Raw genomic sequence first — 56,901 nt, 5'->3', positions numbered from 1 at the left:
GCGGTGATGTTCTGGGTGTCCTGGATCCTCGCGCTGGTGGCCCTGGCCACCGTGCCGCTGTCCTTCCTGGTCGCCACCCGCATCGGCAAGCGCTCGCAGCCGCACTTCGTGCAGCAGTGGCGGACCACCGGCAAGCTGAACGCCCACGTCGAGGAGATGTACACCGGGCACACCCTGGTGAAGGTGTTCGGCCGGCAGGAGGAGTCGGCGCAGCAGTTCGCCGAGCAGAACGAGGCGCTGTACGAGGCCGGGTTCAAGGCGCAGTTCAACAGCGGTGTGATGCAGCCGCTGATGATGTTCGTGTCGAACCTGAACTACGTGCTGGTGGCGGTGGTGGGCGGCCTGCGGGTCGCGTCCGGCGCCCTGTCCATCGGTGACGTGCAGGCCTTCATCCAGTACTCCCGGCAGTTCTCGATGCCGCTGACCCAGGTCGCCTCCATGGCCAACCTGGTGCAGTCCGGTGTCGCCTCCGCCGAGCGGATCTTCGAACTCCTCGACGCGGAGGAGCAGACGGCCGACCCGGTGCCGGGCGAGCGCCCCGCCGAGCTGCGCGGCCGGGTGGCCCTGGAGCACGTGTCCTTCCGCTACGACCCGGAGAAGCCCCTGATCGAGGACCTCTCCCTCACGGTCGAGCCCGGCCACACGGTCGCGATCGTCGGCCCGACGGGCGCCGGCAAGACCACGCTGGTGAACCTCCTCATGCGGTTCTACGACGTCTCCGGCGGCCGGATCACCCTCGACGGCGTCGACATCACCCGCATGTCCCGGGACGAACTCCGCGCCGGGATCGGCATGGTGCTCCAGGACACCTGGCTGTTCGGCGGCTCGATCGCGGAGAACATCGCGTACGGCGCCTCTCGCGAGGTCACCCGGGGCGAGATCGAGGAGGCGGCGCGGGCGGCCCACGCGGACCGGTTCGTGCGCACCCTCCCCGAGGGCTACGACACCGTCATCGACGACGAGGGCACGGGCGTCAGCGCCGGTGAGAAGCAGCTCATCACCATCGCGCGGGCGTTCCTGTCCGACCCGACGATCCTCGTCCTCGACGAGGCGACGTCGTCCGTCGACACCCGTACCGAGGTGCTGATCCAGAAGGCGATGGCCAAACTGGCGGACGGGCGGACGTCGTTCGTCATCGCCCACCGGCTGTCGACGATCCGGGACGCGGACACCATCCTGGTGATGGAGAACGGCTCGATCGTCGAGCAGGGCGCGCACGCGGAGCTGCTGGCGGCGGACGGGGCGTACGCCCGGCTGTACAAGGCGCAGTTCGCGCAGGCGGTGGCGGAGGTGGACTGAGCGGGTGCGGCACGGGTGGGGACGCTTACCGGCGCTTGCAGGGTGCCGCGGCGCCCACCCGTGCCGCCCTGCGGCGCGCCTGCCCGCAGCCAGGTCGTGCCCCGTGAGGGGCGCGGGGAACTGCGCGAGCAACCCCCACGCACCCGCACCCGGCGTCAGTCCAGATAGCCCCTCAGCTGGTCCGCAAAGGCGTGATCCCGCAGCTTGTTCAGAGTCTTCGACTCGATCTGCCGGATCCGCTCCCGCGTCACCCCGAAGATCCGCCCTATCTCCTCCAGCGTGCGTGGCCGGCCGTCGGCCAAGCCGTACCGCAGCTGGACGACCTTCCGCTCCCGCTCCCCGAGCGTGGACAGCACCGCCTCCAGGTGCTCCCGCAGCAGCAGGAACGCCGCCGACTCCACCGGGCTCGCAGCGTCGCCGTCCTCGATGAGGTCGCCGAGGGCGACGTCGTCCTCCTCGCCCACCGGGGCGTGCAGGGACACCGGCTCCTGCGCCAGCCGCAGCACCTCGCCCACCCGTTCCGGCGCCAGGTCCAGGTGCGCGGCGACCTCGTCGGGTGTCGGCTCGTAGCCCCGCTCCTGCAGCATCCGGCGCTGGACGCGGACGACCCGGTTGATCAGCTCCACCACGTGCACGGGGACCCGGATGGTGCGGGCCTGGTCGGCCAGGGCACGGGACATGGCCTGGCGGATCCACCAGGTGGCGTACGTCGAGAACTTGTAGCCGCGGGCGTAGTCGAACTTCTCGACGGCGCGGATCAGCCCGAGGTTGCCCTCCTGCACCAGGTCGAGCATGGTCAGGCCCCGGCCGACGTACCGCTTCGCGACCGACACGACCAGCCGCAGGTTCGCCTCGATGAGGCGGCGCTTGGCCATGCGGCCCATGACGACCAGCCGGTCCAGGTCCAGCGCCAGTTCGCTGTCGAGGTCGGGGGCGCCGGCCAGCTTCTCCTCGGCGAACAGGCCGGCCTCGACGCGGCGGGCGAGTTCGACCTCCTCGGCGGCGGTGAGCAGCGGGATACGGCCGATCTCGCGCAGATACTGGCGGAACAGGTCCGAGGAGGGGCCGGCGGTGTCGGCGCGGGCGGCGGCGCGCGACGCGGCGGGCTCGGGCTCGGGCTCGGACTCCGTGTCGGGAGCGTCGGGGGCGTCGGCCGTGAGCTCCTCCGGAGCCGGGCCCTCCGGCTCGGTCTCGGGGTGCAGCGCGGCCCGGCTCTGCGGCGGTACGCCGGCATAGCCGCCGCTGTCGGCTTCCGGATCGTCCGTGAGCGTGCTGCTGCTGTCTGTCTGGGTCAGGGTCTGGGTCTGCACGGGGGCGACCTCCAGGATGATCGCTGCCAGGGGGTACGGCAGCGGTACTTCGGGAGCGGAGACGACGGCCTCGCCGCTGTCCGTCCCGTACGCGATGAGTGGAACGGCGGGGGTGTGGGACCCGTCCGGGACGGGCCGGCCGCGCTCCGAGGACTCAGGCACCGCCCCCAGTGTGGGGGAAGACACATCGCCGCCACGAGGGGCGTGCGGTGACTTTTTGCGTCCGGTCCGTGACCGCGCGGTTATCCCGTCGGCCGAGCGGGGCTCAGAGGGCGGCCGGGCCCTGCTCGCGCAGCGCCTGCCCGTACTGCTGGAGGACCCACAACTCGTTCTGCACGGAGGTGAGTTGGGCGGGGTCGCCGCCGTTGCCGAGGCGGGTGAGGGTGATCTGGATCTCGTGGATGCGGCGGTCCACGGCCCGGCGGCGGACGGTCACGAGTTGTTCGCCCGCGTAGTTCTCGTCGACGGTGCGGCGCATGATCGCCTCGACGGCGAGCTCGGTGACCATCGCCCGGACCGCGTCGTCGGCGGCCGCCTCGCGGACCCGGACCAGGTACTCCTGCGGATCCTGCACGCCGTACTCGGCGCCGCCCGCCTCCATGATGGTCTGGCGTACGGCCGCGTAGGGCTCGGCGGTGAACTCGTCGATGCCGTACGCGTCGAAGGCCGGGGAGACCAGCTCGGGGCGCTGGAGGGCGAGCTTCAGCAGCTCGCGCTCGGTGGCGAAGACGGCGTTGCGGAGGTTGAGGGCCGGGCCGGAGACGGCCGGGCGGGAGCCGCCGGTGTCATATGACGGCTGCTGCGGGCCGCGCCCCGGGGCGGAGGTCCTGCCGCCGCCCTTCTCGCGGGCCCAACGGGCCAGCTGGGCCACTCTCTTCACCACGAACTGGGTGTCGAGGATGCCGAGCATGCCGGCCAGCTGGACGGCGACCTCGTGCTGGGCACCGCTGTTCTTGATCCGGGCGACGATCGGCGCCGCCTCGTCAAGGGCGGCCGCGCGACCCGCGGGCGTGTCGAGGTCGTAGCGGGCCACGATCTGGCGGAGCGCGAACTCGAAGAGCGGGGTGCGGGGTTCGGCCAGGTCGGCGACCGCCTCGTCGCCCTTGGCGAGGCGCAGCTCGCAGGGGTCCATGCCGTCGGGGGCGATGGCGATGTACGTCTCGGCGGCGAACTTCTGGTCGTCCTCGAAGGCGCGCAGGGCCGCCTTCTGCCCGGCCGCGTCACCGTCGAAGGTGAAGATCACGCGGGCCGAGCCGTTGTCCATCAGCAGGCGCCGCAGGATCTTGATGTGCTCGCCGCCGAACGCCGTGCCGCAGGTGGCGATCGCGGTCGTCACCCCGGCCAGGTGGCAGGCCATGACGTCGGTGTAGCCCTCGACCACGACCGCGCGGCTGGCCTTCGCGATGTGCTGCTTGGCGAGGTCGATGCCGTAGAGGACCTGGGACTTCTTGTAGATCGCGGTCTCGGGCGTGTTGAGGTACTTGGGCCCGTTGTCCGCCTCGTACAGCTTGCGGGCGCCGAAGCCGACGACCTCGCCGCCGATGTCCCGGATCGGCCACATCAGGCGGCCCCGGAACCGGTCGATGGGCCCGCGCCGCCCTTCCTGCGACAGCCCGGACAGCAACAGTTCCTTGTCGGTGAAGCCCTGGCCGCGCAGATAGCGGGTGAGGTGGTCCCAGCCCTGCGGGCTGTAGCCGACGCCGAAGTGGACGGCGGCGGCCTGGTCGAAGCCGCGCTCGGCGAGGAAGAGCCGGCCGGTCTCGGCCTCGGGGCTGGTGGCGAGCTGCTCCGCGTACCAGACCGCGGCGATCTTGTGCGCCTCGACCAGCCGGATCCGCTCGCCGCGCTGGTGGGCCGGGTTGTACCCGCCCTCCTCGTAGCGCAGGGTGATGCCGGCCAGGCCGGCCAGCCGCTCCACCGCCTCAGAGAAGGAGAGGTGGTCCACCTTCATGACGAAGGTGAGGGTGTCGCCGCCCTCCTGGCAGCCGAAGCAGTGGAAGAGTCCCTTGCTCGGGCTGACCTGGAAGGACGGCGACTTCTCGTCGTGGAACGGGCACAGTCCCTTGAGGTTCCCGCCGCCCGCGTTGCGCAGCTGGAGGTACTCGGACACGACGGCGTCGATCGGGACCGCGTCCCGTACCGCCTTCACATCCTCGTCATTGATCCGTCCGGCCACGGATGAATTCTACGGTCACCGAAGCGCCCCAAAGGGGCGCGGGGAACTGCGCGACCAGCCCCCCACGCACCCGCACCCGCGAGACGACAGACCCCGGCAACCCTTTAGACGAGCGATTCCAACGGCACATGCGGATCCGCCAACGCGTCCGTGTCCACCACAGCCCCCGAAGTGATCAGCTTCTGGATCGGCTCTGTGACATCCCACACGTTCACGTTCATCCCGGCCAGCACCCGCCCCTCCTTCACCCAGAACGCGATGAACTCCCGCTTCCCCGCGTCCCCCCGGATCACCACCTGGTCGTACGACCCCGGCGGCGCCCACCCGCTGTACTCCATGCCCAGGTCGTACTGGTCGGTGAAGAAGTAGGGCACCCGGTCGTACGCGACGTCCTGCCCCAGCATCGAGCGGGCCGCCGCCGGGCCGCCGTTCAGCGCGTTGGCCCAGTGCTCCACGCGGAGCCTCGTGCCGAACAGCGCGTGCGGGAAGGCGGCCACGTCGCCGGCCGCGTAGATGTCCGGGTCGGAGGTCCGCAGCCGTTCGTCGACGACGACGCCCCCGCCCTGCGCCCGGTCGGCCAGCTCCAGCCCGGCCGCCTCGGCCAGCCCGACCCGCGGCGCGGCGCCGATCGCGGCGAGCACGTCGTGGGCCGGGTGCTCCTCGCCGTCGTCGGTGCGCGCGGCGAGCACCATGCCGTCCTGGCCGACGATCTCGGTGAGCCGCACCCCGAAGCGGAACCGGACCCCGTGCTCCTCGTGCAGCTGCGCGAAGACGTTGCCCAGTTCGGGTCCGAGGACGCTGTGCAGCGGAGTCTGCCCGTGCTCGATGACGGTGGCCTCGGCACCGTACGTCCGGGCCGCCGCCGCGACCTCCAGGCCGATCCAGCCGGCGCCCGCGATGACCAGGTGCCCGTTGTCCCGGCCGAGGGCGGCGAGGACGCCCTTGAGGCGCTCGGCGTGCGCGAGGCGGCGCAGGTGGTGGACGCCGGCCAGGTCGGTGCCGGGGATGTCGAGGCGGCGGGGCTCCGCTCCGGTGGCGAGCAGCAGCTTGTCGTAGCGGACCAGCGTGCCGTCGTCGCCGAACCGGACGGTCTTCGCGGCGCGGTCGATGCGGTCGACGGTCTGGCCGAGGTGCAGTTCGATGTCGTGCTGCGCGTACCAGGCGGGCTCGTGCACGAAGACGCTGTCGCGTTCCTCCTTGCCGAGCAGGTATCCCTTGGAGAGCGGCGGGCGCTCGTACGGGTGGTCGCGTTCGTCGCAGATCAGTATCACCCGGCCGCTGAAGCCCTCGGCTCGGAGCGTCTCGGCCGCCTTCGCGCCGGCGAGTCCGCCTCCGACGATGACGAAAGTCTGGTCCGCGTCGACCACTTGATGCCTCCTCGTAAGGGTGCCGCCACATATGCCGCCCACATGCGCCGCACTGTGAGCCTCCCGCACGCAGCGTGATGCGGGAAGAGGGAATGACCCCCGCTGACGCGATCTTGCCCCGATCAGGCCACCGAGGGTCGCAGAGAGTCACAAAGTGTTCACATACGTCCCGTCAGTCGCGCGTGCAGCGACTGCGCGGAGGCGTCGGTGAGCGACGCGATCTGATCGACGATCACCCGCTTGCGGGCGTGGTCGTCACCGGCCGCGTCGAACAGCGTCCGGAACTGCGGGTCGAGCCCGTCCGGCGCGCGGGCGGTGAGCGCCTCGGCGAGTTCGGCGACGACGACCCGCTGGTCGGCACGGAGCCGCTCCTGCTCGGCGCGCTGCATGACGTACCGGTGGGCGATGGCCTTGAGTACCGCGCACTCCATTCTGGTCTCGCGCGGTACGACGAGTTCCGCGCCGTACCGGGTGAGCCGGCCGGTGCCGTAGGCCTCGCGGGTGGCGCCCTCCGCGGCCAGGCAGAACCGGCCGATGAGCTGGCTGGTGGCGTCCTTGAGGCGGGCCTGGGCGACCGCGGTGCCGTCGTAGCCGTGCGGCCACCACTCCTCGTCCTGGAGCCGGTCGAGGGCGGCGGCGAGTTCGGCGGGGTCGGTGTCGGCGGGCACGTACAGGCCGACGGCGACGGCGAACACCGCCTGCCGTTCCGGCTCCGCGTGCAGGCAGTCGGGGTCGATGTGACCGGCGTGCAGGCCGTCCTCGACGTCGTGCACGGAGTACGCGACGTCGTCCGACCAGTCCATGACCTGGGCCTCGAAGCAGGTCCGGGTGCCGGGGGCCTCCTTGCGGACCCAGTCGAAGACCGGCCGGTCGTCCTCGTACACACCGAACTTGGGCGAGGCCGGCGCGGTGGGGTGCGCGCCGCGCGGCCACGGGTACTTGGTGGCGGCGTCCAGGGCGGCGCGGGTGAGGTTGAGGCCGACGGAGCCCTCGGGGGTGAACCGCTTGGGCTCGATGCGGGTGAGGAGCCGCAGGGACTGGGCGTTGCCCTCGAAGCCGCCGCAGTCGTCCGCGAACTCGTTCAGCGCCTGTTCGCCGTTGTGGCCGAAGGGCGGGTGGCCGAGGTCGTGGGAGAGGCAGGCGGCCTCCACGAGGTCGGGGTCGCAGCCGAGGGCGGCGCCCAGCTCCCGGCCGACCTGGGCGCATTCGAGGGAGTGGGTGAGGCGGGTGCGGGGGCTGGCGTCCCATGCCTGGGCGGGGGTGCCGGGGGTGACGACCTGGGTCTTGCCGGCGAGCCTTCTCAGGGCGGCGGAGTGCAGGATGCGGGCGCGGTCGCGCTGGAAGGCGGTGCGGCCGGGGCGTTTGTCGGGTTCGGGGGCCCAGCGGTCGGCTGACGCCGGGTCGTAGGCCGAAGAGGGTGCGGGTGCGGGGACTGCCATGGTTCGACAGTACGGGGCGGTAGTGACAAATGGGTGTTTGGTGGGCCTACCCGTCTGCCGGGTTGGGTTGCGGGTGCGGGTGCGGGTGCGTTGTGGTTGATCGCATAGTTCCCCGCGCCCCTTTTAGGTCGGCCCAGTGGACCCACCTTCTTGGGGGCGCGGGGAACTGCGCGACAAGCCCCCACGGACCCGCAGCCGCAAACGCACCCCTAGGCGGCTACCGTCACCGGCGTTCCCAGTGCCCGCTCGTAGCGGTGGAGGATCAGCTCGGCCATCGCGTCGTGGGCTCCCAGCGGGGCCGCCGCGATCCACGGGGCGTGTGCCGCGCACTCCGTCGCGAAGCGGCCCGGGGCCGTGAAGTAGGAGGCGAGGGCGATGCGGTGGCGGCCCCGCGCACGCAGAGTGGTGACCGCTTCCTGGACCGTCGGCGCGGCCGCGGAGGCGTAGGCCGGGAGGACCGGGACGCCCAGGCGGGCGGCGAGGAGGTCGGCCATGCGGCTGGTGTCGACCCTGGCGTCGGGGTCGCGGGAGCCGGCCGCCGCCAGGACCACGGCGCTCGCGGGGCGGGGACGCCAGCCCGCCTCCAGCAGGCGGGCGTGCAGGACGTCGGCCAGGAGAGGGTGCGGGCCCAGCGGGGCGGCGATGCGCGTCCGGGCGTCGGCGGCGGCCGCCAGCTCCGGGATGTCCCGCTTGACGTGGTAGCCACGGCCGAGGAGGAGCGGGACGAGGACGGCCTCGGTGTTCCCGAGGGCGGCGAGGGTGTCCGGGAGCAGCGGCTCGTTCAGTTCGATGTGACCGAGGTGCACGGACAGCCCGGGGCGCAGCGCGCGCACCCGGTCCATGAGCGTCCGCACGGTGCTGAGCGCGCGCGGGTCGCGGCTGCCGTGGGCCACCAGGACCAGGGCGGGCGGGCCGGGGCGCGGGGAGAGGTCGGTCACCGTCATGCGAGGATCCTCGCCGGGAGAGGTTGCACGCCCGTTGCCTGACCGTCACGAGTCTTTTCGGGCGCATCACGGCACGAACCAGCACGCTGTGAGCGAACCGGAGCGTCCCGCGCTGCGTCCTCCAAGGTCGAAGCCCACAGGGGGGAACACGCGTATGAAGATCCGCCGGCCGCGACTGCCGCGGACCCGTGCCGGTCGGCGGCGCCTGGTGCAGGGTGTGATGGCCGGATGCGTGCTGGCGCTGCTGCCGGCCACCTGGCTGTACGTCTCGACGGAGGGCCGGCTGCGCACGGTGGCGGACGTGCCCCGCACCGACGTCGCCGTCGTCTTCGGCGCGGGCCTGTGGGACGGGGAGCCGTCGCCGTACCTCGCCAACCGCCTGAACGCTGCGGCCACCCTCTACAAGGAGGGCCGTATCAAGGTGGTCCTCGTCACCGGCGACAACAGCCGCAAGGACTACGACGAGCCGGACGCCATGCGCACCTACCTGACCGCGCACGGCGTCCCCGGCAAACGCATCGTCAGCGACTACGCCGGCTTCGACACCTGGGACTCCTGCGTCCGCGCGAAGAAGATCTTCGGCGTGGACCGGGCGGTGCTGATCAGCCAGGGGTTCCACATCCGGCGGGCGGTCGCGCTGTGCGAGGCGGCCGGGGTGACGTCGTACGGGATCGGCGTCGACGCCAAGCACGACGCCACCTGGTACTACGGCGGGACCCGGGAGGTCTTCGCGGCGGGGAAGGCGGCCCTGGACGCGATCTTCGAGCCGAACCCCCAGTTCCTGGGGAAGAAGGAACCGGGGGTGGCTGAGGCCCTGGCGGCGGCGCACCGAGCGGGCAGTGCCCAGTAAGGGGCGCTGGGGGTACCCCCGGCCGAAGGCTGGGGGAGGAACTGCGCGACCAGCCACGACGGCGCCGCAGACGGCAGACGGCAGACGGCAGGGCAGACGGCAGATCGCGGCGCTTCCAGCGGAACGCTCAGGAGCGCCGCGCCGTCGTCCTCAGCGGGTGACCGCGGCCGTGCCCACCGTGCGTTCCCCGGCGAGCCGCAGCAGCGCCCGCGCGTCGGGAAACCCGGGCCGGTAGGCGGCGCGGGCGAGGTGTTCGAGGCCGCCGTCGGGGGTCCAGCGCCCGAGGTCGCGGGTGCGGAACATGGCGCGGCCCTCGCCGAGGAACGGGTCGAGGGCGTACCGCTCGGCGTTCAGTGCGTCGTCGCCGAGGTAGCCGGCCGAGACGCAGTCGCCGCCCACCCACACCTCGCCTGCCTCGCCCATGGGCAGCGGGCGGCGGTCGGCGCCGAGGACGTACACCGTGCTGTTGGGGGTGGGACGGCCGGTGGCCGGCCGCCCGGCGACCGGCGCGTGGCGGCCCATGGTGGTGACGACGGTCGCCTCGGCCGACCCCCGGCAGTGGAAGAGGGCGGCCCGGCTCGACCAGCGGTCGGCGAGCGGGCGCGGGCAGGATCCCCCGGCGACGGCGACCGCGCGGACGCGCGGGCATTCGTCGGGGTCGATGCCGGACAGCAGGGCCGGGGTGGTGATCAGGACGGTCGCGGTGCGGGCCGCGGCGTCGGTGTCCCTGCCGCCGATGGTCAGGGTGGCGCCGTGGGTGAGGCAGCCGAGGATCTCCCAGGCGGCCATGTCGGAGGCGATGCCGAGGAGTTGGGCGACCCGGTCGCCGGGGCGGATGCAGAGCCCGCCGGGTTCGGTGAGCAGCAGGTTGGCGATGTTGCGGTGGGTGAGCTTCACGCCGTGGCGGCGGCCGGTGGTACCGGGGACGAAGAGGACACAGCAGCCGTCGTCGGGGTGCGGCGGCAGCAGCGGCACGGGGCCGGGATCGTGGGGCGCCGGGTCGTCGAGGGCGATCAGCCGGTGGCCGCCGGGGAGGGGGACGCGCGGGGCGTGTTCCTTCTGGGTGAGGATCACCCGGGTGCCGGCGGTGCGGATGACGTGGGCGAGCTGGGCCGGGGGTGTGCGGCCGATGTCCTGCGGGACGTAGGCGGCGCCCGCCTTGAGGACGGCGAACAGGCCGACCAGCATCGGGATGGAGCGGCGGGCGAACAGGCCGACGTGGTCGCCGGGGCGGACGCCCTCGCGGACCAGGCGGGCGGCGAGGGCACCGGCGTAGCGGTCGAGTTCGCCGTAGGTGAGGGTCGCGCCGTGGTGTTCGGCGGCGACGGCATGGGGGTGGACGATCGCATGCCGCTCGATGGCACGGTGGACGAGCGGTTCGTGGACGGGTACGTCGGCGCCGCGGCCGTACTGCCAGAAGAGGTGCTGGTCGCGGGGGGTGAGGTGGCGCAGAGGCATGGCTCGGGGACCTCCTGGCTGGCTCTTTCGAGTGGGGGAGGCCGAGTCCGGGAGCGGCGGGGGCCCGGTCAGGGCGGTGTGTCGAGCGGTATGCGTGTGTGTGGGGGGGGCGGAGTTCTACGGGGTCCTGCGAGGTCTGGCGGGGTTCAGCGGGGTCTGGCGGGGTTCAGCGGGGTCTGGCGGGATCCTGCGGGGTTCTGCGGTCTTGCGGTCCTGCGGTCCTGCGGTCCTGCGGTCCTGCGGTCCTGCGGTCCTGCGGGGCGGCCGACGGTCCTGCGGGGCGGCGGTGGCAGACGACGACTGTAGTCGTGCCCCTTGGCGTCTCAAACGGGGCGGGACCGGCCAACAGGGGTGGGAAATGAGCCACCCACGGGGTCCTGTGCCACAGGGGCCGCGGTGGACCGGCCGTCGGGGGCGAAGACGGGCCGACGTGGGCGGACGTGGGCCGACATGGGCGAACGTGGGTCGGCACGGGCCGGGACGAGGTCCCGGCCCGGCCCGGCGTGGGGCCCGTACCGGCCCGATTCCGGCGCGGACCGGCCTCGTAGGGGCCCGGTGCCGGGGGGCGCCGTTCCGGTATCGGTTCTCACGATGGCTGGGATGCGGCTGGGAGTTGGCCGTTTCGGCCGCGCAACAGGGGTCCGTCACGGGACGTAACACACCGGCAGCACGCTGGGCGACGTGGAGACCGCCTCGACGCCCACCCACACCCGTACCGCGACCCGCGGTACGGGATGGTCCTGTCGCCCCTGCCCACCGGGGGGCGTCGAGGCCTCCGGCACGTACGGCGGGCCGTGAGCCAGCGAGCCCCCGCACCGCCTCCGCACCGCCCCCCGCCCCCGCGCCGCACCGCCCCGCCCGCCTCTGCCCGTCAGCGGTGGGCCAGCCAGTCGCCGCCGTCGATGCGCCGGCCGTCGGCGCGCAGTCTCCCGGCCACGACGGGCCCGGCGACGTACACCCAGGCCCGGACCGCCGCCCCGTCCCGCAGCCGTACGACGTCCCGCGCGACGCGTACGTACAGGCTCGCCGGGTCCTGCGGCACGCACTCCTCCAACTCGTCGAGTTCCAGGAGGAGTCGGTCGTACGACTCGGGGCGCGCGGTGACGAGTTCGCCGCGCACCGCCGCCGGCCCCGACTCCTCGACGACGTAGGGATAGCCGGGCCCGTCGTAGAGCAGCGCGCCGTCGAGGCGGCCGGGCTCCTCGGTCCGGGTCCGTCCCCGCAGGAACGCGTCGTGGTTGATCTCGCCGGGGCGGAGCGTGCCGTAGACGAAGAACGGGAGGTGGTGGGGGTCGCGGGTGGTCACAGGAAGGATTCTGCACCCCCTCCGTCTCCACACACATCTCCATGGAGGCGCTATGGACATGACTTGTCATGGCCTCTTAAATCTCAGTCGTCATCAGCGCCACCCCCACGCCTTCGAGGCGCATCTCCAAGGAGACCGATGAGCCGGACCCGGAAAACCCGAGTTTCCCGTCTCGCCACCGCCGGCGTCGCCGCCACCACCGCGACCCTGCTGGCCGCCGCGCTCTCCCCCGCCGCCCACGCCGACGCCAGGCCGACCCGGGCCACCGCCATCGCGAACGCGGCGCAGGCACTCGTCCAGCACGCCACCGCCCTGGGCCTCACGTCCGCCGAGAGCACCTCGGTCCGGGACGTGATCGTGGACAAGAACGGTACCCAGCACGTCCGTTACGACCGCACCTACCGGCAACTCCCCGTGCTCGGCGGCGACTTCGTCGTCCACCTCAAGTCGGACGGCGCGTACCGAAGCGCCGACCGCGCGACGCGCGCCAAGATATCCCTCGCCTCGATCGCCCCGGACGTCTCCGCCCCGAAGGCCGCCGACCTCGCGGTGAACGCGCTGCGGGCGGCGAACCTCGGCCACGCGCTGAAGCAGGTGCAGGCCAAGCCGCAGCTGGTCGTCGACGCCCTGCACGGCACCCCGAGGCTGGCCTGGCGCACCAACGCCGTCGGCAAGGACTCGCTCGGCAACCCGGTCGCCCGCACGGTGCTGACGGACGCCCGCACCGGCGCCCAGATCGACGCCTGGGACAGCATCGAGACGGCGACCGGCGACGGCAAGTCGCTGTACAGCGGCACGGTCCCGCTGGAGACGACGCTCTCCGGATCGTCGTACAACCTCACGGACCCGACGCGCGGCAACACGTTCACCGGGGACGCGGCCAACAAGACCGACCTGTGCATCTTCGGCATCTGCATCAGCCGGGCGCCCAACACGGTGTTCACGGATGCCGACAACCACTGGGGCACGGGAGCCACTTCCGACCGCTCCTCGGCGGCGGTCGACGCCCAGTACGGCACCAACGAGACCTGGGACTACTACAAGAACGTCCACGGCCGCAACGGCATCGCGGGCGACGGCAAGGGCTCGTACAACCGCGTCCACTACGGCAACAGCTACAACAACGCCTTCTGGGACGACAGTTGCTTCTGCATGACGTACGGCGACGGTGACGGGACGACCTTCGGCCCACTGGTGGCCCTCGACGTGGCCGGCCACGAGATGACCCACGGCGTCACCTCGAAGACGGCAGCGCTGACCTACTCCGGCGAGTCCGGCGGTCTGAACGAGGCGACCTCCGACATCCTCGGCACGCTGGTGGAGTGGTACGCGAACAACTCCTCCGACCTGGGCGACTACCTGATCGGCGAGAAGATCGTCAAGTCCGGCTTCGGCAAGGCGGCGCTGCGGTTCATGGACCAGCCGTCGAAGGACGGGAGTTCGGCGAACTACTGGAGTTCGTCGGTGGGCAATCTGGACGTCCACTACTCCTCCGGCGTCGCCAACCACTTCGCGTACTTGCTGGCGGAGGGCAGTGGCGCGAAGACCATCAACGGCGTGAGCTACAACTCCCCGACGTACAACGGCTCGACGGTCACCGGCATCGGCCGCGACAAGCTGGGCGCGATCTGGTACCGCGCGCTGACGGTCTACATGACGTCCTCGACGAACTACGCGGGCGCCCGCACGGCAACCCTCAACGCGGCGAAGGACCTGTACGGCAACGGCAGCACGGAGTACAACGCGGTGGCGGCGGCGTGGAGCGCGGTGAACGTGAACTGAGCAGCGGCGCTTCAGATGCATGACGGCGGCCGCCCCGGTGTCCCGGTATCCCGGTATCCCGGTATCCGGGCGAACGAACCGGGGCGGCCGTCACATACACCCCAGACAACCGGGAATAGCACAATTCAAGAAAACGTGAAATCCACAGAATCCACGGAATCCGTGGATTCCAGGAATATCGAGCACTTCCTGAGCGGATCCCATGGTGATGATGTGCAGCTTCGGTGACGGTATACGGAATTCCCGAACTCCTATGTCCGGACAACCACTTGCGACAATTCCCCGAGTCGACTAACTAGATAAATCATGAACTTGTTCAGCCGCCCCCACACGGCCCGCCGCACCCCCACGATCCCCCCCACGCCCGACGGGAGCACCGGCCTCCCCCACCTCGGCCCCCACCCTCCTCGACCCCTCCCTCGCCGCCCTCACCGGCGAGTGGGTCATCGACCCGGCGCACAGCAGAATCGGTTTCTCGGTCCGGCACGCGATGGTGACGACGGTCCGCGGGGCCTTCACCGAGTACAAGAGCCGCCTCTACTTCGACGGCCGCGACCCGTCCCGCTCCCAGGCGGAGATCATCCTGTCCACGGGCAGCGTCGACACGGGCGTGGAACAGCGGGACGCCCATGTGACGGGGCGCGACTTCCTCGACTCCCCGACCTATCCGCGGATGCGTTTCCAGAGCACGGCGGTACGCCTGAAAGCGCCGGACGTCTACGTCATGACCGGCGACCTGACCATCAAGGCCACGACGCGCCCGGTGGACCTGGAGCTCACCTACATAGGCAACGTCACGGACCCCTTCGGCTACCAGCGCGCCGGCTTCGACGGCACCACCACGATCAACCGCATGGACTGGGGCCTGGCCTACAACTCCCGCCTGGCGGAGGGCGGGGCGATGGTGAGCGAGACGGTACGGCTGCAGTTCGACATCGCGGCGATCCGGACGGTGCCGGAGGGGGGCTGAGGCCACGGGCCGCCGCCCTGAAGCCATTTCAAAGCGAGGAAATGAGCCTGACCACCGTCACGGTCAGGACGGATCCGGAGACGTAGTAGAGCACGATGACCCCCAGCACCGTGGCCTCGCGGCGGTCACGCTCGCCTGTGACCGCGGTCGACCCGTGTCCGTAGGGATCTCGTCCGATGGTTGCCACCATGGCGTCTCTGAACGCGGGGGCATTGCCCATCTTGGCCAGGGTGTCGTCGGCAGGTGGGGCGTAGGTGATGCGGTAGATCAAGCGACGCCCCGCCTCTCGGCCTCGTCCGCCGCCAGGCGCCGAAGCAGCGCCTCCGCCTCCGGGTCGGGAACGGCTTCGAGCATCCAGTGCCGCATGACCGCGTGGATGTCCTCCACACCGGCCTCGTTGACAGCCCGGTCGAACTCCTCGCGCCGCGTCTCGGGGAGAGCCGCGCGGATGCCAGGGATGCTGTTGGGTACCTCGACCTCGACGCCGTTGACGAAGGTCTTCAACGGTTCGGCCATGGTCGTCCTCCTCAAAGGCGGGGGTGCGCTGCCGCCACCGTAATCGGCGAGCACGGCCGGCCGTACGACATCGAGCTCGCACCACACGACCTTGCCGACGGCGAGTTCGCCGACGCCCCATCGATCGGCGACGCCGCCCACGATGAGCAACCCGCGGCCGAACATCTCGTCCCGTGACGGATCACGCGGGCTCGGCAGCAGCTCTCCCTTCGGGTCGGAGACGGACACGCGTAAGACACGTTCGGTGAGGGCGATTTCGACCCGAAAGAGCCGGCCGCGGAGACAGCCGTGCAGTACGGCGTTGCCGGCCAGCTCGGAGACGACCAGGGCGGCGTCGGCGGCCAGTTCGGGATGACCCCAGTCGGTGACGAGGCGGTGGGCCCGGCGGCGGGCGAGGCTGACGCTCCTGGGGAGGGGGGTGTAGTCGAGGCGGTCGTAGCGGAGGGGGATGGCGCCGGGCTCGGCAGGTTCCTTGGGGACGACCATGTCGATGACCTCCGGGCTTGGGTGGGCAGCGCCACGCACCAACCGGCGCCGCTCTGCGATCAGTTCGTCACCGACGGTAGGGTGCGCGCGTCGCGCTATGCAAGTTCATCCTGGATAAATTCCTCCGAGAGTGGTTTGCGTGGCGCGCCTTCACCGCGCCAGACTGCCGCCGCACCCACGTCAGGAGGAGCACCAGCGTGACCACAGACCAGCCGATGCAGGGCAACAGCACCTCCACCGTTCTCGGCCGCCGACTGGGTGGCGAGCTCATCAAGTTGCGCATCGCGGCCGGTCTGACACAGACGCATGCCGCCAAGGCGCTCACCGCTTCCACGACGAAGGTCGCGAAAATGGAGCGGGGCTGGGTCCCGGTGCGCGATCCGGATGTCCGGGCCCTGTGCGAGTTGTACCGAATCCACGACCCCGGCATGGTCGGCGGACTCCTGGAACTGGCGAGGGTCGACCGTGAGCGCCGCAAGGCAAAGGGCTGGTGGGACGACTTCACCATCCCGGGCGTGATGCAGGAGTACGTTGCGCTGGAGAGCGCTGCAACAGCCATCAAGACGTGGCAGCCCGCGTTCGTCCCCGGTCTCCTCCAAACACCGGATTACGTCCGGGCACTGCGGCTGAGCCCTGCGGCCGCGATGACCAAGAGCCCCGAGCCGGACGACAAGTTCGTCGAGGCTCGTCTCGCCCGGCAGCGGCGCCTCCACGACGACCCGCCACTGTCCTTGCGGGTCACCATCTACGAAGCGGTTCTACGCAACTTCCCCGGCGGATCCACGACGGCCAAAGGCCAGCTCGAAGAGCTGGTGAAGGCAGCCGACCTACCGAACGTCGCCCTACGCGTGTTCCCCTTTGCCGGCGGCACCCACTCGGGCCTCAACGGCTCGTTCAACGTCATCTCGTTCGCCGCCCCAGGAGCTATGGACGTCGTCTACGTAGAGGCCCCCTTCGCCCAGCGCTGGGTCGAGGGCGGGCAGGGCGCGGCCGCCTACGATGAATTGTTCGAGAAGATCACCGAATGCGCGTTGGACGAGCAGGAGTCGGTGTCCTTCCTCCACAAGTTGCGCAAGGAGTTGTCACCGTGACCGAACTCGATTACCGCAAGTCCAGCTACAGCGACGATGCGGCCGAATGCGTCGAGATAGCCACCAACATCCCGGCAACCGTCGCCATACGAGACTCAAAACGTCCCACCGGCCCCTCCCTCCGGCTCCTTTCAACAACCTGGACGACGTTCCAGACGGCCCTCCGAGAAGGCGCGTTGTAGCTACGACGCTTGGCTGGTTCCGCCTGAGCCGACGACGCAGCCGGCCTCCATCATGATCCGATACGCCACCGCGGCAGACTCAACCACCGCATCCCACAACGGCGACGCGACATATTCCACGTCCGACCTGTCAGTTCCCTCCCGCCCCAGCAGCTCCTCAAGGGCCAGGCCCAACGCCGCCAGCGCTGCAGCCTCCTGCCGCGATGCCAGAACCGTGCCCAAGGCTGCGACCGGGTCATCCAGCACCAGGGTGTCGTCGTACAGGATGTTGAGATTCATCGTGAAGTCGTCGAAGTAACCCTCGCCGTGATAGACCCGTCCGATCCATACGCGCTCCTGATGGGCCCTGTCGGACAGCGCCTCAACAGCAGAGAGGACGTTGTGCCTCATATCCTGGAATCGCACCGCGTCAGCCAAAGATGAGCTCAACGTCGTTCTCCACACAAAACTGCAGGACGACCACCAACTGACGAATATCATCGATGTGCCGCTGCTGAAGCGGATCGGCGCCGTCCCTGCCCGAGCCATCGGCAATCCCCCGAAGACGCGGGAGCATCACAGCACATTCGGCGGCCGTCAAATCGGGGCCGCCGTCATCGGGATGGTCGAGAGGCGGCGAAAGCACAGTGGAGACATCACTCCACTCTCGCAATCCGCCGAAACCTTGCATGGAATCGAGAGCGAACCCTTCGACACACGCCAGCCAACCCCGGAACACACCGAAGCCAGTGTAGGACCACGACACGTCCGGGCTGGAAACATCTCCGTCCCCTGGAAACAGGACAAGCCCCACTGCATCCTCCCCTGATCCGTCGCCTGCACAGGATCGACCTTGTCGTCCGGGGATGGCAACCGAGATCATTCGGCACCTGCCGCACTTCGTTTGCTGCGATGAGATTTGACTGCTGAGCGCCGCCAGACAGGAACCCGCCAGACGGCCGACGCTCGACCGACAGGCGTGATGCGCCTAGCACACCTGCACCACGTCCACTAGAGATCTTTAACGGTTGGGGTTACGCAGGAGCGCATCCCCTTGGACGGGCTGTCGTGCCACACCGAGCCATCGGTCTGGCAGGGTTGACCGCGAACGGCGGCGGCAAACTGCTGCTCGCTGCGACCGCGGCCTGCGACGTCTACGATGCGGCGGCCGCACCGAGCGGCCCCAGACAGCGGACGATGGTGGGATCGAGGATCTTGCAGATGAGGACTTGGCTGGAGGGGCTGTTCAGAAAGGAACCGCTCAGCACCATGGATGATGAGGTGTCGTTGGAGAGCCGGGCGGAGATCTCACCCGAGGAACGAGCGGTTCTGCTCGTCGGAATCCTCGACGACCCCACGGCGCGGGAGGACGAGAAGTTCGACGCGGCGATGGACCTGGAGGACTTCAGCGGCCCGGTCGTCGAAACGTGCCTGATCCGGATCATTCGCGCTGAGGACTTCACCAGCGTGTTGGCCCAGCATTGTGCCGAGTCCCTCGGAGGGATCTGGGCAAGGACCGGCCGTGTGGACCCCGCCTTCATGGCGCAGCTGAGAGGTCCGGCGAAGAGCGAAGTCTTCGGCATTCTCGGCATCCGCGCCCCGCACTTGCTGCCTCCGAACGCCCTTTAGAGATCGTTAATGGCCGAGGTGTACGGCGGTTGGAGGTCGAGCCCGGTTTTGGCGATCAGGCCCTCGATGAGGAGGGGGCGGTACTGCATCCGTTTGAGCCGGGTCTTCACCAACGCAGTGAGCTGGTCGAGGCTGTGTTTCGTGAGGTTGGCGAGCAACCTCTTCAGGTGCGACCACACGCCCTCGACGGGGTTGAACTCCGGAGCGTACGGGGGCAGCTGGTAGACGGTCAGCCATAATCGGGCGGCGATCAGCTCGCGCATGGTGCAGCTGACGTGCGTGTTCAGATTGTCCCAGACCAGCACGACGGGGCCGGCGAGCTGCTGGTGTGCGGCATCCAGCAGGCGGGCGTAGTCGGTCTCGGTGAAGCCCTTGCGGCGACCCTTGGCAGGGCCAAGGTCGAGGTGGATGCGGTAGATCAGCCGGGGCCGTCGGCCGGGTTTGGTGCAGATCAGCGCCGCCATCGAGACGCGTTTGGTGCCCTGGGCGGTGACCCGCACCACCGGCGTGTGGCCCCGGGGGCCCCAGGTGCGGCCTTTGGGCGGCCTCAGGCCCTGGCCTGCTTCGTCCTCGAAGCAGGCCAGGCGCCCAAGTCCGCCGCCCTCTTTTTATGACGGGCCACTGCTCGTCCTTCCAGGCGGCGATCTTCGCCTCGTTGCGCTCGGTGGCCTTGCGGGAGGGAACCTGCACGCTCCAGCCGATGCGGTGCAGCAGCAGGTCCAACCCGGCCAGGGTGCATTCGACACCGAACCGGCGGCGCACGACCTCGGCGACCCTCGCCAGGGTCCAGCACTGGTCACTCCAGCCCGAGGCGGCAGGACCGGCGTCCAGCACCGCCTCCAGGACACGGAGTCGTCCCGCATCCAGCTTGCAGCGGGCCCCGCCGGGACCCTTGGAGGCCAGAGCACGCCGACCGCCCGAAGCCAATGCCCGCCGCCACCGGTTCGCCGACATCCGGGTCACCCTGAACCGCCGGGCTACCTCCCGGTCATTGGCCCCGGCCTCGATCAGATCGGCGGCTTCGAGCCGGACCTGCTCACGCCGAGCCCGCTCCTCGGTTGTCAATCCACCGCCGTCGGGATATCTCATCCTCCCGGCATAGCGCAGCCCACCGGAGCCGTCACGACCCCACGTAACCCGCACAGTTAAAGATCTCTAGACGCCAGAACGCGCTGGCCGACCCTTCAACCGGACAGAATGCCGGTTCGCTCACGTACGAATACTGCACCAGTAAGGCGAGTTCCCCAGCCAGCTTCAGATGGGCAGGGTTCTCTCGAAACGTCGGACAGTTTCGCTCAACATAACCCAAAACTTCCCCACAGAATTCAGCAAGAACAGAAAAGAACTCGCCGATTTCGCACTTTCCGGCAATTTCACCCCATGATCGCACCACCGCAACAGTTCGACCTACCGGCCCGAATTGAACGAGTAGATCATTCTCGGTGAAGCCGACTCTCCCGGCATTCCCGCTTCGAACATCCCGAGCCGCAAAAAGCAGGGAGAACACGAAGTCTAGAGCCCGGAGTGCCTGGAAATTCCTCGGTTCCGAACTCCTCCATGGTCAGACTCACGTGGGCCTCGAAGTACTCATAGCGCAGGTCCATTTCACTAGCCGACGCGAGACGGTCTATCTGTTTCGCCGTTGGCTGCCTTACGGAGTCCGGATCGAAATTAAGGACAAACATGATTCACCTGCATTCCGACGTCCGAATTCCGATCGCATTTACCAGCCGCCCGCACCTCGGAACGGCTAGGGCGGCCGATTGCAGCAGCGGAGCCAGTAGCCGCGGGATCGGATGGGCCGCCATACCTGCAAGGCTAAGCATAGTCTCCGAGCGAAACTGCCCACCTAATCTCATACCAGTAGCTATCCTCCCGATAGGCACGTGAATCGATTCCACGAATTCCAGCCTCTAGCCTCTGCGCCAACGCCTCATTTTCGTCTTCACCCTCACCCTCATCCTCGGGACCACCCGCTTCCTCAACACCAGATAGCAGGTCTACAAAAAATTGCAAGCACTCTGCAAACCTCTCCAGCGATGAATTGACGAATGAGACCGTAGAACCATCATGAGTTTCCAGCACCTCCCGACTTTCAAGGTCAATCATCAACTTGCCGAATGCTCCTGTAAAGCCAAATTGAACCAGCGAGCGATCATCGATTTGATCGATTTCCAGGGCGTGCACCGGCTTGTAAGCCGCATACACCGCCCCCGCTGGAACCTTGATTTCCCCCAAGGATGGTGCGTCGCGCGACGTCAGAGTGGTCATGATCAAATCGTTAGTAGGCATGATGTCTCCCCGATACCAGAAGTGGGCGGCCATCACCCTGCCCGACATCCACGGACCAGGAGGCCGTCGCCCGCCCTGACCGTCTCGCCGACGAGCAGAGGCGCCGCCCCGGCCGGGAGGTCACCCGTTCGTTCCCCCCAGGACCCGCCGTTCGTGTGTTCTTCATACCGATGCCCGTGCAACCCCCTTGACCTGCCCGAACTCCCCCTCAACGGGCCTCGGGGTCGGCCGTCGTGACACCCGTTCATCCCAAAACTGACGGTGCCTCAGAGAGCGCGCCCGGGCGGTTGGCTTTTACCTCGGTAGAGCAAGGGAGTGGACGACCTCGACCGAGGGAGCACCATGCGACGCACCGCCCGTCTGCTGACCGGGACCGCGCTGGCCGTGGCCACGGCCGGACTCGCCGTCGCGCCGGCGTACGGCGGCGGCACCGGCAGCCTCGACGTGTACCCGTCGACCGCGGCGGCCGGCGGCCAGGTCACCGTGAACACGGCGGTGTGCGGCGAGAAGGGCACGGCGGTCGGGGACGCCACTTCGGTCGGCGCCGGCACGTTCACCCTTGCGCCCAGTACGCACGAGGGCGAGGCGATCGGGCAGTTCCAGGTGCCGCCTAGCGCGCAACCGGGGACGTACGAGATCGTCGCGAAGTGCGCCGAGGGGAACCGGCAGGTGACCGGGGACCTGGTGGTGGCACTGACGCCGGCCGCGGGGCAGGTCCTGCCCCACGGCAGTGTGAAGACGGGGGTCGGTGGCGCCTTCGGCTCCGACCCCGTACAGACCGCGGCGGGCGTGTCGGCTCTGGCCGTCGCCGCCGCGGGCGGTACCTGGCTCCTGCATCGCCGGGCGAGAGGCGATGCGATCTGACGGACACCCTCCGCTGTCCGTCCGCCGGTACCGCACATCCCACCCCCTCCGGGTCCGACGCCCCTCGCGGCCCGGAGGGGGAGGGGGTCACGTCTAGAGGGTGACGTGTAGAGGGTCGCGTTCGTTAGAGGCTCTCACCGCCTACGGCACCTCACTCCCTCGTTAGAAGCTCTAACCCCAGGAGGAGGGGTTCACATGCGCAAGATCGGGGACACCGCGATAGCCGCCGTGACCGTCATAGCCCTCGGGTCCGGCGTATGGCTGCTCGGCCCCGGCATCGGACCGCACAGCGCGCCGCCTCAGCCGTCCGCCGCCGAGGGCCGCCCCGACCCCGGCGAGGAACGTCTCGAAGCCCCCGCGCTGCCCCCTTCCCCGCCCACCCGTATCCGCATCCCCGCCATCCACGTGAACGCCCCCCTCATGGGCCTGGCCCTCACCCCCTCCGGCAGCCTCGACGTCCCGCCCGCCGCGAAGAAGAACCTCGCCGGCTGGTACGAGGCCGGCACCACCCCCGGCGAGACCGGCACCGCGATCGTCGCCGGGCATGTCGACAACACCGAGGGCCCCGCCGTCTTCTACGACCTCGGCGCCCTCAGACGCGGCGCGACCATCGAGGTGGACCGGCAGGACAGGGGCGTCGCCGTGTTCAGCGTCGACGCGGTGGAGGTCTACCAGGCCCGCGACTTCCCCGACGAGAAGGTGTACGGTGCCGCGGACCGCCCCGAGCTCCGCGTCATCACCTGCGGCGGCGGCTACTCGCGTACGACGGGTTACCAGGGGAACGTCGTCGTCTTCGCCCACCTGACCGGAAGCCGTTAGCCGGCGACCGTGAGCGAGCGACCGTCGGCCGGCGGCCGTTGACCGGTGACCGGTGACCGCTCCCCGCGGACCCCTCACACCCACCCCCCGCCCCTGAAGAGGGCAGCGTTCCTCGTGGGAAACAGCGGTGATGCGGCCGGGTAACGTCGGCCCCGCACGCTCCTGGACATGACCTCGAATACGCGTGTGGTGGTGATCGGCGCCGGCCGCGCGGGCGCCTGTCCCAGTCGGCGGCCCGGCAGTCCGGCGACCACGTCGACTCCTCCGTGACGCGCGAGACGCCCGCGACGCCCTTCGGCCACGCCGAGCACCGCCCGTACCGCCGGGTGCCACTGCTCGCCGAGGTGCCGACCGGCCGCGGCCGCGCCCCCCAGGCGACCGCCCGCCCCGCGCGCGCCGCCCGCCCGGACGGCACGTCGATGGCATACGCCACACCGCTCCCCCTGCTCACCAACGACGGAGGCTCCTGATGACCACCACCCCCGGGGCCACCCCCACGATCGTGCTCGTCGGTCACGGCATGGTCGGCCAGCGCTTCCTCGAGGCGCTGGCCGAGCGCGGTCTGACCGCCACGCACCGCGTGGTCGTGCTGTGCGAGGAGCCGCGGCCCGCGTACGACCGCGTCGCGCTCACCTCGTACTTCTCGGGCCGGACTCCCGCCGAACTCTCCATGACCGACATGGAGTTCATCGAGACGCACGGCATCGAGCTGTACGTCGGCGACCCGGCGGAGACGATCGACCGCGCGACGAGGACGGTAACGGCGCGGTCCGGCAAGGAATTCGTGTACGACACGCTCGTACTCGCCACCGGTTCCTACCCGTTCGTGCCCCCGGTCCCCCACAAGGACGCGACCGGCTGCTTCGTCTACCGCACGATCGAGGACCTGCTCGCGATCGAGGAGTACGCGGGGTCGGGGGCGGCCGTGGGCGCGGTGGTCGGCGGCGGACTGCTCGGGCTGGAGGCGGCCGGTGCGCTGAAGGGGCTCGGACTCACCTCCCACATCGTGGAGTTCGCGCCGAGACTGATGCCGGTGCAGGTGGACGAGGGCGGTGGCGCGGCCCTGCTGCGCACCATCGAGGAGATGGGCCTGACGGTCCACACGGGCGTCGGCACGCAGGAGATCGTGGTCGACTCCGAGGGTGCCGTGACGGGCATGAAGCTGTCCGACGGTTCCGAACTCGCCACCGACATGGTGGTGTTCAGCGCCGGGGTCCGGCCGCGGGACCAGCTCGCCCGCGACTGCGGTCTGGCGGTCGGCGAGCGCGGTGGCATCACGGTCGACGAGCAGTGCCGTACCGTCTCCGACCCGCACGTGTTCGCGATCGGCGAGTGCGCGCTGGCGGCGGACGGCCGGGTGTACGGCCTGGTGGCGCCGGGTTACGAGCAGGCCGAGACGGCCGCGGCGACGATCGCCTCCGACGAGGCCGCCTTCACCGGCGCGGACCTGTCCACCAAGCTGAAGCTGCTCGGCGTGGACGTGGCCTCCTTCGGCGACGCGCACGGCAGCACCGAGGACTGCCTGGACGTCGTGTACTCCGACGCCCGTTCGGGTCTGTACAAGAAGCTGGTCATCGGGCGGGACGGCACCCTGCTCGGCGGCATCCTGGTCGGCGACGCGGACGCGTACGGCACGCTGAAGGCCTTCACCGGTTCGGTCCCGCCGGTCGCCCCGGAGTCGCTGGTGCTGCCGGCCGGCGCGAGCGGCGGCGCCCAGCTCGGCCCGTCCGCGCTCCCGGACGAGGCGATCATCTGCTCCTGCCACAACGTCAGCAAGGGCACGATCCGCGGCGCGGTGACCGAGCACTCCTGCACCACCGTGCCGGAGGTGAAGAAGTGCACCAAGGCCGGTACCGGCTGCGGCAGTTGCGTCAAGGTGCTCGGTCAGCTGGTCGCCGCGGAGCTGGAGGCGTCCGGCGTCGAGGTCGACAAGGGCCTGTGCGGCTGCTTCGCGCAGACCCGTGAGGAGCTGTACGAGATCGTCCTCGCGCTGCGGATCGGCACCTACCGGGACCTGCTCGACCGTTACGGCCGGGAGGGCGCCAGGGGCGGCGACGGCTGCGAGGTCTGCAAGCCGGCGGTGGCGTCGATCATCGCGTCCCTCGCCCCGACGATCGGCGCGAGCGGCTACGTCCTGGACGGCGAACAGGCCGCGCTCCAGGACAGCAACGACCACTTCCTCGCCAACCTCCAGAAGAACGGCTCGTATTCGGTCGTCCCGCGCATCCCCGGCGGTGAGATCACCCCGGAGGGCCTGATCACGATCGGTGAGATCGCCCGCGACTTCGGCCTCTACACGAAGATCACGGGTGGTCAGCGGATCGACATGTTCGGCGCGCGCGTCGAGCAACTCCCGCTGATCTGGACGCGGTTGGTGGACGCCGGCTTCGAGTCCGGGCACGCGTACGGAAAGGCCCTGCGGACCGTCAAGTCCTGTGTGGGGTCCACCTGGTGCCGGTACGGCGTCCAGGACTCGGTCCGGATGGCGATCGACCTGGAGCTGCGCTACCGGGGGCTCAGGTCCCCCCACAAGCTCAAGTCGGCGGTGTCGGGCTGCGCCCGCGAGTGCGCGGAGGCCCAGTCGAAGGACTTCGGCGTCATCGCCACCGCGGCCGGCTGGAACCTGTACGTCGGCGGCAACGGCGGCGCCACCCCGCGCCACGCGGACCTGCTCGCCCAGGACCTCACCGACGCCGAACTGGTCCGCCTCATCGACCGTTTCCTGATGTTCTACATCCGTACGGCGGACCGCCTGGAGCGCACGTCGACCTGGCTGGAGCGGATCCCCGGCGGCCTCGACCACGTCCGTGACGTCGTCGTCGAAGACTCCCTCGGCATCTGCGAGGAACTGGAGTCCCTGATGGCAGCGCACGTCGCCCACTACGCCGACGAGTGGGCGTCGACCGTGGACGACCCGGAGAAGCTCGCCCGGTTCGTGTCCTTCGTGAACGCCCCGGACACTCCCGACCCGGTCGTCGGCTTCGTGCCCGAACGCGGCCAGATGAAGCCCGACCTGCCCCTGCTGTCCATCGGCATGCGCCGCCCCGCGGAAGACCCGGCAGACGTTCTGGAAGGAAGCGCCCAGCGATGACCCTGGCACCCGAGACCACCGACCTGAAGGTCCAACTCCAGCTCGCGGAAGGCTGGTTCACGGTCTGCGACCTGAGCCTGCTCACCCCCGGCCGGGGCGTCGCCGCGCTCCTCCCGGACGGCCGCCAGGTCGCCGTCTTCCGCGACCGCGCCGACCGCCTCCACGCCATCGACAACCGCGACCCGTTCGGCGGCGCGGCGGTCCTCTCCCGCGGCCTGACCGGCACCCACCAGGGCCGCCCCTTCGTCGCCTCGCCCCTGCTGAAGCAGCGCTTCGACCTGGAGACGGGCGCGTGCCTGGACGACGAGACGGTACGGGTGACGGCGTACGAGGTACGGACGGCGTGAACCTGCCCGGCCGCCCGGCTGACTGGCTGCCCGGCCGCCCGGCCGCCCGGCTGACTGGCTGACTGGCTGCCCGGCTGCCCGGCTGCCCGGCTGCCCGGCTGAATGGCTGACTGGCTGCCCGGCTGCCCGGCTGCCCGGCTGCCCGGCTGAATGGCTGAATGGCTGAATGCTCCGGAGAACCCTGGCCCCGCCCTCGTGCCCCCCGGCGGGGCGCGTAGGGTGCCAGGATGATCGGCATTCCGGAGGCGCTGGTACGGGGCACGATCGACCGCGAGGGCGACCGCGGAGCCAGATGGATCACCGAACTCCCTTCGATCGTCGAGGACTTGCTGCACCGCTGGGACTGTGCACCCGACGGCGAGGTGACGCACGGCGGTGTCGGGGTGGTCGTCCCCGTCCGGCAGCGGGCCGACGCCCGCCCCTGCGTGGTCAAGGTGTCCTTCCCGCACCCCGGCAACGTCCACGAGCCGGACGCGTTCGAGGTGTGGGCGGGCCGTGGCGCGGTCCGCCTCCACCGGCGCGACGACGCCCGCTTCGCCCTCCTCCTGGAGCGGGCCCGCACCTCGACGCTGGCGGCGCTGGAGTCCGACGACGAGACGGTGATGACGATCGCGGGTCGCCTGAACCACCGCCTGGCCGTCCCGGCACCGGCGGGCCTGCCCCGGCTCCGGGACCGCGCCGACGCATGGGCGGCGGAGCTGCGCGAGAACGCCGCCGGCCTGTCCCACACGCTGCCGCCGCGCGTCGTGGACGCGGCCGTCGTCACGGCCCGCGAGCTGGGCCGGGCCCAGCCGGACACCCTCGTCCACGGCGACCTGCACGCCCGCAACATCCTGCGGGCGGACCGCGAGCCGTGGCTGGCGGTCGACCCGAAGGGCTACGCGGGAGACCCGGCGTACGACGGCGGTACCCTCCTCAAGTCCCGCGCCCTGAACCTCATGCGGTCCGACGACCTGCCGAAGGCCGCCCGCCGCCTCCTGGACGTCTTCGCCGAAGCGGCTCGGCTCGACCGCGAACGTGTCGTCCGCTGGGCCCAGTTCCACGCCGTCCAGGCGGCGTTCCACGGCCGCCGGCACGGCTTCCGCATCGCCCGCAGCGGCGCCCGCCGGGACCACGTCACCCAGTTCGCCGACAGACTGGCGGAGTCACTGGTGGTGTGAAAGCCGACGCGCGGGGCCGAAGGCGTGCAGGATTCCTCCATGGCCCATCTCCGCGACATGGTCTTCGACTCCGCCCACCCGGCATCGGCGGCGCGTTTCTGGGCGGCGGTCCTGGACGACTACGCCGTGGCCCCCTATGACGACACCGAGCTGGCCCGCCTCCGCGCCCTCGGCTTCGACGGCCCCGAGGACGACCCGACGGTCCTGCTCGAACCGGTGTCGGGAGGGGCCCCTCGCCTGTGGTTCCAGCTGGTGCCGGAGCAGAAGCAAGTAAAGAACCGCGTACACCCGGACGTCACAACCACCGACATGGAGGCGGAGACGGTACGGCTGACGGACCTCGGCGCGACGGTGCTCGCACGCCATGCCGATCACACGGTGCTCGCGGACCCCGAGGGCAATGAGTTCTGCCTGTTTCCCCTCACCGTCTAGCCGCCCGCCCCTGGTTCACCACCTCGTCACCGCCGCCCGCCGAACTCCCACTCATGCACCTCGACACCCGCGTACCGGACCGGATCCAGCACACCCAGTGCCCGCTCCGGATCCGCGGCCCGGACCAGCGCCGCCGTACCGATCCACATGGCTCCGTCGTCGGACAGCAGCGGGCCGAAGGCGATCAGGTCGCCGGGGTCGGTGCCGGGCGGCAGGCCGGGACCGACGCCAACACCGACGCCGTCACCATCACCGCCGCCGTCGCCGTCGCCCATACCACCGGTGGTGTGCACCGGCCCAAGGCCCAGCACCAGATACCGGTCGCCTCCGCTCCGGCCGCCGGGGAACTCCCACATGGTGCGCCCCAGCAGATTGCGCCACCGCCGCAGCAGCACGTCCCGGTACACGCCGGCCTGGTAGTTGGGCTCGTCGAAGGCGAACGCGCGGGCGGCGGCGGGGCCGGGCAGGTCGACGACGTGCACACTCCCGGTCGGCACCTCCCCGCCCGCCCCGAACGTCGGCCCCCGGGCGATCAACTCGGCCGCGTAACCGTCCATGTAGGCCCAGTGGTCCTCCACCAGCTCCGCACGCAAGGCCGCGGAGTCGGCACGGTCACGGTGGTAACAGAAGAACTCCATGACCACGGAGCCTTCCGCAGGACGGCACGGCCGCTCAACACGGTTTCCGCGAGCCGGCTCCGCTCCGGAGCGGAGCCGGGCACCGAAAGAGTTGCGGCGCCCACACCCGGCACCGCCCCCACACCCGGCACCGCCCCCACCACGGCTCCGCCCCTCTCCGTCCCTCAGTCCCGCCGGATCAACTCCGGGTCGATCCGCCGCCCGACGAGCGGCAACGCCCCCAGCGCGGCGACGACCATCACGCCCAGCGTGCCGGCGAGGAGGAGAGGCAGCCCGGCGCCGTCCCAGAAGATCGCTCCGCCGCCGGTGACCAGGTAGCCGGACTCGGCCGTCTTGCCGACGACGACGGCCAGCAGGAGTCCGACGGCCAACGGCAGTACGACCTGGGCCACCTGCACAGCCCGCAGGGTACGGGGGCGGGCGCCGAGCAGGGCGAGAGCGGTGACCTGGGGACGGCGTTCGACGGCTCGGTCGGTGGCGGCCACGAGGTAGGCCCCGATGCCGATGACAAGGCCGAGGACCATGCCCACCGCGAGGAGCGTCTTGATGACGGCGATCTGCTGAAGACCTGTGATGTCCAGGCCTTGCGGGAGCACATCAGCCGTCGGAGCGACGTGGCCGATGCCGTCGAGGACTCGGCGGACGACGTCCGGGGCGGACGCGCTGACGAGGGTGAGCGTGGCGCTCGCGGGTCGGGTGCCCCGCGGCAGCACGGACGGCGGGACCAGAACCGACTCGGGGTCGATGACCAGGCTGCCCTCGACCTCGCGGTAAGCGAGGGTGCGTTGCGGCACCGTGAGTGACAGATCGCGGTGCTCGCCCTCCAGTTGGACGGTGAGCCTCGCACCGGCGCGGGTCGCCCCGCCCTGCGTCCCCCCGATGCCCCGCAACCGCATGGCCTGCCCGTCCACGCATCGACCGGCCGACGACACGACAGCCCGGAGCTGGGTGCAGGTGGCCAGGACGACATGAGGGGACCAGGCCGTCTCGGAAGCGCCGACCAGCGACGACTGCGTGCTGACGACATGACCACGAGTCCCCGGGAGTCGTTCGAGGGCTTTCCGCTGGGGTCCGGTCAGTTGCTCGTAGGGGATGTCATAGCTCTGGATACGGGAGGGGTTCCTGGTGGCCTGGTCCAGCTGGATCAGCACTCCCTGGGCGAGGGACGCGGCGAACACCAAGAGGACGAGGCCGGCGGCCACCCGGAGCGTGCCGCTCGGCTCGGCCTCGTTGCGCCGCATGGCGAGGCCTAGGGCGAGGGAGCCGGTGGATCGGGCCACCCGCTGGGCGAGAATCCGGCACAGGGGTGCGAGGGTCGTCACCAGACCCACGCCGATCATGATGATCGCGGCCGGGATGAGCAGCGACGGCAGGAAGGTGTCGCGCGGGGCGTGACCGGTGAGCCCGGCGGCGCAGTACCCGGCGGCGATGCCCGATCCCGCGGCCAACGGCAGGAAGCCCCAGGACGACGGGGGTTTCTCCACCGCTGCCCTGCGGACGGCGAGCGGGTCGGCGGACGCCCTGCGCGCGCCGGCCCGGCCGACGAACCAGGCGAGCGCCGGGCATCCCACCAGGCAGGCCAGGAGCGTCGTACCGGCGAGCGTGCCGTCGCCCGGATACCAGGTGAATCCGGGGAGACCCACCCGTGAGAAGAGCTGGTTCAGGATCCAGTACTCGCCCAGTCCGAGGAACGCGCCCAGGCCTGCCGCCGCCACGGTCTCGGCGGCGTTCACCCGCTGTACCTCCGCGGCGCTCATGCCCAGCAGACGCAGCGCGGCCAGTCGTCGGGCCCGCTCCGCGGCCGAGAGGCGGGCGCACACGGAGAGGAACACGGCGAGGGGCAGCAGAACGATGCCGACCATCGTGAAGCGCAGGATGTCGAGCGTCGACGGGTCCACTGTGGGGATCGGTGCCTCCGGCTTCCCGAACCGGGTGACCGGCAGGCCACCGGAGAGCTCATCGCGGCTCATGCCCACGTAGGCAACGAGTTCTTCGGGACGTGCCAGCCCCTGGGGCCCGATCAGCCCCTTCTCCCTGCCCGGCAGGCGCTGGGCCAGTCCGGTCTCCGTGCGCAGCAGTTCATGCAGCCGCGGAGACACGAAGACCTCTCCGCGGTCCGGCATGTCCTCCAGCCCCGGCGGGGGCGCCACGGCTTCGGTGCCCCTCGCCAGGAAGATACGGACCAGAGGCCTTGAGCCGTACGGATCGGTGCGCTCCAGCCACAGGGGCAGCCGGTTCACACCGGTGGCGGAATGACCAGGGGGGACAGGTTGGCGGGCCGCGACACGGCCGTCCTGTGCCGCGAGGATTCCGGGAATCGTGAGGACGACCGCGAGACAGCAGACCCCGATCGATCCGCCGAGTGTCATGAGCGCGAACCGCGCGCGGTTGCCGCGCCCGCTGCCGAAGAGCAGGCGCAGCCCCAGAAGGAGTTCGTTCACCGTGCCGGCCGCCCCTGCAGGGTGAGGACGCCGTCGACCATGGTGTACCTGGTGTCCGCCCGCGCCGCGACGTCCGCGTCGTGCGTGACGAGTACGACGGCGGCGCCCTGAGAGCGCGCCAGCGTGAGGAACTCCTTCAGTACGGCCTGCGCGTTGACGCTGTCCAGCGAGCCGGTCGGCTCGTCGGCGAAGACCACCGCCGGCCGGTGCACAAGGGCACGCGCGACGGCCACCCGCTGGCCCTGCCCGCCCGACACCTGGGAGGGGCGGCGTTCCCGCAGTTCCCGGAGCCCCAGGCGGCCGAGGACCTCACCGGCGGCCGCCAGCGCCTGTGCCTTGCGCTGCCCGGCCAGCCGCAGGGGCAGCGCGGTGTTCTCCTCCACGGTCAGCTCCGGAAGGAGTTCGCCGTACTGGAAGACGAAACCGAACCGGTCGCGCCGCAGGGCGCTCAGCTCGGCGTCGCCCAGGCCGCCCAACGGGCGCCCCTCGAAACGGACTTCTCCGCTGCTGACGGGCAACACGCCGGCCAGGCAGTACAGCAGGGACGACTTCCCCGATCCGCTGGGGCCGCTGATGGCCGCGATCTCCCCGCGTCGGAGTGCGATGTTCGCCCCCCGTACGACTCGTGACGAGCCGTAGGAGAGGTCGATTCCCTGGGCAGCAAGGACTTCGGACACTGTGAGACCCGCTCAGACCTAGCGCGGCTGGTAGTGCCGCGCGGCGGAGCAGTTGTCCGGCCGGAGTGTGCCCTTGTCGAGACAGACCCGGAAGTAGGCGTCGTCCGTGTACCTCTGCGCACCGTCCCAGCTGGCATGGTGCAGATGGACCCGCTGCCGCTGCTTTCCGTAGTAGCGGTCCCAGCCGTGACCTTCGACTCGGACCTGAACGTATCCGTTGTGGTTGTCATCGGGTTCGGTGTCGATCAGGTACCCGCTCCATTCGAACGAACCATGGCTCCGCTCGGCCGGATTGAACCGGTAGAGCCCCTGCTCGAAAGCCGCGCCCCTGGTCTTCAGATCGGGCAGCTCATGCCAGGACGAGGCGAACGCCGTCCCCGCTCCCGCGAGAAAGACCCCCGCTGCCACCACACCCGCCAGCACCTTCTTCACACGCCACCTCTCCCATGACTCCGAACGGCCCCGCCGACCATCACAGTCGCAGAAAGTAGCGCGTTGATTACTTGGCGAATCCTTCACTCACTCAACCACCACCGCATCAGGTGACTCAAATCAAGACAGCGGCCGAAACGCGCCGAAACGCCCCGTGCGGTTTCGGGCAGACACGGTGACGCAGTGATTCGGTGATGCGGCGACGCGGCCCGGCGGCGCAAGCCCTACGGCCGAAACACGACCCCGACCGCCATGCGCAGCTTGGTCACGAACTCCGGGCGGTCGGCGACGCGGTGCTTCCAGCCCTCGCCGGCCGCCTGCAGGACCTCGGCGATCTGGCGGGGTGTGACGTCGCCGGCCGGCGTCCACCCGGAGTCGGTGATCGCCGTCGCGAGCGTGTCGAGGAAGGCGTCCCGGTAGTCGTCGTACATGTGATGGAGCTGCGCGGTCCCGTGCTCCAGCAGGTCGTCGACGCCCTCGTTGAGGTGCGTGCCGACGTACCGGCCGAGGTTCGCGTCGAGCGCGGCCACCAGGCGTGCGCCGAGGTCCGCGCCGGGCGCGGCCAGTGCCGTACGGACGTCCGCCAGCGCCCGGTCCAGCTCCTGCCGCATGGTCTCGCGGAACAGCTCCTCCTTGCCGGAGAAGAGGAAGTACAGGCCGGGCCGGGAGATGTCGGCGGCCCGGGCCACCGCATCCATCGACGTCTTGCGATAGCCGAACGTCGCGAAAACGGTCAGTGCCGCCGCGAGCACCTGCTCGCGGCGCTGGGTGTCCCCTCGGGTGGCGGTCATAGGCACACCATACCGACTGGGCGTGCTATACATGTTTTGTCGATTCTGTTTAGCTGTAGCAGGCGGGGGGCCGCAGCACACAAGAGCTCGAGAAGACGAGAGCACGAGAGCACGAGAGCACGAGAGAGAGCATCATGGGCAAGACCGTTCTGATCACCGGTGCTTCCACCGGCATGGGAGAGGCGCTCACCTTCGAGTACGCCGCGCGCGGCTGGAACGTGGCGGCCACCATGCGTGACACCGCCAAGGCCAACCCGGCCTTCGCCGGCCTCGGCAACGTCCTGGTCACCCGCCTCGACGTCACCGACCGCGCGGGCGTCGAGCAGGCCGTCAAGGAGACCGTCGACCGTTTCGGCGCCGTCGACGCCCTGGTCAACGCGGCCGGCTACGGCCAGGTCGGCGCCGTCGAGGAGATCAGCGCCGACCAGCTGCGCGACCAGCTGGAGACCAACGTGGTGGGCCTGGTCCAGGTGATCCAGGCCGTCCTCCCGCACATGCGGGAGCGCCGCTCGGGCCACATCCTCAACATCGGCTCCATGGGCGGTCACGTCAGCCTGCCCACGATGGCCGTGTACTGCGCCTCCAAGAGCGCCGTACAGAACCTGACGGAGGGCCTGGCCCTGGAGCTCGCCCCGCTGGGCATCCACGTCACCCTGGTCGAACCGGCGGGCTTCGACACCGGCTTCGAGGGCAACTCCAAGCTCCCGGCGACCTCCATCCCGGACTACGCGCCCGCCTACGCCACCATGGCCGAGTTCTCCGAGCAGGCGGTACGCGGCAACCTGGTGAAGTCCATGGCGGCCGTCGCCGACGTGACCGGCTCCGACGCGCCCCCGCTGCACCTGGCGGTGGCCACCGCCGGCCTGGAGATGGTGCGCGGCCGCTTCGCCGGGCTGATGGACGAGTACGCCCGCTGGGAGCAGGTCACCGCCGGCACCGACTGACCGGCCGCCGGCACGCAGCCCGTGCCGGCAAGCAGCCCGTCCCGGCCGGCAGCCCACAGCCCGCGCCGGCCGCAGGACCGCACGTCCGTGCCGGTCACAGGACCCGTCGGAGCGCCTCCGGGGTGAGGTCGGCGAGGGTCGGGTAGCCGTCGACGGCCATGATCAGGTCGGCCTCGGCGAGCAGCGCCCGCAGGATGTGGACGAGGCCGGGCTCACCGCCGTGGGCGAGGCCGTAGGCGTAGGGACGGCCGACGCCCACGGCGGTGGCGCCCAGTGCGACCGCCTTGATGATGTCCGCTCCCGTCCGGACCCCGGAGTCGAACAGGACGGGCAGGCCGTCGGCGGCCTCGACCACCTCCGGCAGCGCGTCGAGGGCGGGCAGGCCGCCGTTGGCCTGGCGGCCGCCGTGGTTGGAGCAGTAGATGCCGTCCACCCCGGCGTCCTTGGCGCGGCGTACGTCCTCGGGGTGGCAGACGCCCTTGAGGATCAGCGGCAGATCGGTGATCGACCGCAGCCAGGGCAGGTCGTTCCAGGTGAGCGGGTTGCCGAAGATCCCCGCCCAGAGCGCGACGGCGGCCTGCGGGTCGTCCTCCGGGTTCTTGCCGAGACGGGCCCGGAAGACCGGGTCGCTGGTGTAGTTGGCCAGGCAGTTCCCGCGCAGCTGCGGGAAGTTGCTGACGCTCAGGTCGCGCGGCCGCCAGCCGGTGATCCAGGTGTCCAGGGTGACCACGATCCCCTTGAACCCGGCCTTCTCGGCCCGGTGCACCAGGCTCTCGGCCAGTTCGCGGTCGGTGGGCGTGTAGAGCTGGAAGAAGCCGGGGGTGTCGCCGAACTCGCCGGCCACCTGCTCCAGCGGGTCCACGGTCAGGGTGGAGGCGATCATCGGTACGCCGGTACGGGCGGCGGCGCGGGCGACGGCGAGGTCACCGTGGCCGTCCTGCGCGCACAGCCCGATCACCCCGACCGGGGCCATGAACAGCGGCGAGGGCAGCCGCATCCCGAACAGGTCGACGGACAGGTCCCGTTCCGTGGCCCCCACCAGCATCCGCGGCACCAGCCCCCAGCGCTCGAACGCGGCGACGTTGGCCCGCTGCGTCCGCTCGTCGCCGGCACCGCCCGCGACGTACGAGCGCACCGAGGCGGGCAGCGCGGCCTGGGCGAGCGGCTCCAGATCGTCGTACGACATCGGGAACCGCGGCACCACCCCGCGCAGCCCGTCGAGGTAGATCTCGTTCTGGTAGTCGGCGAACGCCATGATGCGGCCCTTCCTCACGACTGCGCCCGCGGGATGCGGGCCCCTCGAAGTACACAGAAGTACACAATGGGAGAGTGACGCACGACGGCTTCGAAACGCAGGATTCCGGCTCTGAGGGCGGGCGGACGCAGGATGCTGCCGCCATCGTGCCGGGCCTGCTGAGCGAGGACGAGCTGGCGCTGGTCAACGCGCTGCAGCTGAGCCCGCGAGCCTCCTGGACCGAGCTCGGCCGCGCCCTGAGCGTGGACCCGGTGACGGTGGCCCGCCGCTTCCAGCGCCTCACCGCGCAGGGCACGGCCTGGGTCAGCTTCTCCCCCGGCCCGCGGCTGCTGGAGCAGATCTGCGTGGCGTACGTCGTGATCGACTGCGCTCCGGGAACGACGGCCCGGGTCGCCGGGGCCCTGGGCGCCCATCCCCACATGGTGACGATCGAGCGGACGGCCTCGGGCCACGACATCCTCGCCACCGTCGCCACCCGCGACCTGCCGGCCCTGTCCCGCTACACCCTCGACCTGCTCCCCCACCTGCCGGGCATCACCGCCGTACGGTCCCGGATCGTCACCCACATGTTCACCGAGGGCGGCCACTGGCGCATCGCCGCCCTGGCCCCGGCCCAGCGCGCCCGGCTGACGGCCCCGCTCTCGTCCACCCGGGCCACCACGACCCCGACGGCCACCACCACGGCCACCCCGGCCACCGCCACCGCCGCCGCCCACCGGCCGCTCGCCTCCGTCGACCGCGCCCTCGCCGTCCGCCTCGCCCACGACGGCCGCGCGACCTACCAGGCCCTGGCACGGGACCTCGGCGTCAGCCTGTCCACCGCCAAACGCCGCGTCGAGGCCCTCACCCGCCACGGCCTGCTCCGCTTCCGCTGCGACTTCGCCCGACCCCTCGGCGGCTGGCCGGTCGCCGTCACCTTCTGGGCCAGGGTGCCGCCCGCCGACCTCCCCGAGATCGGCCAGTCCCTCATCCGCCTCCCCGAGACCCGCAACTGCGCCGCCATCAGCGGCCCCCAGAACCTCATCCTCCAGGCCACCCTGCACTCGGTCAGCGACATCCTGCGCCTGGAGACCCACCTGGCGACGACCCACCCGACCCTCGACATCGCGGACCGGGTCGTCACCCTGCGCCAGGACAAACTCCTCGGCCGCCTGCTCGACGCGCACGGCCGCTCCGTCGGCGTCGTACCGGCGGACCTGTGGGCGGAACCGGCCCTGTGACCTCATGACGGCGCCCCGGCTCCTGTCACCGGGCTGCCGTAGAGTGCGCCGAGGTGGGGACGCGACATCCATTCGAGGGGGAGCCTGCCATGGCCATGGATGCGCCGAAGAAGAACCGGACCGGATCGGGATCGGGATCGGGATCGGGATCGGGATCCGGATCGGCACCGATGAGTCCCGAGCAGATGATCGCGGAGGCGCGGAAGGCGTTCTTCGTGATGTTCGGCCTGCTCGCGGTCGTCTGGCTCGTGCAACTGGCCAACTGGGCCGACCACTACGCCCTCGCACGGGACTACGCGCTGGTCTCCGGCGACGTCGGCACCCTGCCCGACATCCTGGTCGCGCCGCTGCTGCACTGGAGCTGGGCGCACATCGAGAGCAACTCCGGCCCCCTGTTCGTCTTCGGGTTCCTCGCGGCCTACCGAGGGGTGCTGCGCTTCCTCGGACTGACCCTGCTGATCGCGCTGAGCAGCGGCCTGGTGGTCTGGTTCTTCGAGCACGGCAACGTCGCGACGGTCGGCGCCAGCGGCCTGATCTTCGGATACTTCGGTTACGTCGTCGTACGGGGACTCTTCGACCGGCACCTGATCGACACGCTGGTCGGGATCGTCATGGGCGCGTCCTTCGCCTACCTCCTCACCGTGGCCGTCCCCGGCACACCGGGCGTGAGCTGGCTCGGCCACCTCGGCGGGCTGCTCGGGGGCCTGGCCGGAGCCTGGCTCTTCCGCGACCGCCGCGCCCCGCGTCCGGCCACCACCGCCACCACCGCCCTCACCCCCCGAACCCCGCCCGGCGGCAACACCCCACAGCCCGGCCCCGGTTCCGGCCCCACTTCCGACTCCGCGCGCGCCGACCTGTACAAGGAACTCGGCGACCTCGGCCTGCTCTGACGGGCCGAGCGCGAGGCTGCCCCCGCCCTCGTCCATGGATATCCGCTGGAGCGGTCGCTCCGGCTCTCGTAAGGTCCCGGGCATGGACTGGCAGAAGTGGCACGACAGTTACGACGCGCCCGAGTCGCCGCTCGCGCTCAGGCTGCGGAGGGTCCAGGAGCGCATCCGGCTGGCGCTCGACGACTGCCCGCCCGGTCCCGTGTCGGTGGTGAGTCTCTGCGCCGGCCAAGGACGCGACCTGCTCGGCGTCCTGCCCGGCCATCCGCGCCGTCACGACGTGCGTGCCCGCCTGGTGGAGCTGGATCCCCACAACGTCGCCGTGGCCGCCGACGCCGCCCGGTCGGCCGGGCTGCACCGGGTCGAGGTCGTCGCCGCCGACGCCGCGTCGCTCGGTCAGTACGACGGGATGACGCCGGCGGATGTCGTGCTGGTGTGCGGGGTGTTCGGCAACATCGTGGACGCGGACATCGAGCGGACGATCGACGCGTGCAGGCAGCTGTGCAGGACCGGCGGGCGGGTCATCTGGACCAGGCACCGCAAGGCCCCCGACCGTGTACCGTCGATCTGCGAGTGGTTCGAGGAACGGGGTTTCGAACGGGAGTGGGTCACCGGCCGGGAACATGTCCAGGCTGTGGGAGTCCATCGCTTCGGCGGCCGACCGGTTCCCCTTCGACCGGACGGCCACGTCTTCGACTTCGTGGGCTACGACAGGCTTCGAGAGACACGTTCGGACGGCTCTGCGGTCTGAGCCGGGTGGCCGCGCGGTCGAACGTCCAGGCCGGCGTCCCGGCAGGCACCGCATCCAACCGATATCGTCACTTTCCGCATGCGACGGTTACTCTGTGTATGGTCTTCTCATGGCCGCTCCCAGTGCCGTCCGCCGTCTCCTGCTCGCCACCGGCTTTCTGGTGCTCGTGCAGGCGGCGGTCGGCCTGGTCGTCAATCTCTACGGCCTCTATCCGGCTCACCATCGGGGCTCTCCGGCGGGGGCCCATCGCATCAGGGCCTACGAGAGCCTCACCTGGGCGGTCGGGCACGGCACCCTCGCGCTCGCCGTGCACGTCGCGCTCGGCCTCACGCTCGTCCTGCTGTCGATCGTCGCGGCAGCGCGCGCCGTGCTGCTCCGGCAGCGCGCGGTCGCGTTCTGGACCGTGCTCGGGGCACTCCTGGTCATCGGTGCCGCTGTGTTCGGTGGGAGCTTTCTCGCCGACGGCAAGACCCTCCACTCACTGCTGATGGCCCTGTTCGCACTGAGCGCCGAGGTGTGCTTCCACCTCGCCATCGACCTTCTGCCCTCCGGGCGGCACGGAGCCGTGGCCGCTCTCCGTTGAAGTGCGCCGCGTGATCAGCAACGCCTCACGCCAGGGTGACGTGCATGCCGCCTTCGGCCAGAACACCCAGGACCTCGGCGAACAGGTCGTAGAACCGGCCGTCCGGTGTGATGGCCTGGGACAGGTACTCGCGTGCGGTCACGGCGTTCCGCCAGAGCAGGGTCGCGGGAGCGGTGTAGCCGAAGGTGCCGCCCAGACAGTCGTCGAGGGCGGCCGGGCACCCGCCGAAGTAGCCACCCGGCCCGTTCACCGACTCGCCGAGCGCCAAGCGCTGACCTTGGTCCACAGCAGCCGATCGGTGATCGGCTCGCCTTGGTCGTCATGTGTCTCCAGGGCAGCCTCCGCCAGGTCCAGCGCCCCACGGGTGCCCTTCATCACTGCGGCCCGCAGCCGATCACCCTGGGAGGCCCCGCAGGACCAGTGGGGGCGCCGCCCGTTCGGCCGGCAGGACGCGGACGAAGTCGTTTTCCTGGGTGAGTGTCCAACCGAGTGACAACGCCCGCGCGACAGGGGCGGACACCCAGTGACAGCCCCCGCAGACCAAGCACGAAGGGGCGGCACCCCCGCACAGGGTGCCGCCCCTCTTCTTGCGTGCCGGGGCCGCCGTCCATCGGTCTTGAGGGTCGGGGACGGACGGCGGACCCGGGGTTCGCAGGAGGCCTGCGCCGGCCTCAGCGGTGGTCGCTGCCCGTCGACTGCGTCGCCGCGCGGCCCGCCTCCAGGCGGGCCACCGGGATGCGGAACGGGCTGCAGGAGACGTAGTCCAGGCCTACCTCGTGGAAGAAGTGGACCGACTCCGGGTCGCCGCCGTGCTCGCCGCAGACGCCCAGTTTCAGGTCGGGGCGGGTGGCGCGGCCGGCCTTCGCCGCTGCCGCGACCAGGGAGCCGACGCCGTCGCGGTCGATCGTCTCGAAGGGGGAGACGCCGAAGATGCCCCTCTCCAGGTAGGCGGTGAAGAAGGAGGCCTCGACGTCGTCGCGGCTGAAGCCCCAGACCGTCTGGGTCAGGTCGTTCGTGCCGAAGGAGAAGAACTCCGCCGCCTCGGCGATCTGGCCGGCCGTCAGGGCCGCCCGCGGGAGTTCGATCATCGTGCCGATGGAGAGCTTGAGGCTGGTGCCCGTCGCCGCCTCCACCTCCGCGATGACCTGGTCGGCCTCCTCGCGGACGATCTCCAGCTCCTGGACCGTGCCGACCAGGGGGATCATGATCTCCGCGCGCGGGTCGCCCTTGGCGTTCTTGCGTTCCGCGGCCGCCTCGGCGATCGCGCGGACCTGCATGGTGAACAGGCCGGGGATGACCAGGCCCAGGCGTACGCCGCGCAGGCCCAGCATCGGGTTCTGCTCGTGCAGGCGGTGGACCGCCTGGAGGAGGCGGAGTTCGTTCTCGTGGGGTTCCTGGCGGGACTCGGCGAGGGCCACGCGGACCGAGAGTTCCGTGATGTCCGGGAGGAACTCGTGCAGCGGGGGGTCGAGGAGACGGACCGTCACCGGGAGGCCGTCCATCGCCGAGAAGAGTTCGACGAAGTCCTTCTTCTGGAGGGGGAGGAGGGCCTTCAGGGACTCCTCGCGGTCCTCCTCCGTGTCCGCCAGGATCAGGCGTTCCACCAGTTCGCGGCGGTCGCCGAGGAACATGTGCTCGGTGCGGCACAGGCCGATGCCCTGGGCGCCGAAGCGGCGGGCGCGCAACGCGTCCTCGGCGTTGTCCGCGTTGGCGCGCACGCGCAGGCGGCGCTTGCGGTCGGCGAAGGCCATGATGCGGTGGACCGCCTCGACGAGTTCGTCGGCGTCCTGGGCGCCCGCGTGCATGCGGCCCTCGAAGTACTCGACGACCGGGGAGGGAACCACCGGCACCTCGCCCAGGTAGACCTTGCCCGACGAGCCGTCGATGGAGATGACGTCGCCCTCCTCGACGACGTGACCGCCGGGGACCGTCATCCGGCGGCGCTTCGTGTCGACCTCGAGCTCCTCCGCGCCGCACACGCACGTCTTGCCCATACCGCGGGCGACGACGGCCGCGTGGGAGGTCTTGCCGCCGCGGGAGGTGAGGATGCCCTCCGCCGCGATCATGCCGTCCAGGTCGTCGGGGTTGGTCTCGCGGCGGACCAGGATGACCTTCTCGCCCGAGCGGGACCACTTGACGGCGGTGTAGGAGTCGAAGACCGCCTTGCCCACCGCGGCACCGGGCGAGGCGGCGATGCCGCGGCCGACCTGCTGGGTCTTCGCCTGCTCGTCGAAGCGGGGGAACATCAGCTGGGCGAGCTGGGCGCCGGTGACGCGCTGGAGGGCCTCGGTCTCGTCGATCAGGCCCTGGTCGACCAGCTGGGTCGCGATCCGGAAGGCCGCACCCGCCGTGCGCTTGCCGACACGCGTCTGGAGCATCCACAGCTGACCGCGCTCGATCGTGAACTCGATGTCGCAGAGGTCCTTGTAGTGGTTCTCCAGCGTCTCCATGATCTGCATCAGCTGGTCGTACGACTTCTTGTCGATGTTCTCCAGCTCAGCCAGCGGGACCGTGTTGCGGATGCCCGCGACCACGTCCTCGCCCTGGGCGTTCTGAAGGTAGTCGCCGTAGACGCCCTGGTGGCCGGAGGCGGGGTCGCGGGTGAAGGCGACGCCGGTGCCGCCCCCGATCGATGTAGCTGTGGGGCCGAGGTTGCCGAAGACCATCGAGCAGACGTTGACGGCCGTGCCGAGGTCGCCGGGGATGCGCTCCTGGCGGCGGTAGAGCTTGGCGCGGTCGGTGTTCCAGGAGTCGAAGACCGCGCGGATCGCGAGGTCCATCTGCTCGCGCGGGTCCTGCGGGAAGTCCCGGCCGGCCTCGGTCTTGACGATCTTCTTGAACCTGGTGACGAGCTTCTTGAGGTCGGCGGCCTCCAGGTCGGTGTCGACGGTGACCTTCTTGGCCTCCTTCGCGTCGTCCAGGGCCTCCTCGAAGAGCTCGCCGTCGACGCCGAGGACCGTCTTGCCGAACATCTGGATGAGGCGGCGGTAGGAGTCCCACGCGAAGCGGTCGTCGCCGGCCTGCTTGGCGAGGCCCTGCACCGACTTGTCGGAGAGGCCGATGTTCAGGACCGTGTCCATCATGCCGGGCATGGAGAACTTGGCGCCGGAGCGGACCGAGACCAGGAGGGGGTTGTCGGCCTGGCCGAGCTTCTTGCCCATCCGCTGCTCCAGCGCGTCGAGGTGCGCACTCACCTCGTCACGCAGTGCCACCGGCTCCTCGCCGCTGGCGAGGTAGACCTTGCAGGCCTCGGTCGTGATGGTGAAGCCCGGGGGAACGGGGAGCCCCAGGTTGGTCATCTCGGCGAGGTTCGCGCCCTTGCCACCCAGGAGGTCCTTGAGGTCCTTGTTTCCCTCGGTGAAGTCGTAAACGAACTTCACACCATGGGGATCTTTGTTTTCCGACACGGGTCTCGACTCCCTCGAGGACTCGGTGGCTGCCCTGACGGCCAGGAACATACCCAGATCGAAGGCGCCTGGGTACGTCTACTTGCGTGTCATGCGCCCGTAACCAGTCGTCCGCCACCGGATCGAAAGTCAAAGCTTGGCAAGCGAAGCCCGGCCGATGTTTTCACTTCTTGAACGCAAGACCGCTCAGCACCACACCTTTCCGCTCAGGTGAGCGGACATCCTGCACGTCTGATTTCGATCGATGAACGATCAAGGGGTGGCACCCAGTGCCACCCCTTGGAGAAGTGCAGTCGCCCATGATCCGCTCATCTGAGCGCAACCCTTATCAAGGGTGGCGAGAATCACGCTGCCACAGACCGCCGGAGTTCACCATGCGGACGCGGTCGCGGACACCAGAACCCGCCGGAAACGTGCCGGTCACACGCCCAGGGCCGGTCACACGCCCAGCGCCAGCAACCGCTCCTCGGCCCGCTCCGGCGCGTACAGGTACTCCACGACCAGCGCGCCGGCCCCGATCAGCCCGGCCCGCTCCCCCTGCCGAGACGTCACGACGTCCAGATGAGCGGTGGAGCGGGGCAGCGCCCGCTGGTAGAGCAGTTCGCGTACGCCGGTGAGGAACGGGGTGCCCGCCAGGTCGCCCGCGATCATCAGGACGCCCGGGTTGAGCAGGGTCACGACCGTCGCCAGCACGTCGCCGACCATGCGGCCGGCCTCCCGCGCCAGGGCGGCCGCCTCCGGGTGGCCCGAGGCGAGCAGGTCCCGCACGTCCGAGCCGGAGGAGGCCGGGATCCCCGCCTCCGCCAGCCGCCGGGCCACGGCGCCGCCGCTCGCGACGGCGGCGAGGCAGCCGTACGACCCGCACCGGCACCGCGCCTCCGCGCCCACCCGGATGTGGCCGATGTCCCCGGCGCCGCCGTCGATGCCCCGGTAGATGGAGCCGTCCACCACGACCCCGGCGCCGATACCCGTCGAGACCTTCACCAGGACGAACGCCGAGCAGTCCGGGTATCCCGTGCACTGCTCCCCGTACGCCATCAGGTTCGCGTCGTTGTCCACCAGGACCGGGACGGCCGGTGCGCCCGTGTGCTCCGTGAACGCCCTGGCCAGCCGTCCCCGTATGTCGTAGCCGTCCCAGCCGGGCATCATCGGCGGCTGGACCACCCGGCCGGTGTCCGTGTCGACCGGGCCCGGCACGGCGAGGCCGATCCCGCACACCTCCGTCGCGGGGTGGCCCGCCTTCTCCAGCAACTCGGCGAACCAGCGGCCGAGTTCGCCGAGCACGGCGTCCGGGCCGTCCTGGATGACCAGGGTGCCCGAGTGCTCGGCGAGGAGCTCGCCGGTGAGCGAGAGCACGGCGGCGCGGGCGTGGCGGGTCTCCAGGTCGGCGGCGAGGACGACCGCGTGGGAGTCGTCGAACTCGAGGGTGATGGAGGGGCGTCCGCCCAGCGGGGAGTCGACCGGGCCGCCGGCGCCCTCGCGCAGCCAGCCCGCGCGGAACAGGCGGTCCAGGCGGTGGCCGACGGTCGCGCGGGAGAGTCCGGTGGCCTGCTGGAGTGCTCCGCGCGTCACGGCCCGCCCGTTGCGCACCAGTTCGAGCAGATCGCCGGCGCTCGCCTGTCCGCCGCCCTTGCCGGTCCTCCCCGGACGTCCGGTCATGCGCACCCCCTTGTGTTTCTCAAGCTTGCATTACATATTGAGTTTTGCGTGTTAAATAGACGTAACCCTACGGTAGCCACTGCCAAACCCGGCCGGCCGGACGTCTTCGGGGAGTCCCGAGTGGATCGCACTGCCCAGCTCACCACCCATGCGCTCGATCGCGGTATTGCATACGATCCGCCGTCCGCACGCGCCGCGGGCACCGCCACCGGCACCGCCCCGGGCACCGCCGGAAGACGGTCCCTGCACGTCAGGGCCGCACAGGTGCTCGAAGACAACTGGACCGGCAGCTCCACCGTGCCCTCCCGGAGCCTGTATCCGCACCAGTGGTCGTGGGACTCGGCGTTCATCGCAATCGGCCTCAGGCACCTCTCGCCACTGCGGGCGCAGACGGAGCTGGAGACACTGCTGGCCGCCCAGTGGGGCGACGGGCGCATCCCGCACATCGTGTTCAACCCCTCCGTGCCCCTCGACGCGTACTTCCCGAGCCCCGACTTCTGGCGCTCCTCGACCGCGGGGCGCGCTGCGGGCGCCCCGCGCACCGTACAGACCTCCGGGATCGTGCAGCCACCGGTGCACGCGCTGGCGGCCTGGCTGGTGCACCTCGCCGACCCGGGCCTGTCGCGTGCACGCGGCTTCCTGGCCGGTGTCTACCCGCGGCTCGCCGCCTGGCACCGCTATCTGCTGCACCGGCGCGACCTGGGCGGCGGCGGGCTGGCGTCCGTCGTCCACCCCTGGGAGCAGGGCATGGACAACAGCCCCTGCTGGGACGCCCCCCTGGCCCGGGTCGTCCCGGCCCCGGCGCGCTCGTTCCGCCGGGCCGACCTGGACCACGGCGCCGCCGAGGACCGGCCGACGGACCTGGACTACGGGCGGTACGTGCGGCTGGCGGCCGACTACCGGGACGCCGGATACACGGACCGGATCAGGGACTTCGCCGTCGAGGACCCCGCGTTCAACGCGCTGCTGATCGCCTCCGAGCACGCCCTCGCCCGGATCGCGGGAGAGCTGGGTGCGGCGGGCACGGCCCGGCACGCGCGGGCGGAGCGGCTCACGGCTGCGCTGGTGGACCGGCTGTGGGACCCGGAGCGGGAGATCTTCCTCTGCCGGGACCTGCGGGGCGGCGAGAACCGCGAGGCCGACCAGGCAGGCACGGGCGGCGCGGGTGGCGCGCTGATCACCGAGCGCGGGGTGTCCGGGCTGGTCCCGCTGCTCCTGCCCGAGCTGCCGCGGGAGATCGCCGCCGCGCTCGTCCGCACCCTGGACGGCCCGCACTTCGGCACCGGCACCCGCCTGGTGCCCAGTTACGACCTGCTCGGCGAGGCCTTCGACCCGCACCGCTACTGGCGCGGGCCCGCCTGGTTCAACACCGGCTGGCTGCTGGAGCGGGGGCTGCGCGAGCACGGCGAGCGGGAGCGGGCGGACGCGCTCGCCGAGGCGGTCGTACGGACGGCCGACGGGAGCGACTTCGCCGAGTACGTCGACCCGTTCACCGGGGCGGCGTGCGGGGCGACCGGGTTCGGCTGGACGGCGGCGCTCGCGCTGGACCTGCACCACCAGCGGCAGGCCGCGTCGCATACCGCGTCGCACGCCGCACTGCGCGAAGAGCCACACAGCGAACGTCAAAATCTGGACAAGAGCTGACAAAACGAGGTGTCTTCAGGGGACACCTCCCGTTCGACCTGAGGGACGAAGGAGGGGACCGGTGATGACGGACCGGCATCATCTGCTCGTACGCGGCGCGACGTTCGCCGCCGTGGACGACCGCGGCGACATCAGCGGCGTGCGGGGCGGCGGTTCCCCGGACGGGTTATTCGTGCGGGACGCGCGGCACCTCAGCCGCTGGCAGCTGACGGTCGACGGGGCGCTGCCCGAGGTGCTCACCCCGGTCGGCGACGGAGACGGCACGCGCTGCGTCCTGGTCCCGCGCGGCGGCCGCCAGGAACCGCCCGCACACACGCTCTTCCGTGAACAGGCCGTCGGCGACGGCTCGTTCGTCGAGTCCCTGCGGGTCACCAGCAACCGCCCGGTGCCGACCACGATCCGGCTCGCGATCACCGCCGACGCCGACTTCACCGACCAGTTCGAGCTCCGCGCCGACCACCGCACCTACACCAAGGCCGGTGCCGTCCGCTCCCGCCATGTCCTCGACGACGGGCTGGAGTTCGGCTACCGCCGGGGCGAGTGGCAGTCCTGTACGACGATCACCGCGGAGCCGGCCCCGGACGGCGTGGAGGAGACCGGGACCGGCGCCCGGCGGATGGTGTGGACGCTGGAGCTGGAACCGCACGGCACCAGCGAGCTGCTGGTACGGGTGATGGCACGCCCGCACGGCGACCGGCGGGCCCTGCGGGTGCCCCGCGACCCGGCCGCGCTGAACGCGCAACTCCTGTCCCTGGAAGGCGAGTTCGTGGAGGGCGTGGCCTTCCCGACGGGCTGGCCTGAGCTGGCGGCGGCCTGCGCCCGCGGTCTCTCCGACCTCGCCACCCTCCAGGTGCCGGCCACCGGCCCGGACGGCGAGGAGCTCAAGGTCCCGGCGGCCGGGGCCCCTTGGTTCCTCACCCTGCTCGGCCGCGACGCCCTCCTCACCTCCCTCTTCGCGCTGCCCTACCGCCCGCACCTGGCCGCCGCCACCCTGCCCGCCCTCGCCGCCACCCAGGCCACCGAGACCGGCGCGCACTCCGTGGCCCAGCCGGGGAAGATCGTCCACGAGGTGCGCCACGGCGAACTGGCCCACTTCGGGCAGGTGCCGTACGGGCGTTACTACGGGTCGGTCGACGCGACCCCGCTGTTCCTGATCCTGCTGGGCGCGTACGTCGAGCAGACCGGCGACGCGGCGTTGGCCCGGCGGCTGGAGCGCAACGCGCGCGCGGCCGTCGGGTGGATGCTCGACCACGGCGGTCTGACCTCGCGCGGCTATCTGGTGTACCGCGCGGACAAGGGCGGCCTCGCCAACCAGAACTGGAAGGACTCCCCCGGCGCGATCTGCTCCGCCGACGGCAGCCGGCCGTTGGGGACCGTGATGGCCGCGGGGGCACAGGGGTACGCGTACGACGCGCTGCGCCGGACGGCGTGGGTGGCGCGGACGGTGTGGGCCGACGAGACGTACGCGGCGCTGCTGGAGCAGGCCGCCGGTGATCTGCGGGACCGGTTCCAGCAGGACTTCTGGATGCGGGAGGCGTCCTTCCCGGCGCTGGCGCTTGACGGGGAGGGCCGGCAGGTCGACGCGCTCGCCTCGGACGCCGGGCACCTGCTGTGGTCCGGGCTGCTGGACAAGGAGTACGGGGAGGTGGTCGGGCGGCGGTTGCTGGAGCCGGACTTCTTCTCGGGGTGGGGGGTGCGGACGCTGGCCGCGGGGCAGGCGGCGTACCACCCGCTGTCGTACCACCGCGGGTCGGTGTGGCCGCACGACAACGCGCTGATCGCGCTGGGGCTGGCCCGGTACGGGCTGCACGACGAGGCACGGGCCGTGGCACACGGGCTGGTCGACGCGGCGACGGCGGGCGGGCACCGGTTGCCGGAGGTGCTGGCCGGGTACGGGAGGGACTCGCATCCGGAGCCGGTGCCGTATCCGCATGCGTGTGTACGGGAGTCTCGGTCGGCGGCGGCTCCGTTGGCGCTGCTCACTGCGGTGGGGGGTGCGTAGGGGGTCGCGTTTCGGGTGCGGGCCGGTGGGGGCTGGTCGCGCCCACGCGGCGGAGCCGCAAATTGACACAGCCCCGCGCCCCTTCGGGGGCGCTTCCCGCAGCCGCGTGCTGAAACGGCCGCGCCTCTGACCGGGCGTTGTGTTTGCCCGGTGTTTGCCGAATGGTCTGAGCACGGGCCTGAAGAGAGCCGTACGGAATTGTGGTGGGTTCGGCCTCCGAGCGCCGACCCGCCCTCCGTCTCACGGGTCTCGCACGGAAGGACCTCCGGGTTGTCTCAGCACACGAGCATTCGCCAGCCATCGGACACGCCGTCCGGGCCGTCCGAACGCGAAACCCCGCCGGAGGAGTCCGAGGTCCTGACGTCCGAGCGGGAGGACGGACCTTCCGAGGCGCCCGAGGCGCCCAGAACTCCCGAGCCCGCCGCCGAGGCAGAGGCCGAGCCCATGGCCGACCCCGGGACCGAAGCCGAGCACATAGCCGCCGACGAGGACGAACCCGGCCCCGCGTCCGAGGCCGCCACCGAGACCGAGACCGAAGCCGCCACCGAGACCGAAGCCGCCGACGCGAGCGAAACCGCCGCCGAAACCGATTCCGAGTCCGGGACCGAGTCCGGGACCGAAGCCACCGCCGAGGCCGATCCCGCGCCCGAGCTCCAAGCCGCAGCCGCAGCTGCCTCCGGCCCCGCGCCCGAAGCCGCCGCCGAAGGCGACCCCGCTGCCGACAGCGCCCCCGAGCCCTCCCCCGCCCCGGAAGGCGCCCCCCGCCCCCGTCGGCGGGGTTGGGCCGCCTGGAGTGGGCGGGTTCGGGAGCGGCGGGCGGCTTGGCGGGACGCGCATCCCACCACTGCCTCCGTGCTGTCGATCGGTGTCACCGTGCTCTGCGCGGTGCTCGTGATCGCGGCGCTGGTGATGCCGAACACCGTCGTCGAGCTGGGGCCCGCGAAGTTCGTGCGGCTGCCGTCCGAGGGGATCATCGCGGCGGCCGTCGCGCTGGCGCTGCCCCGGCGGCCCCGGATCGTGCTGGCCGCGGTGTTCGGCGTCGTGCTCGGCGCGCTGACCCTGGTCAACGCCCTCGACATGGGGTTCAAGCAGTACCTGGGCCGGAGCTTCAACGCCATCCTGGACTGGAGCCTGCTCGGCGACGCGGAGTCGTATCTGGAGGACACGCTGGGCCGGACGGCCACCCTCGCCGTCAGCGTCGGTGCCGTCGTCCTCGTGCTGCTGCTGTTCGTGCTGCTGGCGCTGGCGACGATCCGGCTGAGCAATCTGCTGGCCCGGCATCCCGGGCGGGCCACCCGCGGCACGCTGATCGCCGGTGTCGTCTGGATCACCTGCTCCTCCTTCGGCGTCCAGCTCGCCGGCGGCGTGCCGCTCGCCGCCGACAGCACCGCGACCACGCTGGAGATCAAGGCCCGTCAGGTGAAGGACACCCTGCACGACGAGGCGGAGTTCCAGAAGGTCGCCAAGGTGGACGCCTTCGGGAACACCCCGCCCGACCAGCTGCTGACCAGCCTGCGCGGCAAGGACGTGGTCTTCACGTTCATCGAGAGCTACGGCCGCAGCGCCATCGAGGACCCGATCGAGGCACCCGGCGTCGACAGCACCCTCGCGGTCCGGACCCAGGCCCTCGCGAAGGCCGGCTTCCACGCGAAGAGCGGCTGGCTGACGTCGGCGACCTACGGCGGCAGCAGCTGGCTCGGGCACTCCACGACCATGTCGGGGCTGTGGGTCAGCAACCAGCAGCGCTACCGGACCGTCATGGCCAGCGACCACCTCAGCATCACCAAGGCGTTCCAGAAGACCGGTGCCTTCGACACGGTCGGTGTGATGCCGGGTATCCAGAAGGGCTGGCCGGAGCAGAGCTACTACGGCCTCGACAAGGTCTACAACGCCTTCCAGCTCGGTTACAAGGGACCGAAGTTCAGCTGGTCGACGATGCCCGACCAGTACGCGCTGCAGCAGTTCCAGGACCGGGTGCACAGCAAGAAGCCGGCCGACGGCAAGTCCCGGATGTCGTTCGTGATCCTGACCTCCAGCCACCAGCCGTGGGCGCCGATCCCGAAGATGGTGCCGTGGGACCAGCTGGGCGACGGCTCGATCTTCGACGCCATCCAGAAGGCCGGCAACAAGGCGTCCGACGTCATCGCCGACACCACCAAGTCCCGCCAGGAGTACGGCAAGTCGGTCCAGTACTCGGTGACCGCGCTCACCGAGTGGCTGGAGCGCTACGGCAACGACAACACGGTCCTGGTCTTCCTCGGCGACCACCAGCCGATCGCCCGGGTCAGCGGCAACCACGCCAGCCGTGACGTGCCGATCTCCATCGTCGCCAAGGACCCGAAGGTCCTTGACGCGATCGACTCCTGGAACTGGACCGACGGTCTGCGCCCGGCGCACGACGCCCCGGTGTGGAAGATGAGCGCGTTCCGCGACAAGTTCCTGACGGCGTACGGGTCGACTCCGCACCCGAAGACGAACTGAGCGTTCCGCTGGGAGTGCCGCGATATGCCGTGTGCCGACTGCGGCGCCGTCGTGGCTGATCGCGCCCACGCGGCGGCAGCCGCATATCGGATACGGCCCCGCGCCCCTGAAGGGGCGCGGCGCTCAGCCCCCTGAAGTGTCCAGTTCCGCGTCCTCGCCGATGCCCGCGCAGTCGTAGGGGTCCTTCAGCCAGCCGTCCGGCAGCACCACCCGGTTGTTGCCGGACGTGCGGCCGCGGGGCCCGTCGGCGCCGGTGGGCCAGGGCTGGTCGAGGTCCAGTTCGTCCAGGCCGGCGCGGAGTTCCGCCAGGGACGACGTGATGGCGAGGCGCCCCCGCATCTCGCTGCCGACCGCGAAACCCTTGAGGTACCAGGCGACGTGCTTGCGGAAGTCGACCACGCCCTTGGACTCGTCGCCGAGCCACTCGCCGAGCAGGCCGGCGTGCCGGACCATGATGTCGGCGACCTGCCGGAGAGAGGGCTTCAGGATCTCCTGCTCCCGGCCCTCGAAGGCGGCGACCAGGTCGGCGAAGAGCCACGGCCGGCCCAGGCAGCCGCGGCCGACCACGACTCCGTCGCAGCCCGTCTCCCGGACCATCCGCAGCGCGTCCTCCGCCGACCAGATGTCGCCGTTGCCGAGGACGGGGATCTCGGGGACGTGCTCCTTCAGGCGGGCGATGGCCGCCCAGTCGGCGGTGCCGCCGTAGTGCTGGGCGGCGGTGCGGCCGTGCAGGGCGATCGAGGTCACGCCCTCCTCGACGGCGATCCGGCCGGCGTCGAGGTAGGTGATGTGGTCGTCGTCGATGCCCTTGCGCATCTTCATGGTGACCGGGAGGTCGCCGGCGCCGGAGACGGCCTCGCGGAGGATGGCGCGCAGCAGGTTCCGCTTGTACGGGAGGGCCGATCCGCCGCCCTTCCTGGTGACCTTCGGGACCGGGCAGCCGAAGTTCAGGTCGATGTGGTCGGCGAGGTCCTCCTCCGCGATCATGCGGACGGCCTTGCCGACGGTGGCCGGGTCGACGCCGTACAGCTGGATGGACCGGGGCTTCTCGGTCTCGTCGAAGCGGATCAGCTGCATGGTCTTCTCGTTGCGCTCGACCAGCGCCCGGGTCGTGATCATCTCGCTCACGAACAGGCCCTTGCCGCCCGAGAACTCCCTGCACAGGGTCCGGAAGGGCGCGTTGGTGATCCCCGCCATGGGGGCGAGGACGACCGGCGGCCGGACGGTGTGCGGGCCGATCTGGAGGGGCGACGTGGGCTCGGGCATTCCCCCATTGTCCCGTACACCGCGCGGTGCTCGTCCGGCGCTCGTCGCACCTGTGGACAACCGCCCCTCCCGCACCGTCCGTTATGATCATGTAGCACTCATTAGTTAGACGCACTATCGAAATGGGCGTACGATGTGGCGCATGCCCGAGCTGAGCCCCCGCCGACGCATGCTCGTCCTCGCGATCTGCTGCATGAGCCTGCTGATCGTGAGCCTCGACACCACTGCCCTCAATGTCGGACTGCCGTCCATGCAGCGCGAGCTGCACGCCTCGACGGCGGGTCTGCAGTGGACGATCGACGCGTACACGCTGGTCCTGGCCTCGCTGCTGATGCTCGCGGGGTCGACGGGCGACCGGGTCGGCCGCAAGAAGGTCTTCATGACGGGCCTGGTCGTCTTCTCGATCGGCTCGCTGCTCTGCTCGCTGGCGCCGAACCTCGACTCGCTGATCGCGTTCCGCATGGTCCAGGCGGTGGGCGGCTCGATGCTCAACCCCGTCGCCATGTCGATCATCACCAACACCTTCACCGACCCGCGCGAGCGGGCCCGGGCGATCGGGGTGTGGGGTGCGGTGGTCGGCATATCCATGGCCGCCGGCCCGCTGGTCGGCGGCCTGCTGGTGGAGTCGGTGGGCTGGCGGGCGATCTTCTGGGTCAACATCCCGGTGGGCCTCGCCGCCGTACTGCTGACGCTGCGCTTCGTGCCGGAGTCCCGGGCGCCGAAGGCCCGCCGCCCCGACCCGGTCGGTCAGGTCCTGGTGATCGCCCTGTTCGGCTCGCTGACGTACGCGATCATCGAGGCGCCGACGGCGGGCGCGGGCACGGTCCTGCCGTTCGCCGCGGTGGCCGTCGCCGCCCTGGCCGGCCTCCTCTGGTACGAGCCGAGGCGCGACGAACCCCTGATCGACCTGCGCTTCTTCCGCTCGGCGCCGTTCAGCGGCGCGACCGTGACCGCGATCAGCGCGTTCGCCTCGCTCGGCGGCTTCCTGTTCCTGTCCACGCTCTACCTGCAGAACGTGCGCGGCCTCGACGCCCTGCACGCGGGTCTGTGGATGCTGCCGATGGCGGTCCCGATGTTCCTGTGCGCCCCGCTGGCGGGCCGCCTGGTCGGCAGCCGGGGACCGCGCCTGCCACTGGTGATCGCCGGCGTCGCGATGACCGCCAGCGCGGTCCTGTTCGCCGCGTTCGAGGCGGAGACCTCGGACACCACCCTCTTCCTCGGCTACGTCCTGTTCGGCATCGGCTTCGGCTTCGTGAACGCCCCGATCACCAACACGGCGGTCTCCGGCATGCCGAGGACCCAGGCGGGCGTGGCGGCCGCGGTCGCCTCCACCAGCCGCCAACTGGGCCAGACCCTGGGCGTCGCGGTGATCGGCGCGGTGCTGGCCTCCGGGATCGGCTCGTCGTCGTACGCCGACGAGTTCGTGTCCGCCGCCCGCCCCGGCTGGTGGATCCTCGCCGGCTGCGGCCTCGCGGTCCTGCTCCTCGGCGCCGTCACGAACGGCCGCTGGGCCCGCGCGACCGCCGAGCGGGCCGCGCAGCGGCTGGAGTCACCGGAGATCCGCGCGGCCGTGGGGGCGCCGGAGCGGGTGTGAACGCCCGCGACTCGTCCGTTCCGCCGCCGGGCGCGGCGCTGCACGGCGCCGCACGGCGCTTGTCGCGTCCCGGCGAGAGGGGCTGAGCTGTCTGCCGGGCCGTGTCGCCGCCGGGCGGTTCGGCCCTGATCACGTCCGCGCCCATGTCACCGAGCGAGCCGGACTGCGGCGCCGGGGCCCGCGAACCGTCGTGCTGTCCCGCACGCGGCGCAATCCGGCCGACGGGCCGCTCAGGTGCTCGTCCCGGTCGGCGCGGCTGCTCGTCCCGCTCCGCGCGGCTGCTGGTCCCGGTCCGCACGGCCGGGTTCGTCAGGCCGGATCATCCTGGTGTGATGACAGCTTGCCTCGCTTGGCCGCGCCGCCCTGCTCGAGTTCGGTGAGCGCCGGGATGGCTTGCGAGAGCGGGACGGTGCGGGCGATCGGCACTCGCGAAGTCATAGCCCATCGCGCGCGGGAAACGCCGACCGGTCACGAACTTCATGCGGCCGGCGCGGATCACGAAGTCCATCGGGTTGGCCGCGGCCGCGCGCACCCGGACCAGGACCTCCCCGGCGCCGGGCTGTGCCGAGTCGAAGTCCTCGAGCCGCATGACTTCCGGCCCGCCGTACCGGTGGTACTGGATCCGCTTCATCGCCGTCGTCCTCATCACTTCCGTGTGAGGTGTTTCCGGCGCGGTCACAGCGTGACCACGATCTTGCCGTGGACGTGCCGTCCGGCCTGCAGCGTCACGGCGTCGCGGATCTTCTCGACCGGGAAGCGCGCGGCGACGGGCACGGTGAGCCGGCCGGCCAGGATCGCGTCGGTGACCTGCTGGAGGGCACCGGGCGCCGCGTCGAAGCCACCGGTCGCGCGCACCCCGCCGGGAGGACGGGGACCTGCGGCGATCGTCGAGATCCGCTCACGCGCCACACCGAGCGCCAGCGCGGCTTCGGCCGTCTCCGTGCCGAACAGGTCGGTCGCGGCCGTCACCCCGTCGGGAGCCAGTGCCCGTACCCGGTCGGCCAGCCCGGGGCCGTGGGCGACCGGCTCGGCACCCAGCCGCCGCAGGAAATCGAAGGTGCCCTCCGATGCGGTGCCGATCACTCGGGCGCCGGCGAGTCCGGCGAGTTGCACGGCGAACACACCGACGCCGCCGGCCGCGCCGCCGACCAGGACGGTGTCGCCGGACCGCAGGCCGATCGCGGCCAGCGCGGCGACGGCGCTGGCGCCGGCCACCGCGAGCGTGCTCGCCACCTCGTCGCTGATGCCCTCCGGCGTATGCCAGAGCGAATCGGCGGGGATCGCGACCACGACGAAATCGGCCACGGCCCGGCCCAGCACGCCGCCGTGGACGCGGTCGCCCGCGGCGAAGCCCGTGACGCCGTCGCCGACCTCGTCGACGACACCGGCGAGGTCGTACCCGAAGCCGGACGGGACGTCGATGCCGAACCGCGCCGCCAGCTCCGGCCGCGCGGCGATACCCCAGTCCATGGGGTTGAGCCCGGCTGCCGTCACGCGGACGCGGACCTCGCCGGGGCCGGCATGCGGCTCCGGAACCTCCCGCAGCTCCAGCACTTCGGGGCCTCCGAACGTTTCGTAGATCACGGCTCGGCTCACCGGCGGACTCCTCACGGAACGACTGACGGGACTTGGTCCCATCACGATAGCACCAGTGACGGAACCAAGTCCCGTAGACTGCGTCCATGGCCCGCTGGGAACCGAACGCAGCAGAACGGCTCGCTCACGCCGCCCTCGACCTGTTCGCCGAGCGCGGCTACGAGAACACGACCGTGATCGACATCGCGCAGCGCGCGGGGCTGGGGAAGAGCACCTTCTTCCGGCACTTCCAGGACAAGCGGGAAGTACTCTTCGGCGGCGGCGCCGTGGACGAACTGCTCGCCGGAGCGATCGTCGCGGCGCCGGCCACGGCCACCCCGCTCGAAGCGGTGGCACATGCGCTGGACGCGGCCGGCCAGGAGATCTTCACGGCCGCCCGCCGGGAACGCATCGCCCGCAGGCAGGCGGTGATCGCCGCCCACCCCGAACTGCGAGAACGCGAAGCACTCAAGAATCTCGGCCTCCTCGCATCGATGACCCGTGCGCTCAAAGAGCGCGGCGTTCCCGACCTGACCGCCCGCGTGGCCGCGGAACTCGGCGGGCTCGCCTCGGCGATCGCCTACGAACGCTGGAGCCGGACGACCGCCGGCGACGACTTCGGCAAGATCGCGCGGCAGGCGCTCGACGACGTGCGGGCATCCACCGCCTCCTGCTGACGCGGAGACCGCCCTGAACAGGCCGGAGACGGCCGCCCGTGACCCCGGGGCGGCCGTGAGGCCGTCCGTGTGCCGCGTACCGCCACACACGGCTCAACCGGACGGACACCCTCCGGACCAGGACTGATCACCGCGGAGGGGCTCACAGGGCCTTGCCCGGGTTGAGGATCCCGTGCGGGTCGAAGGCCTCCTTCAGTCGGCGTTGCAACGCGTGGGCGGCCGGGCCGAGTTCGTCGGCGACCCACTGCCGTTTGAGGACGCCGACGCCGTGTTCGCCGGTGAGGGTGCCGCCCAGGCGCAGGGCCAGGGCGAAGATCTCGCCCGCCGTCTCCCAGGCCGCGTCCGGCAGTCGGTCCAGGGCCGGGTCGACCACGATGATCGGGTGCAGGTTGCCGTCGGCCGCGTGGGCGATGGTGAAGACCGGTGTCCGGTGGCGGGCCGAGATCGCGCGGATCTCCGCGGCGGCCTCGGCGAGCCGGGAGCGGGGTACGGCGATGTCCTCGATGAGGGGGCGGCCGAGGCGTTCCAGCGCGGGGAGTGCCTGGCGGCGGGCGGACAGGAGGGCTTCCGCCTCGGCCGGGTCGGCGGTCGTCCGCACGCTCGTGGCCAGGGGGGCGAGGACGTCCGCCACCGCCTGCGCCTCGGCGGCCGCCCCGGCGCCGTCGCACTGCACGATCAGGAGGGCGGCGCCGTGCTCGCGCAGGGCCGGGTCGACGGCCTCCAGGACCGGTCCGTCGAGCAGTTCCGCGAGGGCCGGGACGACCCCGGCGCGCGCGATCGCGTACGACGCCCGGGCCGCCGCCTCGAAGGTGGCGAAGTACGCGGCCAGGGTCGCCGTCGCGGCGGGCAGCGGCCGTAGTCGCAGGGTCGCCCCGGTGATCACCGCGAGGGTGCCCTCCGAGCCGGTCAGCAGCGCGGTCAGGTCGTAGCCGGTGACGCCCTTGACGGTGCGGCGGCCGGTGGCGATCACCGTGCCGTCCGCGAGGACCGCCTCCAGGCCCAGCACGCTGTCCCTGGTCACGCCGTACTTGGCGCAGCGCAGGCCGCCCGCGTTGGTGGCGATGTTCCCGCCGATCGTGGACAGGGCCGCGCTCGCCGGGTCGGGCGCGTGGCGCAGCCCGTGGGCGGCCGCCGCGCGGTCCAGGTGCGCCGTGATCACGCCCGGTTCGACGACCGCGAGCTGGTCCTCCGGGGCCAGTTCGAGGATCCGGTTCATCCCGGACAGGTCCAGGACCAGGGAGCCCTCACCGGCCGCCGCCCCGCCCGACAGGCCGGTGCCCGCGCCCCGGGGGACCACCGGCACCCGCAGCGCGTGCGCGTGCCGCAGGGTGACCGTCACGTCCTCGGTGCGCCGGGCGTGTACGACGGCCAGGGGCAGCCCCTCCGGGCGGGTGCCGGAGCGGTCGGTGGCGTGCGCTGCCAGCGTGCGGGGGTCGGTGGCCAGCCGGTCCGGCGGCAGGTCCCGGGCGAGCAGGCCGAGCAGCCGGGCGGGCGCGGTGGTGGTGTCGGTGACGGTCACGGGTGCAGGGCCTTCGTTCCGATCGTGAGCAGGGTGATGTCCTCCTGGGGTGCGTGCACCGGCGCGCACTGGATGTCGCGGAAGTGCCGCTCCAGGGGATTGCCGCGGGCCAGCCCGGGGTTGCCGAGCAGGCGTACGGCCAGTTCGACGGCTCGTACCGCGTGCCGGTCGGCCAGCACGCGCGCGCCGAGGGCCTGTTCGGGGGTGTACGAGGTGTCGGCCGCGTCGACCCGGGCGGCCCCGTCGAACACCAGCTGTTCGGCGGCCGCCAGGAGGACCTCGATCTCGCCGGCCGTCCTGCGGAAGCGTTCCGTGCGGGCCACCGGGTGGCCGAGGTTGGCGGGCACGCGCGTGTGCGCGAACGTGTGGAAGAAGGCCTGCGCCGACCGCGCCACGCCCAGGTACAGGGCGGCGAGGGGAAGGTGCAGGGCGGCGCCCGCCCGGTTGTCCTGCTCGGCGGCGGGACCGTGCGGGCCGAGGCCGATGACGTGCTCGTACGGCACCTCGACGGCCCGGAACGTCACGTCGTGGCTGCCGCTCGCCCGCAGGCCCAGCTGGTCCCAGCGGCCGGTGATCCCGATGCCGGGTGAGTCGCCCGGCACCAGGAAGGTGCCCACCCTCGGCTCCGGTTCGTCGGTGGTCGCCCACACCAGGAACCAGTCCAGGCCC

Annotated in this window: 50 protein-coding genes and 3 pseudogenes (1 of these 53 only partly in view); 24 read left to right on the top strand and 29 right to left on the bottom strand. The window is 71.1% G+C overall.

Going from position 1 to position 56,901, the window contains the following annotated elements; genetic code table 11:
* Positions 1-1,299: the 3' portion of an ABC transporter ATP-binding protein gene (locus ACFWPQ_RS22790; protein ID WP_384037592.1), read on the top strand. The gene continues 630 nt to the left of window position 1, outside the view; only the last 1,299 of its 1,929 coding nucleotides appear in the window; its start codon lies off the left edge, out of view; the stop codon is at positions 1,297-1,299.
* A 155-nt stretch (positions 1,300-1,454) separates the two neighbouring features.
* Here ACFWPQ_RS22790 and ACFWPQ_RS22785 read toward each other — a convergent pair whose 3' ends face one another.
* The 5 genes from ACFWPQ_RS22785 to ACFWPQ_RS22765 all read right to left on the bottom strand — a co-directional run bounded on the left by ACFWPQ_RS22785 (position 1,455) and on the right by ACFWPQ_RS22765 (position 8,535).
* Positions 1,455-2,771: a sigma-70 family RNA polymerase sigma factor gene (locus tag ACFWPQ_RS22785; protein WP_384037589.1), complete on the bottom strand. Its 1,317-nt coding sequence runs from the start codon at positions 2,769-2,771 to the stop codon at positions 1,455-1,457.
* A gap of 103 nt (positions 2,772-2,874) precedes the next feature.
* Complete coding sequence (gene dnaG / locus ACFWPQ_RS22780; protein WP_384037586.1) at positions 2,875-4,785, bottom strand: DNA primase; 1,911 nt, start codon at positions 4,783-4,785, stop codon at positions 2,875-2,877.
* 104 nt (positions 4,786-4,889) lie between these two features.
* The gene (locus tag ACFWPQ_RS22775; protein ID WP_384037583.1) at positions 4,890-6,152 is read right to left on the bottom strand and encodes an NAD(P)/FAD-dependent oxidoreductase; all 1,263 of its coding nucleotides are present in this window, start codon (positions 6,150-6,152) and stop codon (positions 4,890-4,892) included.
* A gap of 158 nt (positions 6,153-6,310) precedes the next feature.
* Positions 6,311-7,591 carry a deoxyguanosinetriphosphate triphosphohydrolase gene (locus ACFWPQ_RS22770; protein WP_384037580.1) on the bottom strand — a complete coding sequence of 427 codons (1,281 nt, stop codon included), beginning with the start codon at positions 7,589-7,591 and terminating at the stop codon, positions 6,311-6,313.
* 209 nt (positions 7,592-7,800) lie between these two features.
* On the bottom strand, positions 7,801-8,535 hold the full coding sequence (locus ACFWPQ_RS22765; RefSeq protein WP_384037577.1) for a sirohydrochlorin chelatase: 735 nt from the start codon (positions 8,533-8,535) through the stop codon (positions 7,801-7,803).
* A 154-nt stretch (positions 8,536-8,689) separates the two neighbouring features.
* Here ACFWPQ_RS22765 and ACFWPQ_RS22760 point away from each other — a divergent pair, with 154 nt between their 5' ends.
* Entirely contained in the window at positions 8,690-9,385 is a 696-nt protein-coding gene (locus ACFWPQ_RS22760; protein ID WP_384037574.1) for a vancomycin high temperature exclusion protein, read from the top strand.
* Between the two features lie 150 nt (positions 9,386-9,535).
* Here ACFWPQ_RS22760 and ACFWPQ_RS22755 read toward each other — a convergent pair whose 3' ends face one another.
* Together ACFWPQ_RS22755 and ACFWPQ_RS22750 are read right to left on the bottom strand one after the other, a co-directional pair.
* Positions 9,536-10,843, bottom strand: a complete 1,308-nt coding sequence (locus ACFWPQ_RS22755; RefSeq protein ID WP_384037570.1) for an AMP-binding protein — start codon at positions 10,841-10,843, stop codon at positions 9,536-9,538.
* An 871-nt stretch (positions 10,844-11,714) separates the two neighbouring features.
* Positions 11,715-12,149 (bottom strand): gamma-glutamylcyclotransferase family protein, encoded by a 435-nt coding sequence (locus ACFWPQ_RS22750; RefSeq protein ID WP_384037567.1) that lies wholly within the window; start codon positions 12,147-12,149, stop codon positions 11,715-11,717.
* Between the two features lie 138 nt (positions 12,150-12,287).
* Here ACFWPQ_RS22750 and ACFWPQ_RS22745 point away from each other — a divergent pair, with 138 nt between their 5' ends.
* Together ACFWPQ_RS22745 and ACFWPQ_RS22740 are read left to right on the top strand one after the other, a co-directional pair.
* On the top strand, positions 12,288-13,931 hold the full coding sequence (locus ACFWPQ_RS22745; RefSeq protein WP_384037565.1) for a M4 family metallopeptidase: 1,644 nt from the start codon (positions 12,288-12,290) through the stop codon (positions 13,929-13,931).
* A gap of 490 nt (positions 13,932-14,421) precedes the next feature.
* The gene (locus ACFWPQ_RS22740) at positions 14,422-14,901 is read left to right on the top strand and encodes a YceI family protein (protein ID WP_384037562.1); all 480 of its coding nucleotides are present in this window, start codon (positions 14,422-14,424) and stop codon (positions 14,899-14,901) included.
* 28 nt (positions 14,902-14,929) lie between these two features.
* Here the strand turns inward: ACFWPQ_RS22740 and ACFWPQ_RS22735 are convergent, their stop codons facing one another.
* The 3 genes and pseudogenes from ACFWPQ_RS22735 to ACFWPQ_RS22725 all read right to left on the bottom strand — a co-directional run.
* Positions 14,930-15,172 carry a hypothetical protein gene (locus ACFWPQ_RS22735; protein ID WP_384037559.1) on the bottom strand — a complete coding sequence of 81 codons (243 nt, stop codon included), beginning with the start codon at positions 15,170-15,172 and terminating at the stop codon, positions 14,930-14,932.
* Positions 15,169-15,417: a hypothetical protein gene (locus tag ACFWPQ_RS22730; protein WP_384037960.1), complete on the bottom strand. Its 249-nt coding sequence runs from the start codon at positions 15,415-15,417 to the stop codon at positions 15,169-15,171. The genes ACFWPQ_RS22735 and ACFWPQ_RS22730 overlap by 4 nt, the downstream gene beginning before the upstream one ends.
* A gap of 171 nt (positions 15,418-15,588) precedes the next feature.
* Positions 15,589-15,903 (bottom strand): annotated as a pseudogene (locus tag ACFWPQ_RS22725) (ATP-binding protein); the annotation flags it as partial.
* Positions 15,904-16,100: 197 nt separating this feature from the next.
* Between ACFWPQ_RS22725 and ACFWPQ_RS22720 the strand changes: the two are divergent.
* Both ACFWPQ_RS22720 and ACFWPQ_RS22715 read left to right on the top strand, forming a co-directional pair.
* Entirely contained in the window at positions 16,101-16,994 is an 894-nt protein-coding gene (locus tag ACFWPQ_RS22720) for a helix-turn-helix domain-containing protein (protein ID WP_384037556.1), read from the top strand.
* Positions 16,991-17,176: a DUF397 domain-containing protein gene (locus tag ACFWPQ_RS22715; protein ID WP_384037554.1), complete on the top strand. Its 186-nt coding sequence runs from the start codon at positions 16,991-16,993 to the stop codon at positions 17,174-17,176. The genes ACFWPQ_RS22720 and ACFWPQ_RS22715 overlap by 4 nt, the downstream gene beginning before the upstream one ends.
* Here the strand turns inward: ACFWPQ_RS22715 and ACFWPQ_RS22710 are convergent, their stop codons facing one another.
* Together ACFWPQ_RS22710 and ACFWPQ_RS22705 are read right to left on the bottom strand one after the other, a co-directional pair.
* Positions 17,177-17,566 carry a hypothetical protein gene (locus ACFWPQ_RS22710; protein ID WP_384037551.1) on the bottom strand — a complete coding sequence of 130 codons (390 nt, stop codon included), beginning with the start codon at positions 17,564-17,566 and terminating at the stop codon, positions 17,177-17,179. It lies immediately after the preceding gene.
* Positions 17,567-17,585: 19 nt separating this feature from the next.
* The gene (locus ACFWPQ_RS22705) at positions 17,586-17,969 is read right to left on the bottom strand and encodes a hypothetical protein (RefSeq protein ID WP_384037548.1); all 384 of its coding nucleotides are present in this window, start codon (positions 17,967-17,969) and stop codon (positions 17,586-17,588) included.
* A 284-nt stretch (positions 17,970-18,253) separates the two neighbouring features.
* Between ACFWPQ_RS22705 and ACFWPQ_RS22700 the strand changes: the two genes are divergently transcribed.
* On the top strand, positions 18,254-18,784 hold the full coding sequence (locus ACFWPQ_RS22700) for a hypothetical protein (protein ID WP_384037545.1): 531 nt from the start codon (positions 18,254-18,256) through the stop codon (positions 18,782-18,784).
* Here the strand turns inward: ACFWPQ_RS22700 and ACFWPQ_RS22695 are convergent.
* The 3 genes and pseudogenes from ACFWPQ_RS22695 to ACFWPQ_RS22685 all read right to left on the bottom strand — a co-directional run bounded on the left by ACFWPQ_RS22695 (position 18,781) and on the right by ACFWPQ_RS22685 (position 21,055).
* Positions 18,781-19,284 (bottom strand): transposase, encoded by a 504-nt coding sequence (locus ACFWPQ_RS22695; protein ID WP_384037542.1) that lies wholly within the window; start codon positions 19,282-19,284, stop codon positions 18,781-18,783. The two genes, ACFWPQ_RS22700 and ACFWPQ_RS22695, sit on opposite strands and share 4 nt — an antisense overlap.
* Positions 19,285-19,468: 184 nt before the next feature.
* Positions 19,469-19,873 (bottom strand): annotated as a pseudogene (locus ACFWPQ_RS22690) (transposase); the annotation flags it as partial.
* A gap of 729 nt (positions 19,874-20,602) precedes the next feature.
* Entirely contained in the window at positions 20,603-21,055 is a 453-nt protein-coding gene (locus ACFWPQ_RS22685; RefSeq protein WP_384037539.1) for an SUKH-4 family immunity protein, read from the bottom strand.
* A 363-nt stretch (positions 21,056-21,418) separates the two neighbouring features.
* Here ACFWPQ_RS22685 and ACFWPQ_RS22680 point away from each other — a divergent pair, with 363 nt between their 5' ends.
* The 7 genes from ACFWPQ_RS22680 (at position 21,419) to ACFWPQ_RS22650 (ending at position 27,789) form a co-directional block, all read left to right on the top strand.
* Positions 21,419-21,940 carry a hypothetical protein gene (locus ACFWPQ_RS22680; RefSeq protein WP_384037536.1) on the top strand — a complete coding sequence of 174 codons (522 nt, stop codon included), beginning with the start codon at positions 21,419-21,421 and terminating at the stop codon, positions 21,938-21,940.
* A gap of 195 nt (positions 21,941-22,135) precedes the next feature.
* The gene (locus ACFWPQ_RS22675) at positions 22,136-22,759 is read left to right on the top strand and encodes a class F sortase (RefSeq protein ID WP_384037533.1); all 624 of its coding nucleotides are present in this window, start codon (positions 22,136-22,138) and stop codon (positions 22,757-22,759) included.
* Between the two features lie 266 nt (positions 22,760-23,025).
* Positions 23,026-23,229, top strand: a complete 204-nt coding sequence (locus ACFWPQ_RS22670; protein WP_384037530.1) for a hypothetical protein — start codon at positions 23,026-23,028, stop codon at positions 23,227-23,229.
* The gene (nirB, locus tag ACFWPQ_RS22665) at positions 23,229-25,850 is read left to right on the top strand and encodes a nitrite reductase large subunit NirB (RefSeq protein ID WP_384037527.1); all 2,622 of its coding nucleotides are present in this window, start codon (positions 23,229-23,231) and stop codon (positions 25,848-25,850) included. The genes ACFWPQ_RS22670 and nirB overlap by 1 nt, the downstream gene beginning before the upstream one ends.
* Entirely contained in the window at positions 25,847-26,197 is a 351-nt protein-coding gene (gene nirD / locus ACFWPQ_RS22660) for a nitrite reductase small subunit NirD (protein WP_384037524.1), read from the top strand. Before nirB ends, nirD begins: the two co-directional genes overlap by 4 nt.
* A 227-nt stretch (positions 26,198-26,424) precedes the next feature.
* Complete coding sequence (locus ACFWPQ_RS22655; protein ID WP_384037521.1) at positions 26,425-27,357, top strand: aminoglycoside phosphotransferase family protein; 933 nt, start codon at positions 26,425-26,427, stop codon at positions 27,355-27,357.
* A gap of 39 nt (positions 27,358-27,396) precedes the next feature.
* Entirely contained in the window at positions 27,397-27,789 is a 393-nt protein-coding gene (locus tag ACFWPQ_RS22650; protein WP_384037518.1) for a VOC family protein, read from the top strand.
* 26 nt (positions 27,790-27,815) lie between these two features.
* Here ACFWPQ_RS22650 and ACFWPQ_RS22645 read toward each other — a convergent pair whose 3' ends face one another.
* From ACFWPQ_RS22645 to ACFWPQ_RS22625, 5 genes are all read right to left on the bottom strand, one after another.
* Complete coding sequence (locus ACFWPQ_RS22645; RefSeq protein WP_384037516.1) at positions 27,816-28,427, bottom strand: YciI family protein; 612 nt, start codon at positions 28,425-28,427, stop codon at positions 27,816-27,818.
* Positions 28,428-28,591: 164 nt separating this feature from the next.
* Positions 28,592-30,868 (bottom strand): FtsX-like permease family protein, encoded by a 2,277-nt coding sequence (locus tag ACFWPQ_RS22640; protein WP_384037513.1) that lies wholly within the window; start codon positions 30,866-30,868, stop codon positions 28,592-28,594.
* Positions 30,865-31,545, bottom strand: a complete 681-nt coding sequence (locus ACFWPQ_RS22635; RefSeq protein ID WP_384037510.1) for an ABC transporter ATP-binding protein — start codon at positions 31,543-31,545, stop codon at positions 30,865-30,867. Before ACFWPQ_RS22635 ends, ACFWPQ_RS22640 begins: the two co-directional genes overlap by 4 nt.
* 18 nt (positions 31,546-31,563) lie before the next feature.
* The gene (locus ACFWPQ_RS22630) at positions 31,564-31,977 is read right to left on the bottom strand and encodes a hypothetical protein (protein WP_384037507.1); all 414 of its coding nucleotides are present in this window, start codon (positions 31,975-31,977) and stop codon (positions 31,564-31,566) included.
* Positions 31,978-32,201: 224 nt separating this feature from the next.
* Positions 32,202-32,768 (bottom strand): TetR/AcrR family transcriptional regulator, encoded by a 567-nt coding sequence (locus tag ACFWPQ_RS22625; RefSeq protein WP_384037504.1) that lies wholly within the window; start codon positions 32,766-32,768, stop codon positions 32,202-32,204.
* A gap of 134 nt (positions 32,769-32,902) precedes the next feature.
* Here ACFWPQ_RS22625 and ACFWPQ_RS22620 point away from each other — a divergent pair, with 134 nt between their 5' ends.
* A complete protein-coding gene (locus tag ACFWPQ_RS22620; RefSeq protein ID WP_384037501.1) occupies positions 32,903-33,712 on the top strand; it encodes an SDR family NAD(P)-dependent oxidoreductase in 810 nt (269 codons plus the stop codon).
* A gap of 94 nt (positions 33,713-33,806) precedes the next feature.
* On the opposite strand, the gene ACFWPQ_RS22615 is transcribed toward ACFWPQ_RS22620, so the two are convergent.
* Positions 33,807-34,967 carry a lactate 2-monooxygenase gene (locus ACFWPQ_RS22615; RefSeq protein ID WP_384037498.1) on the bottom strand — a complete coding sequence of 387 codons (1,161 nt, stop codon included), beginning with the start codon at positions 34,965-34,967 and terminating at the stop codon, positions 33,807-33,809.
* A 74-nt stretch (positions 34,968-35,041) separates the two neighbouring features.
* Between ACFWPQ_RS22615 and ACFWPQ_RS22610 the strand changes: the two genes are divergently transcribed.
* From ACFWPQ_RS22610 to ACFWPQ_RS22595, 4 genes are all read left to right on the top strand, one after another.
* Positions 35,042-36,187, top strand: a complete 1,146-nt coding sequence (locus ACFWPQ_RS22610) for an Lrp/AsnC family transcriptional regulator (RefSeq protein WP_384037495.1) — start codon at positions 35,042-35,044, stop codon at positions 36,185-36,187.
* 170 nt (positions 36,188-36,357) lie between these two features.
* A complete protein-coding gene (locus tag ACFWPQ_RS22605) occupies positions 36,358-37,077 on the top strand; it encodes a rhomboid family intramembrane serine protease (protein ID WP_384037493.1) in 720 nt (239 codons plus the stop codon).
* An 82-nt stretch (positions 37,078-37,159) separates the two neighbouring features.
* Positions 37,160-37,825, top strand: a complete 666-nt coding sequence (locus ACFWPQ_RS22600; protein WP_384037490.1) for a class I SAM-dependent methyltransferase — start codon at positions 37,160-37,162, stop codon at positions 37,823-37,825.
* 109 nt (positions 37,826-37,934) lie between these two features.
* Positions 37,935-38,408 (top strand): hypothetical protein, encoded by a 474-nt coding sequence (locus ACFWPQ_RS22595; protein WP_384037487.1) that lies wholly within the window; start codon positions 37,935-37,937, stop codon positions 38,406-38,408.
* 25 nt (positions 38,409-38,433) lie between these two features.
* Here ACFWPQ_RS22595 and ACFWPQ_RS22590 read toward each other — a convergent pair.
* From ACFWPQ_RS22590 to ACFWPQ_RS22580, 3 genes and pseudogenes are all read right to left on the bottom strand, one after another.
* Positions 38,434-38,871, bottom strand: a pseudogene (locus ACFWPQ_RS22590) (hypothetical protein); the annotation flags it as partial.
* 208 nt (positions 38,872-39,079) lie between these two features.
* Positions 39,080-41,815: a pyruvate, phosphate dikinase gene (gene ppdK / locus ACFWPQ_RS22585; RefSeq protein ID WP_384037483.1), complete on the bottom strand. Its 2,736-nt coding sequence runs from the start codon at positions 41,813-41,815 to the stop codon at positions 39,080-39,082.
* Between the two features lie 438 nt (positions 41,816-42,253).
* Entirely contained in the window at positions 42,254-43,474 is a 1,221-nt protein-coding gene (locus ACFWPQ_RS22580; protein ID WP_384037480.1) for an ROK family protein, read from the bottom strand.
* 120 nt (positions 43,475-43,594) lie between these two features.
* On the opposite strand from ACFWPQ_RS22580, the gene ACFWPQ_RS22575 reads away from it, so the two are divergent.
* The 3 genes from ACFWPQ_RS22575 (at position 43,595) to ACFWPQ_RS22565 (ending at position 49,601) form a co-directional block, all read left to right on the top strand.
* Complete coding sequence (locus tag ACFWPQ_RS22575; RefSeq protein ID WP_384037477.1) at positions 43,595-45,118, top strand: hypothetical protein; 1,524 nt, start codon at positions 43,595-43,597, stop codon at positions 45,116-45,118.
* A gap of 64 nt (positions 45,119-45,182) precedes the next feature.
* Positions 45,183-47,120 (top strand): glycogen debranching N-terminal domain-containing protein, encoded by a 1,938-nt coding sequence (locus tag ACFWPQ_RS22570; protein ID WP_384037474.1) that lies wholly within the window; start codon positions 45,183-45,185, stop codon positions 47,118-47,120.
* A 444-nt stretch (positions 47,121-47,564) separates the two neighbouring features.
* Positions 47,565-49,601 (top strand): sulfatase-like hydrolase/transferase, encoded by a 2,037-nt coding sequence (locus tag ACFWPQ_RS22565; RefSeq protein ID WP_384037957.1) that lies wholly within the window; start codon positions 47,565-47,567, stop codon positions 49,599-49,601.
* 123 nt (positions 49,602-49,724) lie between these two features.
* Here the strand turns inward: ACFWPQ_RS22565 and dusB are convergent, their stop codons facing one another.
* Complete coding sequence (dusB, locus tag ACFWPQ_RS22560) at positions 49,725-50,867, bottom strand: tRNA dihydrouridine synthase DusB (RefSeq protein ID WP_384037471.1); 1,143 nt, start codon at positions 50,865-50,867, stop codon at positions 49,725-49,727.
* 142 nt (positions 50,868-51,009) lie between these two features.
* On the opposite strand from dusB, the gene ACFWPQ_RS22555 reads away from it, so the two are divergent.
* Complete coding sequence (locus ACFWPQ_RS22555; RefSeq protein WP_384037468.1) at positions 51,010-52,461, top strand: MFS transporter; 1,452 nt, start codon at positions 51,010-51,012, stop codon at positions 52,459-52,461.
* A gap of 319 nt (positions 52,462-52,780) precedes the next feature.
* Here the strand turns inward: ACFWPQ_RS22555 and ACFWPQ_RS22550 are convergent, their stop codons facing one another.
* Positions 52,781-53,092: an alcohol dehydrogenase catalytic domain-containing protein gene (locus tag ACFWPQ_RS22550; protein WP_384037465.1), complete on the bottom strand. Its 312-nt coding sequence runs from the start codon at positions 53,090-53,092 to the stop codon at positions 52,781-52,783.
* 44 nt (positions 53,093-53,136) lie between these two features.
* Positions 53,137-54,057 (bottom strand): NADP-dependent oxidoreductase, encoded by a 921-nt coding sequence (locus tag ACFWPQ_RS22545; RefSeq protein WP_384037463.1) that lies wholly within the window; start codon positions 54,055-54,057, stop codon positions 53,137-53,139.
* Between the two features lie 86 nt (positions 54,058-54,143).
* Between ACFWPQ_RS22545 and ACFWPQ_RS22540 the strand changes: the two genes are divergently transcribed.
* Positions 54,144-54,713 (top strand): TetR/AcrR family transcriptional regulator, encoded by a 570-nt coding sequence (locus ACFWPQ_RS22540; RefSeq protein ID WP_384037461.1) that lies wholly within the window; start codon positions 54,144-54,146, stop codon positions 54,711-54,713.
* 142 nt (positions 54,714-54,855) lie between these two features.
* On the opposite strand, the gene ACFWPQ_RS22535 is transcribed toward ACFWPQ_RS22540, so the two are convergent.
* Together ACFWPQ_RS22535 and ACFWPQ_RS22530 are read right to left on the bottom strand one after the other, a co-directional pair.
* Positions 54,856-56,232, bottom strand: a complete 1,377-nt coding sequence (locus ACFWPQ_RS22535) for an FAD-binding oxidoreductase (RefSeq protein ID WP_384037458.1) — start codon at positions 56,230-56,232, stop codon at positions 54,856-54,858.
* The coding region (locus ACFWPQ_RS22530) for an acyl-CoA dehydrogenase family protein (RefSeq protein WP_384037455.1) at positions 56,229-56,901 on the bottom strand (673 nt) is incomplete at its 5' end. The genes ACFWPQ_RS22535 and ACFWPQ_RS22530, both read right to left, overlap by 4 nt.

The sequence above is a fragment of the Streptomyces sp. NPDC058464 genome (assembly GCF_042721035.1).
In the GTDB taxonomy this organism is placed as follows: Bacteria; Actinomycetota; Actinomycetes; order Streptomycetales; family Streptomycetaceae; genus Streptomyces.
Note: the sequence above shows the minus strand (reverse complement) of the source record. Positions and strands in the feature narration are given on the sequence as shown.

Coding starts and splice junctions, on each gene's coding strand:
- ACFWPQ_RS22570 (WP_384037474.1), top strand. CDS start 45,183: ATGACGGACCGGCATCATCTGCTCGTACGCGGCGCGACGTTCGCCGCC.
- ACFWPQ_RS22605 (WP_384037493.1), top strand. CDS start 36,358: ATGAGTCCCGAGCAGATGATCGCGGAGGCGCGGAAGGCGTTCTTCGTG.
- ACFWPQ_RS22730 (WP_384037960.1), bottom strand. CDS start 15,417: ATGGCCGAACCGTTGAAGACCTTCGTCAACGGCGTCGAGGTCGAGGTA.
- nirB (WP_384037527.1), top strand. CDS start 23,229: ATGACCACCACCCCCGGGGCCACCCCCACGATCGTGCTCGTCGGTCAC.
- ACFWPQ_RS22710 (WP_384037551.1), bottom strand. CDS start 17,566: ATGAGGCACAACGTCCTCTCTGCTGTTGAGGCGCTGTCCGACAGGGCC.
- ACFWPQ_RS22625 (WP_384037504.1), bottom strand. CDS start 32,768: ATGACCGCCACCCGAGGGGACACCCAGCGCCGCGAGCAGGTGCTCGCG.
- ACFWPQ_RS22580 (WP_384037480.1), bottom strand. CDS start 43,474: ATGACCGGACGTCCGGGGAGGACCGGCAAGGGCGGCGGACAGGCGAGC.
- ACFWPQ_RS22755 (WP_384037570.1), bottom strand. CDS start 10,843: ATGCCTCTGCGCCACCTCACCCCCCGCGACCAGCACCTCTTCTGGCAG.
- ACFWPQ_RS22600 (WP_384037490.1), top strand. CDS start 37,160: ATGGACTGGCAGAAGTGGCACGACAGTTACGACGCGCCCGAGTCGCCG.
- ACFWPQ_RS22765 (WP_384037577.1), bottom strand. CDS start 8,535: ATGACGGTGACCGACCTCTCCCCGCGCCCCGGCCCGCCCGCCCTGGTC.
- ACFWPQ_RS22740 (WP_384037562.1), top strand. CDS start 14,422: ATGGTGACGACGGTCCGCGGGGCCTTCACCGAGTACAAGAGCCGCCTC.
- ACFWPQ_RS22650 (WP_384037518.1), top strand. CDS start 27,397: ATGGCCCATCTCCGCGACATGGTCTTCGACTCCGCCCACCCGGCATCG.
- ACFWPQ_RS22770 (WP_384037580.1), bottom strand. CDS start 7,591: ATGGCAGTCCCCGCACCCGCACCCTCTTCGGCCTACGACCCGGCGTCA.
- ACFWPQ_RS22565 (WP_384037957.1), top strand. CDS start 47,565: ATGGCCGACCCCGGGACCGAAGCCGAGCACATAGCCGCCGACGAGGAC.
- ACFWPQ_RS22620 (WP_384037501.1), top strand. CDS start 32,903: ATGGGCAAGACCGTTCTGATCACCGGTGCTTCCACCGGCATGGGAGAG.
- ACFWPQ_RS22595 (WP_384037487.1), top strand. CDS start 37,935: ATGGCCGCTCCCAGTGCCGTCCGCCGTCTCCTGCTCGCCACCGGCTTT.
- ACFWPQ_RS22675 (WP_384037533.1), top strand. CDS start 22,136: ATGCGCAAGATCGGGGACACCGCGATAGCCGCCGTGACCGTCATAGCC.
- ACFWPQ_RS22680 (WP_384037536.1), top strand. CDS start 21,419: ATGCGACGCACCGCCCGTCTGCTGACCGGGACCGCGCTGGCCGTGGCC.
- nirD (WP_384037524.1), top strand. CDS start 25,847: ATGACCCTGGCACCCGAGACCACCGACCTGAAGGTCCAACTCCAGCTC.
- ACFWPQ_RS22685 (WP_384037539.1), bottom strand. CDS start 21,055: ATGACCACTCTGACGTCGCGCGACGCACCATCCTTGGGGGAAATCAAG.
- ACFWPQ_RS22745 (WP_384037565.1), top strand. CDS start 12,288: ATGAGCCGGACCCGGAAAACCCGAGTTTCCCGTCTCGCCACCGCCGGC.
- ACFWPQ_RS22550 (WP_384037465.1), bottom strand. CDS start 53,092: ATGAAGCGGATCCAGTACCACCGGTACGGCGGGCCGGAAGTCATGCGG.
- ACFWPQ_RS22655 (WP_384037521.1), top strand. CDS start 26,425: ATGATCGGCATTCCGGAGGCGCTGGTACGGGGCACGATCGACCGCGAG.
- ACFWPQ_RS22615 (WP_384037498.1), bottom strand. CDS start 34,967: ATGGCGTTCGCCGACTACCAGAACGAGATCTACCTCGACGGGCTGCGC.
- ACFWPQ_RS22645 (WP_384037516.1), bottom strand. CDS start 28,427: ATGGAGTTCTTCTGTTACCACCGTGACCGTGCCGACTCCGCGGCCTTG.
- ACFWPQ_RS22540 (WP_384037461.1), top strand. CDS start 54,144: ATGGCCCGCTGGGAACCGAACGCAGCAGAACGGCTCGCTCACGCCGCC.
- ACFWPQ_RS22555 (WP_384037468.1), top strand. CDS start 51,010: ATGCCCGAGCTGAGCCCCCGCCGACGCATGCTCGTCCTCGCGATCTGC.
- ACFWPQ_RS22760 (WP_384037574.1), top strand. CDS start 8,690: ATGAAGATCCGCCGGCCGCGACTGCCGCGGACCCGTGCCGGTCGGCGG.
- dusB (WP_384037471.1), bottom strand. CDS start 50,867: ATGCCCGAGCCCACGTCGCCCCTCCAGATCGGCCCGCACACCGTCCGG.